This is a genomic window from Staphylococcus sp. HMSC057A08 (genome assembly GCF_001812925.1).
Lineage (GTDB): Bacteria > Bacillota > Bacilli > Staphylococcales > Staphylococcaceae > Staphylococcus > Staphylococcus hominis.
Window position 1 is genome coordinate 351,312 of sequence record NZ_KV810854.1, and the last position, 57,671, is coordinate 408,982.

53 protein-coding genes and 1 pseudogene (1 of these 54 only partly in view) are annotated in these 57,671 nt (G+C 30.4%); 8 read left to right on the top strand and 46 right to left on the bottom strand.

Annotated features, from left to right (window positions below):
• From HMPREF2881_RS11475 to sosA, 8 genes and pseudogenes are all read right to left on the bottom strand, one after another.
• Positions 1-1,553 (bottom strand): annotated as a pseudogene (locus tag HMPREF2881_RS11475) (IS1182 family transposase); the annotation flags it as partial.
• Between the two features lie 275 nt (positions 1,554-1,828).
• Positions 1,829-4,864 (bottom strand): exonuclease subunit SbcC, encoded by a 3,036-nt coding sequence (sbcC, locus tag HMPREF2881_RS06325; RefSeq protein WP_002449110.1) that lies wholly within the window; start codon positions 4,862-4,864, stop codon positions 1,829-1,831.
• 1 nt (position 4,865) lies between these two features.
• Entirely contained in the window at positions 4,866-5,990 is a 1,125-nt protein-coding gene (gene sbcD / locus HMPREF2881_RS06330; protein ID WP_002449112.1) for an exonuclease subunit SbcD, read from the bottom strand.
• Positions 5,991-6,150: 160 nt separating this feature from the next.
• Complete coding sequence (locus tag HMPREF2881_RS06335) at positions 6,151-6,618, bottom strand: CcdC family protein (RefSeq protein WP_002449105.1); 468 nt, start codon at positions 6,616-6,618, stop codon at positions 6,151-6,153.
• A gap of 132 nt (positions 6,619-6,750) precedes the next feature.
• Positions 6,751-6,993 carry a YneF family protein gene (locus HMPREF2881_RS06340; protein WP_037541068.1) on the bottom strand — a complete coding sequence of 81 codons (243 nt, stop codon included), beginning with the start codon at positions 6,991-6,993 and terminating at the stop codon, positions 6,751-6,753.
• 228 nt (positions 6,994-7,221) lie between these two features.
• Positions 7,222-9,210 carry a transketolase gene (gene tkt, locus HMPREF2881_RS06345; RefSeq protein WP_002449100.1) on the bottom strand — a complete coding sequence of 663 codons (1,989 nt, stop codon included), beginning with the start codon at positions 9,208-9,210 and terminating at the stop codon, positions 7,222-7,224.
• A 101-nt stretch (positions 9,211-9,311) separates the two neighbouring features.
• On the bottom strand, positions 9,312-9,551 hold the full coding sequence (locus tag HMPREF2881_RS06350; protein ID WP_002449118.1) for a DUF896 domain-containing protein: 240 nt from the start codon (positions 9,549-9,551) through the stop codon (positions 9,312-9,314).
• A 186-nt stretch (positions 9,552-9,737) separates the two neighbouring features.
• Positions 9,738-9,971: a DNA damage-induced cell division inhibitor SosA gene (gene sosA, locus HMPREF2881_RS06355; protein ID WP_002455378.1), complete on the bottom strand. Its 234-nt coding sequence runs from the start codon at positions 9,969-9,971 to the stop codon at positions 9,738-9,740.
• Between the two features lie 143 nt (positions 9,972-10,114).
• Here sosA and lexA point away from each other — a divergent pair, with 143 nt between their 5' ends.
• Positions 10,115-10,735 carry a transcriptional repressor LexA gene (gene lexA / locus HMPREF2881_RS06360; protein ID WP_002449099.1) on the top strand — a complete coding sequence of 207 codons (621 nt, stop codon included), beginning with the start codon at positions 10,115-10,117 and terminating at the stop codon, positions 10,733-10,735.
• Positions 10,736-10,938: 203 nt separating this feature from the next.
• Here lexA and HMPREF2881_RS06365 read toward each other — a convergent pair whose 3' ends face one another.
• From HMPREF2881_RS06365 to rpmG, 4 genes are all read right to left on the bottom strand, one after another.
• On the bottom strand, positions 10,939-11,964 hold the full coding sequence (locus HMPREF2881_RS06365; RefSeq protein ID WP_037555855.1) for a CAP domain-containing protein: 1,026 nt from the start codon (positions 11,962-11,964) through the stop codon (positions 10,939-10,941).
• Positions 11,965-11,978: 14 nt separating this feature from the next.
• Positions 11,979-12,956, bottom strand: a complete 978-nt coding sequence (gene guaC / locus HMPREF2881_RS06370) for a GMP reductase (protein WP_002449104.1) — start codon at positions 12,954-12,956, stop codon at positions 11,979-11,981.
• 194 nt (positions 12,957-13,150) lie between these two features.
• Positions 13,151-13,420 carry a 30S ribosomal protein S14 gene (rpsN, locus tag HMPREF2881_RS06375; protein WP_002449108.1) on the bottom strand — a complete coding sequence of 90 codons (270 nt, stop codon included), beginning with the start codon at positions 13,418-13,420 and terminating at the stop codon, positions 13,151-13,153.
• Between the two features lie 171 nt (positions 13,421-13,591).
• On the bottom strand, positions 13,592-13,741 hold the full coding sequence (rpmG, locus tag HMPREF2881_RS06380; protein WP_001265708.1) for a 50S ribosomal protein L33: 150 nt from the start codon (positions 13,739-13,741) through the stop codon (positions 13,592-13,594).
• Positions 13,742-13,989: 248 nt separating this feature from the next.
• Here rpmG and HMPREF2881_RS06385 point away from each other — a divergent pair, with 248 nt between their 5' ends.
• A complete protein-coding gene (locus tag HMPREF2881_RS06385) occupies positions 13,990-15,438 on the top strand; it encodes an amino acid permease (RefSeq protein WP_002455381.1) in 1,449 nt (482 codons plus the stop codon).
• 136 nt (positions 15,439-15,574) lie between these two features.
• Positions 15,575-15,889 (top strand): hypothetical protein, encoded by a 315-nt coding sequence (locus HMPREF2881_RS06390; protein ID WP_002449111.1) that lies wholly within the window; start codon positions 15,575-15,577, stop codon positions 15,887-15,889.
• Between the two features lie 81 nt (positions 15,890-15,970).
• On the opposite strand, the gene HMPREF2881_RS06395 is transcribed toward HMPREF2881_RS06390, so the two are convergent.
• The 4 genes from HMPREF2881_RS06395 to HMPREF2881_RS06410 are packed head-to-tail and all read right to left on the bottom strand — an operon-like array spanning position 15,971 to position 20,088.
• Positions 15,971-16,774 (bottom strand): Cof-type HAD-IIB family hydrolase, encoded by an 804-nt coding sequence (locus tag HMPREF2881_RS06395; RefSeq protein WP_002449102.1) that lies wholly within the window; start codon positions 16,772-16,774, stop codon positions 15,971-15,973.
• Positions 16,775-16,824: 50 nt separating this feature from the next.
• Positions 16,825-17,742: a homoserine kinase gene (gene thrB / locus HMPREF2881_RS06400; RefSeq protein WP_002488311.1), complete on the bottom strand. Its 918-nt coding sequence runs from the start codon at positions 17,740-17,742 to the stop codon at positions 16,825-16,827.
• Between the two features lies 1 nt (position 17,743).
• Positions 17,744-18,805 (bottom strand): threonine synthase, encoded by a 1,062-nt coding sequence (thrC, locus tag HMPREF2881_RS06405; protein WP_002488307.1) that lies wholly within the window; start codon positions 18,803-18,805, stop codon positions 17,744-17,746.
• A 5-nt stretch (positions 18,806-18,810) separates the two neighbouring features.
• Entirely contained in the window at positions 18,811-20,088 is a 1,278-nt protein-coding gene (locus HMPREF2881_RS06410; RefSeq protein ID WP_002455385.1) for a homoserine dehydrogenase, read from the bottom strand.
• Positions 20,089-20,287: 199 nt separating this feature from the next.
• Between HMPREF2881_RS06410 and HMPREF2881_RS06415 the strand changes: the two genes are divergently transcribed.
• Positions 20,288-21,667 (top strand): aspartate kinase, encoded by a 1,380-nt coding sequence (locus HMPREF2881_RS06415; RefSeq protein WP_002455386.1) that lies wholly within the window; start codon positions 20,288-20,290, stop codon positions 21,665-21,667.
• Positions 21,668-21,716: 49 nt separating this feature from the next.
• On the opposite strand, the gene HMPREF2881_RS06420 is transcribed toward HMPREF2881_RS06415, so the two are convergent.
• Positions 21,717-22,298: a hypothetical protein gene (locus tag HMPREF2881_RS06420; protein WP_002448718.1), complete on the bottom strand. Its 582-nt coding sequence runs from the start codon at positions 22,296-22,298 to the stop codon at positions 21,717-21,719.
• A 317-nt stretch (positions 22,299-22,615) separates the two neighbouring features.
• On the opposite strand from HMPREF2881_RS06420, the gene HMPREF2881_RS06425 reads away from it, so the two are divergent.
• Positions 22,616-23,473 carry a hypothetical protein gene (locus HMPREF2881_RS06425; RefSeq protein WP_002488690.1) on the top strand — a complete coding sequence of 286 codons (858 nt, stop codon included), beginning with the start codon at positions 22,616-22,618 and terminating at the stop codon, positions 23,471-23,473.
• Positions 23,474-23,524: 51 nt separating this feature from the next.
• Here HMPREF2881_RS06425 and HMPREF2881_RS06430 read toward each other — a convergent pair whose 3' ends face one another.
• Positions 23,525-24,070 carry a thermonuclease NucI gene (locus HMPREF2881_RS06430; RefSeq protein ID WP_002488666.1) on the bottom strand — a complete coding sequence of 182 codons (546 nt, stop codon included), beginning with the start codon at positions 24,068-24,070 and terminating at the stop codon, positions 23,525-23,527.
• 168 nt (positions 24,071-24,238) lie between these two features.
• Here HMPREF2881_RS06430 and HMPREF2881_RS06435 point away from each other — a divergent pair, with 168 nt between their 5' ends.
• Positions 24,239-24,430 (top strand): hypothetical protein, encoded by a 192-nt coding sequence (locus HMPREF2881_RS06435; RefSeq protein ID WP_002448766.1) that lies wholly within the window; start codon positions 24,239-24,241, stop codon positions 24,428-24,430.
• 105 nt (positions 24,431-24,535) lie between these two features.
• Here HMPREF2881_RS06435 and HMPREF2881_RS06440 read toward each other — a convergent pair whose 3' ends face one another.
• The 6 genes from HMPREF2881_RS06440 to HMPREF2881_RS06465 all read right to left on the bottom strand — a co-directional run bounded on the left by HMPREF2881_RS06440 (position 24,536) and on the right by HMPREF2881_RS06465 (position 29,687).
• Positions 24,536-25,138, bottom strand: coding sequence for a response regulator transcription factor (locus HMPREF2881_RS06440; protein ID WP_002448863.1), 603 nt, complete (start codon positions 25,136-25,138; stop codon positions 24,536-24,538).
• Positions 25,135-26,229, bottom strand: coding sequence for a sensor histidine kinase (locus HMPREF2881_RS06445; protein WP_002488648.1), 1,095 nt, complete (start codon positions 26,227-26,229; stop codon positions 25,135-25,137). Before HMPREF2881_RS06445 ends, HMPREF2881_RS06440 begins: the two co-directional genes overlap by 4 nt.
• Complete coding sequence (locus HMPREF2881_RS06450; RefSeq protein WP_002488660.1) at positions 26,230-26,964, bottom strand: ABC transporter permease; 735 nt, start codon at positions 26,962-26,964, stop codon at positions 26,230-26,232.
• Positions 26,957-27,835: an ABC transporter ATP-binding protein gene (locus HMPREF2881_RS06455; protein WP_049431910.1), complete on the bottom strand. Its 879-nt coding sequence runs from the start codon at positions 27,833-27,835 to the stop codon at positions 26,957-26,959. Before HMPREF2881_RS06455 ends, HMPREF2881_RS06450 begins: the two co-directional genes overlap by 8 nt.
• A 143-nt stretch (positions 27,836-27,978) precedes the next feature.
• Complete coding sequence (cls, locus tag HMPREF2881_RS06460; protein ID WP_049437554.1) at positions 27,979-29,460, bottom strand: cardiolipin synthase; 1,482 nt, start codon at positions 29,458-29,460, stop codon at positions 27,979-27,981.
• A 32-nt stretch (positions 29,461-29,492) separates the two neighbouring features.
• Positions 29,493-29,687 carry a hypothetical protein gene (locus HMPREF2881_RS06465; RefSeq protein ID WP_002448761.1) on the bottom strand — a complete coding sequence of 65 codons (195 nt, stop codon included), beginning with the start codon at positions 29,685-29,687 and terminating at the stop codon, positions 29,493-29,495.
• A gap of 224 nt (positions 29,688-29,911) precedes the next feature.
• Between HMPREF2881_RS06465 and HMPREF2881_RS06470 the strand changes: the two genes are divergently transcribed.
• The gene (locus HMPREF2881_RS06470) at positions 29,912-30,937 is read left to right on the top strand and encodes a threonine aldolase family protein (RefSeq protein WP_002448844.1); all 1,026 of its coding nucleotides are present in this window, start codon (positions 29,912-29,914) and stop codon (positions 30,935-30,937) included.
• Between the two features lie 949 nt (positions 30,938-31,886).
• Here the strand turns inward: HMPREF2881_RS06470 and glnA are convergent.
• The 5 genes from glnA to hflX form a co-directional block, all read right to left on the bottom strand.
• Positions 31,887-33,227 carry a type I glutamate--ammonia ligase gene (gene glnA / locus HMPREF2881_RS06475; RefSeq protein ID WP_002488675.1) on the bottom strand — a complete coding sequence of 447 codons (1,341 nt, stop codon included), beginning with the start codon at positions 33,225-33,227 and terminating at the stop codon, positions 31,887-31,889.
• Positions 33,228-33,247: 20 nt separating this feature from the next.
• The gene (locus tag HMPREF2881_RS06480; RefSeq protein WP_176662098.1) at positions 33,248-33,616 is read right to left on the bottom strand and encodes a MerR family transcriptional regulator; all 369 of its coding nucleotides are present in this window, start codon (positions 33,614-33,616) and stop codon (positions 33,248-33,250) included.
• Positions 33,617-33,837: 221 nt separating this feature from the next.
• Positions 33,838-34,812, bottom strand: coding sequence for a tRNA dihydrouridine synthase (locus tag HMPREF2881_RS06485; protein ID WP_002448744.1), 975 nt, complete (start codon positions 34,810-34,812; stop codon positions 33,838-33,840).
• Positions 34,813-34,952: 140 nt separating this feature from the next.
• A complete protein-coding gene (locus tag HMPREF2881_RS06490; protein ID WP_002488671.1) occupies positions 34,953-36,191 on the bottom strand; it encodes a methionine gamma-lyase family protein in 1,239 nt (412 codons plus the stop codon).
• A 25-nt stretch (positions 36,192-36,216) separates the two neighbouring features.
• A complete protein-coding gene (gene hflX / locus HMPREF2881_RS06495) occupies positions 36,217-37,455 on the bottom strand; it encodes a GTPase HflX (protein ID WP_002488696.1) in 1,239 nt (412 codons plus the stop codon).
• A gap of 109 nt (positions 37,456-37,564) precedes the next feature.
• Here hflX and HMPREF2881_RS06500 point away from each other — a divergent pair, with 109 nt between their 5' ends.
• Complete coding sequence (locus tag HMPREF2881_RS06500) at positions 37,565-38,041, top strand: glutathione peroxidase (protein ID WP_002448833.1); 477 nt, start codon at positions 37,565-37,567, stop codon at positions 38,039-38,041.
• Positions 38,042-38,230: 189 nt separating this feature from the next.
• Here the strand turns inward: HMPREF2881_RS06500 and hfq are convergent, their stop codons facing one another.
• The 17 genes from hfq to HMPREF2881_RS06585 form a co-directional block, all read right to left on the bottom strand.
• Positions 38,231-38,473 (bottom strand): RNA chaperone Hfq, encoded by a 243-nt coding sequence (hfq, locus tag HMPREF2881_RS06505; protein WP_002448741.1) that lies wholly within the window; start codon positions 38,471-38,473, stop codon positions 38,231-38,233.
• A complete protein-coding gene (gene miaA / locus HMPREF2881_RS06510; RefSeq protein ID WP_002448817.1) occupies positions 38,427-39,425 on the bottom strand; it encodes a tRNA (adenosine(37)-N6)-dimethylallyltransferase MiaA in 999 nt (332 codons plus the stop codon). Before miaA ends, hfq begins: the two co-directional genes overlap by 47 nt.
• Positions 39,426-39,428: 3 nt before the next feature.
• Entirely contained in the window at positions 39,429-40,364 is a 936-nt protein-coding gene (locus HMPREF2881_RS06515; protein WP_002448832.1) for an alpha/beta hydrolase, read from the bottom strand.
• 208 nt (positions 40,365-40,572) lie between these two features.
• Positions 40,573-42,243 (bottom strand): glycerol-3-phosphate dehydrogenase/oxidase, encoded by a 1,671-nt coding sequence (locus HMPREF2881_RS06520; protein ID WP_002488651.1) that lies wholly within the window; start codon positions 42,241-42,243, stop codon positions 40,573-40,575.
• A gap of 149 nt (positions 42,244-42,392) precedes the next feature.
• A complete protein-coding gene (gene glpK, locus HMPREF2881_RS06525) occupies positions 42,393-43,892 on the bottom strand; it encodes a glycerol kinase GlpK (protein ID WP_002448786.1) in 1,500 nt (499 codons plus the stop codon).
• Positions 43,893-43,987: 95 nt separating this feature from the next.
• On the bottom strand, positions 43,988-44,806 hold the full coding sequence (locus tag HMPREF2881_RS06530; RefSeq protein ID WP_002488678.1) for an MIP/aquaporin family protein: 819 nt from the start codon (positions 44,804-44,806) through the stop codon (positions 43,988-43,990).
• A gap of 251 nt (positions 44,807-45,057) precedes the next feature.
• Positions 45,058-45,591, bottom strand: a complete 534-nt coding sequence (locus HMPREF2881_RS06535; RefSeq protein WP_002488655.1) for a glycerol-3-phosphate responsive antiterminator — start codon at positions 45,589-45,591, stop codon at positions 45,058-45,060.
• A 15-nt stretch (positions 45,592-45,606) separates the two neighbouring features.
• Positions 45,607-47,631 (bottom strand): DNA mismatch repair endonuclease MutL, encoded by a 2,025-nt coding sequence (gene mutL, locus HMPREF2881_RS06540; RefSeq protein WP_070653678.1) that lies wholly within the window; start codon positions 47,629-47,631, stop codon positions 45,607-45,609.
• A gap of 12 nt (positions 47,632-47,643) precedes the next feature.
• A complete protein-coding gene (gene mutS, locus HMPREF2881_RS06545; protein WP_002488687.1) occupies positions 47,644-50,265 on the bottom strand; it encodes a DNA mismatch repair protein MutS in 2,622 nt (873 codons plus the stop codon).
• A gap of 203 nt (positions 50,266-50,468) precedes the next feature.
• A complete protein-coding gene (gene thiW, locus HMPREF2881_RS06550) occupies positions 50,469-50,957 on the bottom strand; it encodes an energy coupling factor transporter S component ThiW (RefSeq protein ID WP_002448801.1) in 489 nt (162 codons plus the stop codon).
• A gap of 20 nt (positions 50,958-50,977) precedes the next feature.
• Entirely contained in the window at positions 50,978-51,346 is a 369-nt protein-coding gene (locus tag HMPREF2881_RS06555; RefSeq protein WP_002488673.1) for a YlbF/YmcA family competence regulator, read from the bottom strand.
• Between the two features lies 1 nt (position 51,347).
• A complete protein-coding gene (miaB, locus tag HMPREF2881_RS06560) occupies positions 51,348-52,892 on the bottom strand; it encodes a tRNA (N6-isopentenyl adenosine(37)-C2)-methylthiotransferase MiaB (RefSeq protein WP_002488684.1) in 1,545 nt (514 codons plus the stop codon).
• A 183-nt stretch (positions 52,893-53,075) separates the two neighbouring features.
• Positions 53,076-53,372 (bottom strand): thiamine-binding protein, encoded by a 297-nt coding sequence (locus HMPREF2881_RS06565; protein ID WP_002448768.1) that lies wholly within the window; start codon positions 53,370-53,372, stop codon positions 53,076-53,078.
• 63 nt (positions 53,373-53,435) lie between these two features.
• Entirely contained in the window at positions 53,436-54,056 is a 621-nt protein-coding gene (locus HMPREF2881_RS06570) for a poly-gamma-glutamate hydrolase family protein (protein ID WP_002455400.1), read from the bottom strand.
• A 146-nt stretch (positions 54,057-54,202) separates the two neighbouring features.
• Positions 54,203-55,069, bottom strand: a complete 867-nt coding sequence (locus HMPREF2881_RS06575; protein WP_002448821.1) for a 2-oxoacid:ferredoxin oxidoreductase subunit beta — start codon at positions 55,067-55,069, stop codon at positions 54,203-54,205.
• The gene (locus HMPREF2881_RS06580; RefSeq protein ID WP_002455401.1) at positions 55,070-56,830 is read right to left on the bottom strand and encodes a 2-oxoacid:acceptor oxidoreductase subunit alpha; all 1,761 of its coding nucleotides are present in this window, start codon (positions 56,828-56,830) and stop codon (positions 55,070-55,072) included.
• Between the two features lie 109 nt (positions 56,831-56,939).
• Positions 56,940-57,671 carry the 3' portion of a TIGR00282 family metallophosphoesterase gene (locus HMPREF2881_RS06585; RefSeq protein WP_002448851.1) on the bottom strand. 63 nt of this gene lie beyond the right edge of the window, so 732 of the gene's 795 nt are visible here — the last part of the coding sequence; the start codon falls outside the window, past its right edge — the gene reads right to left on this strand; the stop codon is at positions 56,940-56,942.

A 57,671-nucleotide genomic window follows, 5' to 3' on the forward strand; every position in this document is an offset into this window, starting at 1 on the left:
TACTTTTCTTATATTAAGTGCCATTAATACAAATTCTAGTTCTCTTTTGACTTTATTTATCCCTCAAATGGACATTCGAGTGAAACCCAAAATAGCCTTCATAAATCCAAAAACAGGCGCCACGTCAATTTTTCCTTGACTGTAGATGGTTTTTGTTTTTGCTTCTGAAAGCTTTTGATTAATTTGGGCTTTAAAATATTCCCAATTATAATTTTTCATTATTTTTTTATTTGTTTTTGAATTGAATTTCATCCATTGGTGCTTCAAAGAACATTCTGAACAATCATCACATTCATATAATTTAAAGTCCCGTTTAAAACCATATTTATCATGACGATAGGCATATCTTTTAAAACCTAATCGCTTTTTGTTTGGACAAATGTATTCATCGTTAATTTCGTCATAATCCCAATTTTGAGTATTAAAGATGTCACTTTATACTTTTTAGTTTTATCTTTTATCAACATACCGTAAGTTATAAGCGATGTTCGATTAAAATCATCTATAATTGCCATATAATTGGGTTCGCTACCATAACCTGCGTCAGCTACGATATATTCAGGTAAATGACCGTAGGTCTCTTGAATTGAATTTAAAAATGGTATCATCGTTCTTGTATCAGTAAGATTTTGATACACATGATAAGATAAAACGAATTGAGAATTTGTCGCTATTTGTAAATGATAACCTGGCTTGAGTTGTCCATTTTTCATATAATCTCCTTTCATTCTCATAAATGTGGCCTCATGATCTGTTTTAGAATAACTATTTCTATGCTTTAAAATAAATTTTTAGCCTTCGTATTTATGCTTTCGCTCAGAGTAATTATTAATTTGCTTTTTATATTTTTTAATTTTAGTTCTTTTGAGCCGTATTTGTTTTCTTATTTTAGTCCATTTTTCATTATCGATATGTTGGTTTAAATCTTCGATTTCTTTATCGAAATGACTACCAATCAAATCTATTTCTTTTTTTGTTAAGTCATTATCGCGATCTTCTTTAATCTCAGTTATGATTTTATTTGTCACCCATTCATGATAGAGCACTTTAGAATCTTCATTCTTCCTTGACTCATGGTTTTGAATACTCTTTTTTCATACAAATGTATATCGATTGGCATTCGCCTCAACTTTCGTACCATCAATAAAAATGACCTGTTCATCTATAAGATGTTGTTTCAAACACTGACTATGAAATTGAATAAATAATGATTCTAATAAAGCATCTACTTTTGGATTGACTCTAAATCGATTAATCATTTTATAAGAAGGATTTTGATTTTGTGATAGCCACATCATTCGGATGCTATCATTAAGTCATTTTTCTATCTTACGTCCTGAAAACACAGATTGTGTGTAGGCATATAGAATGACTTTTAACATCATTTTTGGATGGTATGATGTTGCACCACGATGATGTCTGAATTTATCAAATTCAGTCTTAGGAATGGTTTCTACAATATCATTGACATGTCGTGAAATATCATTTGTGGGGATAAGAATTGAAGTTTCCATTGGTAGAGTAAGTTGAGTCATGTTATAATCTTTATACATAAGGCACCTCGTTAATTTAGTTTATTAGTGTTTATTAAATTATACGAAAGGGTCTTATTTTTTTGAAGTATTTCAATGTAAAATTACATATAAATACAGAGTGTTTTGGCGAGACTCTTGAGGGAACAGGACAAGCTGAAGACTACAGGCTGAAGCTGTCCCCTAAGAAAGCGAGCCAACAATACGTAGTATTGTAAATAAAGAAGCCAGTAAATGAATTTATAAAAAACTCATTTACTGGCTATTTTTTAGAAATTATGTCCCAGCCTCTTTTGTTATTTCCATTTAAATTTTGTGTAACTTTGATACTGATTTGTATTTACTTCAAGTATTAATGGAATTCGTTGTTTTAATTCACTCACATGAGAGATAATTCCTACCATCCGTCCAGATGTTTTTAAATTTAATAATGTATCAAGAGATGTTTCTAAAGTTTCTTGATCAAGTGTGCCGAATCCTTCATCGATAAACATTGATTCTAACGTAATACCTCCAGATTCTTGTTGTACGACTTCACTTAATCCTAATGCTAGAGCCAGGGATGCTTGAAACGTTTCTCCCCCTGATAATGAACTAATATGTCTTGACTTATTAGAATATAAATCAAATACATCGATTTCTAATCCACTATATCCTTGTGATATTGATTCTCTTCGTTTAAGTTGGTATCTTCGCCCGCTCATTATATCTAATCTAATATTTGCTTGATGTATAATTCTTTCTAAATAATAAATTAATACATAGTTTTCAAGCGATAATTTTTGATGATTCTTTCCAGATAAAACCTCAGATAAATTAAAAATTTGTTGCTGCTCTTTTAACTCTTCATCTAAATAGTGAATATGTTTTTCTATTTTTGCAAATTTTTCATCATTCTTCTTAATTTTATATTGTATTGATACAACATCATTAACATACTGATTATATTTTTCTTCGATATGTTCTTTTTGCATTTCAAGATTAGATATATCTTCAAGTTCTTTTTCACTTGTAAGGCGTGTTAATCGTTCTATTTCAACGTTATATTTATGTTGTTCCTTATCGAATTGATTAATTCTTTTCTCAATATGTTCTTTATTTTGAAGTTCCTGCTTTAATTTTTTTATTTCATCTTCATTTTCTAAACCTAATCGTTTCATTTCTTTTCGGATAGTTGTTGCAAAATAATCTAATTCTTTTTGTAGTTCTTTACTCGTAGCTAAATAATTATCAACACTATTATTTTCTAAAGCTAGCGCATTTTGATATGATTGCATGTTTTTATTAGTATCATTAACATGTTGATGATATTCATCAATCTCTTTTCGAAGACTTAAGTAATAATTTTTAAAAGTTTCAATACTTGAATATCCTGTATTTATTTCAAAATCTTGAATTAAAGTTTGATTCTGACGTTTTTGAGAAGCTAATTTCTCTAATTTAAGTTCTTGCTGATGCTTCTCTTGCTGTAACGTATGAAATTTTTGTTGTAATTTATCTAACTCTTCTAATTGTTGTTGTAATTGTATTTTTTCAGACTTTGCACTTTGTAACTTTTCTTTGATTTGGTCTAAATTAATCGATTTATACTCTATCTCTCCTAAATCTGATATGCTTTGAGAGAGTAATTCACACGTCGCTTCGCTTTTACTTAAATGCTGTTTTTTTTCATTAATTTCATTAGAAAGTTTATCAAGTAATTGATGATTTTGATTAATAGTTTCGAAATCAATATGCTGATTTAAAGATTCAATTTCATTTCCACATATTGGACATGTATCGCCAATACGTAACGCTGACTGTATTTCAATAATAAAGGTTTGTTTATCATTTAAATCAATATTACGTTTATCAATGATTCCTAACTGTTGATTGAGTGTATCAATGTCATTTTTTAAATTTTGTACCTCTTTTGAATGTTGATGATATTGTCGTTTTAGGGAAACTTGCTTTTCATACTTATCTTTTAAATTCTGTTGTTCATCTAATTGTTTTTGTAATTGATATATTTGTTCAGTCAGCTCATCAATAGCTTTATTATCCACTTTATAGCTATCAATAGATTTACTCATTTTATGTTCTTTATTAATTAACTGCTCTTGCTCTTTCATCATTTCATTATAACTGTGAATAATATGTTCTTGCTCTTTAAACGCTTGTTGATATTTATTCAAATAATTATAAAAGGGCTTTGATTGTTCTAAACTCTCACTTTTTAAATGATATGAGTCACTCATCTTGTCTAATTGTTTACGTTCTTTTTCAAGCATGTTTATTTTATTATTTAATTGCGATATTTTATTTTCAGTTTCTATTATTTTGGTTTTTATTGTTTGACGTTTTTCTTCTTTAAAGTGTTGTTGATCATATAAATTAAACAGCATGCCAGCATCATTTAATCGATTTAATTTTACTTTTAATGCATTTATGTCATCCATTTGTTCATCTAACTGATGTTTTAATTGATGATATTCTTTCAGTTCACTCAGTTGTTGTTCTAACGTTTTATTTAAATCAATACGTTTTGTTATAGAAAGCAATTGTTCGTTTTGCTCATTTTTTAGATGCAGTCTTTTTTCTTCGATTTGATGACCTATTGCTCTAAAATCGGGAATAGTCTGTATTAATTCTTGAGTTTTCATGTGATGAATTTGTTTAAATTGAATTAATTGCTCATCATCAAATGCTTCGATATCTTCCCATAGTAATTTTATTTGATTGTATCTTTTTTCAATTTGTTTTTTCTCTTCTTTCACTTCACTTTGAAGAAGTTTTTGAATTTCTTCAAAACGTATACTATTAAATAAAGTTCTTAATATCCCTTGTTTATCTGTACTATTGGATACTAAAAATTTTTTGAATTCACCTTGTGGAAGAATAAATAACTGTCTAAATTGTTCAGCATTAACTCCTAGTAATGATTTAATATATTGATTTCCAACGCTGATTTTACTTTCTCTTAATTCATATGTTTCACTTTTAGAATCATATTCATACACATCTAGTTTTCCTGGTGTTTGACTAGTGTTTCCTTCTTTAGTAAAAGCGCCTTGACGAATAATTTTGAAATATTTTTTATTGAGTTGAAATTCATATTCAACCCACATAGGAGATTTTGCCTCTGCAAAATGACTTCTTAATCCCGCTTCACTTCTGCCTTCTGTAGAAGCTTTTCCAAATAACGAAAATACAATTGCATCAAATATCATGGTTTTTCCCGAACCAGTTTTACCACTAATTAAAAAAAGTTGATCATTTTTAATTTGAGTAAAATCAATCATTTCATGTAAGAATGGGCCAAAATTATGTAACGTTAATTTTATTGGTTTCATTTTAGACCTCCTTATTCGATACCAAAGTGATTAAATTATTTATTTTTTCTTCCTGGTATTTTGTCATCTCATTATCTGTAATCATCTTATAAAATTGCTTAATAATAGTTTGGTCGTCTTGTTGTTGTATTTGTGTCTGATGTAAAGGTCCCTCATTTTCAAAAGTAATATTGCTAAGCGCAAGAGTATTAGGGAATAGTTGTTTTAAATGAATCATTGGATCACTAATATACGACATATTTTTAAGTTTGAAATGTATATAATTATCTTTATTTTTAGGTTGAATATGTCCTTGAATCACTTCATCATACTCGCCCTCAACCACTTCAAGCTCTCTTAAAGGTTTAAGTTGCACAAATGATGTTGATATTTCATTTTTATCTTTAATCACCAAACGTTTATATCCCTTAGGCTGGTTTATTTCTGAAAATGAATATTGTAACAGTGAACCAGAATAATCAATAATGTCATCTTTAATACTAAATGGATGATGTAAATGTCCTAATAACACTTTATCAAATACGTTAAAACACGATTTAGTAACACTTTCAACAGTCCCAATTGTTAAAGGTCTTTCTGAATCTGATGTTTTTCCCCCATTTATCGTTAAGTGACCAATTAAAATATTTATTTTCTCTTTATTCAAATTTTCTACTATATAATTAATACATTTTTCTGTTGCTTGTTGATACGTTTGAATAGAAGCATCTTTAAAAAATTCTTTTACTTCACTAATAGTAGCAAATGGAAGTACATAGAAATGTACATCATTAAATACGATAGGCTGATTCATATGTTTTAATTTTGTACGTATAAAGAGTTTGGAATGTTCAAACCATGAAGCACCATAATTCAATCGTTCTTTACCGTCGTGATTACCATTAGAAATAATCATGGGGATATTCATATCTATATTAATCGTATGAATAGCATTTTCAAAAAGATAAATGGTTTCTTTACTCGGATAAGTTGTATCATAAATATCCCCAGAAATCACAACTACATCAGGTTTTTCATCTTTTAAACATTGAATAAATTGTTCTAAAATAAATGATTGGTCTTCAAGAAATTGTTTTCCGTTAAGTATCTTTCCTAAATGCCAATCTCCAGTATGTATAATTTTCATAACATTCCCCTTACTTTTTAAAGAATTATAATTTAATTTTAAAAAAGAGCGAGATTGAATTCTCAATGAACTCACATACTCGCTCTAAACTTCAATTCAATTTAATATCAAAAAATAATATTTTATTTAATTTTAGATAAGCTAATATTATTAATCTCTATTATGAGACTAAAGATTTTTTAACGTTTTTATATTTATATAACATAGCTAAACGCCAAGGAACAATCATACTAAATGCCAATAAAAAGAACATGCCTCCGATTTCTCCTGGATCAATAGAGCTACTAATAAATATTTTTATGATTGTTCTAATAATTAAAAGCGAAATTAAAATGATTGGAAACGCTTTTGATCGTTTCATATATACCTCAGCACCTTGAACTTCAAAATGACTTGTCCAGATAAGTACAGACGAAAATATCACACCTAAAATGATAGATTCTAAAATTTCAGCCCCAGTTAATCTAAAATATGGAATGACATACATCAAAGCACCTGTCGACATAAAGATAGGAGGTAAAATAATTTTCTTTTCATTTACAGGGAATTTTTGTGCTTTCATACGAATAACTATGACAACAATCCCCATAAACAATGCAAATACTATGGAAAAAACTAAATATGCCAAATTTACACCTTCTTATATTCACATAACTAAAAGTTTAATACTATTATAATTCTTAAATACTCCAACTAAAAATGTTTTACAACAAAAACAAAGGATTGTAAACCCTTATGGCATACAATCCTTTAATAACTATTATTTTTTTGAACTCTTCATGTTTTGATCCATGTTTTTGTTCATCATCGTCATCATTTGATTGATTTTCTTTTGAGACGGTTTTTGTCCCATTTGCATCATCATCATACGTAACATTTCTTCATTGATAGGTGGGTTTTTTTTCAAATAGTCCATCATATATTTTCTTGCTAAGAAGAAACCACCAACTAGTCCGATGATAAGTGCTACAATGATTAATAAAATTGCTAACCAAGTTGCCATTGTTTCACCCACTTTCTATATCCTACTGAATTTTACTAAATAACTATCTTGATTTCAAGAGTTAGTTTTAGAATAACACCACTTCGCTTTTATATTAACAAACTGTTTAACACGAATACTAATATTATAAATCACTTCATATAAAGTACTATTCACAAAATAAGAAAGAGCAGGAAAGAACTCATTTTGAATTCATTTCCCGCTCTCTATGTTGACTAAATCATAATATTAAAAAGTGCGAATTTGATTTAAAATATTTTCTTTAGTAAAGCCATATTTTTCAACAACTAAGTCTCCTGGTGCACTTGCACCAAAACCATCGATTCCAATGACTTTGCCTTCAGTGCCTACATATTTATGCCAACCGAGTGGTGAAGCCATTTCAATTGCAACACGTTTAGTTAATTCTTTTGGAATAACTGATTCTTTATACTCGTCTGATTGTTGCTCAAAAGCGAACCAGTTTGGCATAGAAACTACTCTTACACCTTTACCTTGTTTATCTAAATCTTTAGCTGCTTCAATAGCTAAGCTTACTTCTGAGCCAGTTGCTAACAATAGATATTCTGGTTTAGTTTCAGTTTCAAATACAATATATGCACCTTTTCGTACGCCTTCTTCAACCGTTTCTTCATCTACATCTAAATAAGGAAGGTTTTGACGAGTTAAAACTAGAGATGTTGGTGTTTGTTTAGATTCTAATGCAACTTCCCATGCTACTCTTGTTTCATTACCGTCTGCTGGACGAATGACGTTCATATTTGGAATAGCTCTTAAACCTGCTAACTGTTCAATAGGTTCGTGTGTTGGACCATCTTCACCTACAGCAATTGAATCATGTGTAAAGATAAATGTTGCATTCAATCCCATAATTGCAGATAAGCGTAATGCTGGTTTTAAGTAATCGCTAAATACGAAGAAGGTAGCACCATAAGGATGTAAACCTCCATGTGCTGCCATACCGTTTACTGCAGCACCCATAGCAAACTCTCTTACACCAAACCAAACATTTTTACCTTCTGGAGTATTAGGATTGTAATCTGTAGCTTCTTTAACATTTGATTTATTAGATCCTGCTAAATCTGCAGAACCACCAAAGAATGAAGGAACAGATTTACTAATTGCTTGAATGATTTCTCCAGAATCTGCACGAGTAGCTGCATTATGGTCACTACTGAATTTTGGTAATTCATCTTTATAATTTTCAGGTAATTTACCACTGATTGTCAATTTAAATTCTTCAGCTAATTCTGGATATTTTTCTGTATATGTTTCTAATTTTTCTTTCCACTCATCTTCATGCTCATTTGCACGTTTTAACATTGTTGTTTGGAAGATTTCATATACTTCTTCTGGAACATTGAAACGTTTTTCTGGATCTAATCCATATGCTTCAAATGTAAGTTTTCTTTCATCAGTACCAAGTGGCGCTCCGTGAACACCATTTGTACCGCTAACGTTTGGCGCGCCGTAACCAATAATTGTTTTAACTTCAATTAACGTAGGACCATTTTGCTGTTTAGCTTTAGTAATCGCATTATCAATTTCTTCTAAATTGTTGCCATCTTTTACTAAAATATGGTTCCATCCATAACTTTCAAAACGTTGTTTTACATCTTCTGAGAAAGATTTGTTAAGTTCACCATCAAGTGAAATATCATTTGAATCGTATAATACAATAAGTTTATCTAATTGATTATGACCAGCAAATGAAGCTGCTTCATGAGAAATACCTTCCATTAAATCTCCATCTGAAGCCAACACGTAAGTATAATGATCTACAACGTTAATATCACCTTTATTAAATTTACCACCTAAATGAGCTTCAGCTAAAGCCATTCCCACAGACATAGCAAATCCTTGCCCTAATGGACCTGTTGTAACTTCAACACCATCTGTATGACGAAACTCAGGATGTCCAGGTGTTTTAGAACCCCATTGTCTGAACTGCTTTAATTCTTCTAATTCTAAGCTTCCAGAGACATGTAATAAACTATATAGTAAAGCAGAACCATGACCTGCAGATAATATAAATCTATCTCTGTTAAAGTAGTCTTTAGATTGTGGATTAAAGTTTAAGTGGCGAGTCCAAAGCGTGTAGGCCATTGGTGCAGCTCCCATAGGCAAACCAGGATGACCAGAATTTGCTTCTTCAATTGCATCAATACTTAATGCACGTATAGTATCAATAGCTAATTGGTCTTTTTCATTAAACATCTTACATACTTCCCTTCTAGAATTAATCATCTTTTATATATTATAACTTAAAAATATAGTAAATGATAAGATTATAATGTTAATGATTAAAATGTTATTAACTATTGATCATTCTTTTTTCTTTCTTGAATTTTTTTAAGTTTTTCAGGCGTTACATCGTTGCCTTCTGGATCAATGACTTTGGTACTTTCAATTTGTTGTTTAAATCCCTCTCTAAAAGAATCTAAATATTGTTTACGCAACTTAGATTGCTCTTTTGCTTCAGCTTCTGTTAAACCTTGCTCTTTTTTCTTTTTTGCTAATTCATTAATTCTATCTATATTTAAATTATTATTTGACATGTCATTACACTTCCTATTCTTTTCTTTAATACATATAAAATACTTAATTAATATAACAAAAAAGAGACATAGATAAAAAATCTAAGCATCATAAACTCTTTCTAAAATAAATGAAGTATTTTTATATAATACTTCATATTCCCATTTCTTAGAAGTAATAACTTTTTATCTGTATCTCTTAAATATTTATTTAACTAATGCGAACACTTTATAGTCTGTTTGTTCTGTATTGTTGGGTATATCGTTCTTATAATCATCGTTTAAAATCGCTTTTTTAGGGATCGTATGATCGGTAATTTCGTACATGTGTTCCGTATGAGCGTTCTGATATAAATTAGTAAAAAACACCAGAAAAACGATGCAAGATACTACTAGAACAATTATATTTTTAATGATATTACTAGTACGATTACTAAGCATTTATTTTCACTCCTAGAACATTTGTTTGTATAAATACTTTAACAGAACTAGTGTTCCTAGTCAATAGAATTACGAACAAACGTTTGTTTAAAAAATCAAAAAATGCTATACTATATTAAAATAAACTTAGGGAGTGCCTATATATGAGAGAGTTAACTAAAAGACAAAGTGAGATTTATGATTATATTAAACATGTTGTTCAAATAAAAGGTTATCCACCAAGTGTAAGAGAGATTGGTGAAGCTGTTGGTCTTGCCTCAAGTTCAACTGTGCATGGTCATTTATCTAGATTAGAAGAAAAAGGATATATTAGAAGAGATCCTACTAAACCTAGAGCAATTGAAATCGTGAGTGACCAAAATAATGATATGACTAGAGAAGAAACTATCTATGTTCCTGTTATCGGTAAAGTTACAGCAGGAGTTCCGATTACCGCAGTTGAAAATATAGAAGAATACTTTCCATTACCAGAACATTTAACGTCTACACACAATAGTGATGTGTTTATTTTAAATGTTATCGGTGAAAGTATGATTGAAGCGGGTATTTTAGACGGAGATAAAGTAATTGTAAGAAGCCAAACTATTGCTGAAAATGGAGATATTATCGTAGCAATGACTGAAGATGATGAAGCTACTGTAAAACGCTTTTTCAAAGAAAAAAATCGATATCGTTTACAACCAGAAAATAGTGCTATGAGTCCCATATATTTAGATAATGTAACAGTTATCGGTAAAGTCATTGGTCTATATAGAGAATTATAGTTTATCTCTTGTTCGTTACGTTAAAATCTCTTATATATGTTTAATATACAAAAAACTAGAAGCGCATAGACGCTTCTAGTTTTATTTTTTATTTAAAATCTCTTTTACTTTATCAAGTATATCTTTTTTCTTATTTTTCTTTGTAGGCATAATATCAACTTCCTTGCAAAATGAACATACCCCTATATATTATAAATCAAACATTATCCAGCGTAGTTTTCTGTCCAAAATGGTTGTCGATTTTTATTAAAATCTACACCTACACCTAATGTATTTACGTGCGTATTTAAAATATTTTCTCGGTGTCCTAGAGAATTCATAAGTCCTTCGTGAGCATAAATACTACTTTGTTGACCATAAGCTAAATTTTCAGCAGCAGCATTAAATTGAATACCATCACGTTTCATTCTATCGAAAGGTGAATGACCATTTAAATCAGTATGATCAAAATAATTATTTTTAACCATATCTTCACTATGTTTTCTTGCAGTATGAGATATTTTTTTAGAGTAATCCAATGTATTTAATCCGTGTTGTTTTCTTTCTGCATTAACTAAATCAAAATTTTGATATTCAAAGCTTTTTTCTAGCGTTGTAGATGGTGCACCATATTGCTTTTGTAATCGGTTTTCCATCGATTCACTCACTTGCAACAACCCTGTTAAGTTATTTTTATTATGTTTATCGTAAAATGCAGTGGTATAAATGTGATCTTTATAAAAAACATCATATTCATTATTTTTTACAACAAAACGATAACGTCCTTTTGTAATTTTATCTACTGGTTTACCGAGACGTTGTTCAACCACTTTTTTAGGGGTATTATATTTAATTTTAGATTTAGAAATTATAATATTTTGATTACTAAATAAAGCATTAACTTTATTATTAATGTAACTTACCATTAAAAAATTTTGATAATCATCATTGTAATAAGTGTACCATTTTGTACCATATTCATTTGATGTCACTCTTTTTGGTCGCCCTATCTTATTTTCTACTTCCTTTTGAGACATATTTAATTGAATATTATTAACTGCAAATTCTTGTTTTTTTGGAACTTTAAGCACATTATTTTTAAAACTTGTATCTTCATTTAATAAAACTTCTACTTTATCTCTTACATTATTTTGTAAATTAATAAAAAACTGGTTTTCTTCAATGGGTTTAATAATGATAAATAACAAAAATATTGCAGTAAATAAAAGGAACTTTTTAATAATATTCACCTACTAAACATATATTAATCTCTATCACCATTAAAAATTGAGTTTCTTACAATAACATAGTCAACAGTAGTTAGTGATTTTAAATCTTTACCGCCAGCATAGGAAATTGAGCTTTGAAGATCTTGTTGCATTTCAACTAAGGTATCTTTTAATGAACCTTTATGTTCCACAAACATTTTCTTCCCTTCAACATTCTTATGTTCCCCTTTTTGGAATTCGGAAGCACTACCAAAATATTCTTTATAACGTTTACCATCTAACTCAACTGTTTCGCCAGGAGATTCTTCATGCGCTGCAAATAATGAACCAATCATAACCATAGTAGCTCCAAAACGAATAGATTTCGCAATATCACCATGTGTTCTAATACCTCCATCAGCAATAATTGGTTTACGTGCAGCTTTACTACAAATGTTTAATGCAGCTAATTGCCATCCTCCTGTACCGAATCCAGTTTTAATTTTAGTAATACATACTCGTCCTGGTCCTATACCAACTTTAGTAGCATCTGCACCAGCATTTTCTAACTCTCTTACTCCCTCAGGGGTTCCTACATTACCCGCAATAACAAATGATTGAGGAATATGTTTTTTAATATGTTTAATCATATTAATAACCGAATTAGCATGACCATGAGCAATATCAATTGTAATATATTCAGGTATTAAGTGCTCAGTTTTTAATTTTTCTATAAATTCAAATTCAGTTTCCTTTACACCCACTGAAATAGAAGCAAAAAGTCCTTTATTTTGCATTTTTTTAATAAAAGGTATGCGACCTACTTCATTAAAGCGATGCATAATATAAAAATAATCATTTTCTGCAAACCATTCTGCTAAAGATTCATTCATTACTGTTTGCATATTAGCTGGAACCACTGGTAACTTAAAAGTTTTTGGCCCAAATTGTACAGTCGTATCACATTCAGATCTACTATTAACAATACATTTATTTGGAATTAATTGAATATCTTCATAATCAAAAATTTTCATACTTTAAATTTCCCCTATACATTTTAAATTTAAAAGACACTGTAGACATAAATAAAATATCTGACTCTTTACAAAATTATTTATAACGTAATCTAGAGCGAGAAATCACCTTTTTCTCGCTCTTATTATTTATATCCTTATATACTTTACAATTTTTTAAATACAATGTAAACGGACTAAAGTATTAGTTTCAATTACCAACTAGATTTTTTCACACCAGGAATTTGACCTTTATGAGCATGTTCTCGAAATGCAATTCTAGACATTTCAAATTTTCTCATTACACCTCTAGGACGTCCTGTAACTTTGCATCTTCTTGTTAAACGAGTTGGAGATGAATCTCTTGGTAATTTCTTTAATGCTTTATAATCTCCTTTTTCTTTCAACTCTTTACGTAATTCATAATATTGATTTACTAATTTTTCTCTTTTTAATTCTTTAGCTATTTTAGATTTTTTAGCCATATATTATCTCCTTTTTATAAATCGTAATGATTACGTTTTATATATTAACATACTTTTAAAAAATTACAAAGACATTTATTTTAAAATTAAAAGACTCATACATGTTATTCATCTTAAACATGTATGAGTCTATAATAGTTTATCTTTTTGTCGTATTTAAAAGATAAGGAATTATTTAGTTTCACGGTGTAGCGTGTATTTATTTAATCTTGGGCAATATTTTTTCATTTCAATACGCTCAGGGTTATTACGTTTATTTTTTGTTGTAATATAATTACGATCGCCACATTCAGTGCAAGCTAAAGTTACATTAACGCGCATCAATAACATCCTTTCTTGTTATATATAATTAGGAATTCTTACGATTTAAAATTCTATCATATCCTTCATTTTCACGCAATAAGTTTCTTTTAATTTAGTCAGTTTCCTTCTACATAACAAAAACTAATCGTTTAAAAAATCAGAAAATTTAAAATTTTTAAAACAAATTGTTCAAAAGTTATTGAATACTTGAACCAAAACGATTAAAATGATTTGTATATTTTAAATTTTAATTTAGGAGATATTATATGGAAGATAACAATATGAAACGCGGTCTTAAGTCAAGACACATATCTATGATTGCTATCGGAGGTGCAATAGGCACTGGACTTTTTGTTGCTACAGGTAGTGTCGTTTCTCAAGCAGGACCTGGAGGAGCTATCTTAGCTTATTTATTGATAGGAATCATGCTTTACTTTTTAATGTCATCTATTGGAGAACTTGCTACATTTTATCCTGTATCTGGTTCGTTTAGTTCATATGCTACCCGTTTCATTGATCCGTCTATCGGTTTTACAATGGGCTGGTTGTATTACATTCTATGGTCATTAGTATCAAGCGTTGATGTAATGGTAGCTTCTAATGTTTTATTTTATTGGGATGTATTTAAAATTTTCAGTCCTCTAGTATGGAGTTTAATTTTTATAACGATTATATTCCTATTAAATATCTTTACTGTTAAAGCATTTGGCGAAACAGAATTTTGGTTATCACTAATTAAAGTAGTCACAATTATTGTATTTATTGTTGTCGGTATATTAATGATTTTTGGTATTCTTGGTGGACATACATATGGATTCGAGAATTATACCAAAGGTGAAGCACCTTTTGTAGGTGGTTTATCTGGTTTCTTAGCAGTATTACTTGTAGCAGGATTTTCTGTGGGTGGTACGGAAGTTGTAGCGGTCACTGCAGGTGAATCTGATAATCCTGAAAAAACTATGCCAAGGGCTGTTAAGCAAGTATTTTGGAGAATTTTATTATTTTATGTTTTATCTATTGTCGTCATTGCAGCTATTATTCCTTATACTGATCCTTTATTATTAAATAAAAATCAATCAGTATCTCAAAGTCCGTTTACTATAGTTTTCGATCGAATCGGTATAGCATTTGCAGCATCAATTATTAATGCTGTTATTCTTACATCGTTACTATCTGCAGCGAATTCTGGAATGTATACAACAAGTAGAATGCTTTTCTCTTTGAGTGATGAAAAGCAAGCACCAAAGTTTTTAAGTAAATTAAATAATAAAACAAAATTACCGATGCGTTCATTAGTCACCACTTACATTTTAGTAGTAGCAATTATTATTCTAGCTAATTTCTATGCTAATGCAGTATTTAGCTTGTTAAATATTATTGGCTCTTTAGTTATTATTGTATGGGCAATAAGTGCATGGGCTCAAATACGTTTACGTAGAGGTATTAAACGTCAAGGCAAAGATATTAATACATTATTGCCTTATAAATCACCACTTTTCCCTCTAGGTCCTATCATTGTATTTGCTACATTAATTTTCTTATACTTTGGTAATTCTATCGGTGATTTATTTAGTGGTAATATAGGTGATTTTTTTGTTAATATCATGCCTTTAATTGTCTTAGCGATTATCTTTATCGTACATAAATTGATTCGTAAAACTAAATTTGTAAAATTAGATCATATGGATCTTACAGCTCATCATTATCATGATTAATATCATCGTTTATTTAGGAGTAGAATTAAATACAATTCTACTCCTGTTTTTATTACTAAACACAATATGTATATTTTCTAATAGTCGTTTATTTTGTATAATGAGTATAACGATAACGACTTAGAGGTGACTGAGTATGGTAGGTCAAACAAATTTATTTGATGACGTAATAAAGAGCGATGAACGTTTTGTTATTGTCGTACAATCTTTAGAAGAAAGAAATGGACAATTACTGAAACGCACATTGCGTGAGTATCCTAGTCTAACTCATGATCAAATGGAAAACTTATTTACACATTTAAAAGATGTATTTCAAGATGAGCCATTTCGCGATAACCAATCTGCATATACAGTAACAGTATATACAAATTTAGATTATGCAGCTGATCAAGTATATGCTCATGTAAAAAGAAATAAAGGTAAACGTGATTGGACACACACTGCTAAATAACTAGTTATGATAATAAAAAAAGGAAGCGAAACTTGATTCAATACGAATTCATTCCGCTTCCTTTTAATTTATATAAATGTTTTATAGCAATTCTTTAAGTGCTGCTGGTATACCATTAGAATCATTATCTAATGTAACTTTATCTGCAATCTTTTTTAATTCTTCACTCGCATTTCCCATTGCTACAGCATATCCTACAACTTCAAACATTGATTGGTCATTGAGGCTATCTCCAAAACAAATCACTTCTGATAATGAAATATTTAACTTTTCACATAAAGCTTTAATTGCATTACCTTTAGAAACATCTTTAGCCATGAATTCCAGGAAGAAAGGTTTGCTCGTCGTCACATCAATATCAGAATTAAATGTTCCATTTAATTCGTTACGTGCTTTTGAAATATTTTCTTCATAATCAACGCCCATTGCTTTAGGTACATCAGACTGAATATACGCTTTAATATCATCCACTTGTTTCATAGGTAGACCAGTTAATTCTGATTCAATTTTACGATATTCATGTTCTGTATCAAAGATAATTTGTCCGTCTTGATACGTTAATGTTAAAAAGCCTTTTTCGCGACAATAATCTGTAATTTTATCAAAATGATCTTTAGTTACACTTTTACTTACTTCAATTTCTTCTGTTTTAGCATTAATTGTTTTACCACCATTATAACTAATGATATAGCTTTGGTAATGATCTAACTTTAATTCTTTAGCTACTGGAATCATTCCCTCAGTTGGTCTTCCAGAGGCTAAAACAATCTTATATCCTTCTTCTTGTAGTTGAATTAAATAATCTTTGGTTTCAGGACTAACTACATTATCACTTGTTATTAAAGTGTCATCCATATCCATAACAATCATTTTATAGTTACTCATTTCTTAGTTGCTCTCCTTTCATTTTTGCTCTTATCTATTTTACAATAATTTTATGAAGGATACACAACTTCTTCAATAACACCTACATTATTAATTGTTGCAAGTTCAGAATCGCAAGTTGTTATTTCTGATTTTAATGTTCTCACAAGTGCTCCACTTTTTTCTTTACGACTCAATGTCAATATCGTTGGACCTGCTCCACTAATCACTGTAGCATAAGCATCATATTTTTGGGATAGTACTTTTACTTTTTCAAATTCAAGAATCAAGTGTTGACGATAAGGTTCATGAAAACCATCTTGTGTCATCATTTTTCCAGCAAGGTCATAATTATGTTGAATTAATGCACAAATCATTGTATTGCTAATCGCACTATTTTGAACTGCTTTCTCATGAGAATAATTATCTGGAAGTACCCTACGTGAGTCTTCTGTTTTGAGTTCATATGTTGGGATAGTAAGAATCACATCTACATCAGGCATATCAATATGTGCCACATTTGTCTCTTTGGTTTCAGGATTATAATATCCTGCGAGTAATCCACCATAAATTGTAGGCGCTACATTATCAGGATGCCCTTCTATTTCAGTAGCTAGTTGTAGTAACTCATACTTAGATAATTGGATATTACCGAAGTAGTTAGCGATATATAATGCTCCAACTAAAGCGGATGCAGATGATCCTAACCCTCTTGCTAATGGAATCTCACTTCTCATCGACACTTTTAAATTAGGTAAAGTCACATTATATTTTTCAGCTACTTGTTGTGCAACTTTATAGACATAATTACTTTTATCTTTCGGTAATGAGTCTAACTCTTCATTTAAATATCTAAATTCCCAGTTACTTCCTTCCGCTTCCTCAACATATAGGTATAAATATTTATTAATTGCCATACCAATAGAATCAAATCCTACTCCTAAGTTAGCAGTTGATGCAGGTATTTTCAGGTGAAGTGATGGCTTCATATTAAAGTGTTCCTTTAATATAATTGATAATACTTTCTTTATTGTTTGGAAGCGGTTGAATTGGATTATCTAAAACTGAGATAGCAGTGTCTGGATCTTTTAGTCCATTACCAGTTAATATTGCTACTACTTTTTTACCTTTCGACAATTTTCCTGCACGTTGTAATTTGATTAAACCAGCAATTGAAGCATTACTTGCTGGTTCACTAAATACACCTTCTTTAGATGTCATTAATTGATACGCTTCTAAAATTTCATCATCAGTCACACTATCAATGAGGCCATTTGATTCTTCTAACGCAACAGTCGCTTTTTTCCAACTTGCTGGATTACCGATACGGATTGCTGTAGCGATTGTTTCAGGATTTTTAATAACTTTATTTTGAACAATTGGTGAGGCTCCTTCTGCTTGGAAACCAAATAATTGAGGAAGTTGACTTCCTTTTTTCTCATGATACTCTTTAAAGCCTTTCCAATAAGCAGTAATATTTCCTGCGTTGCCTACTGGGATTGCTAGAACGTCTGGAGCTTCTTCTAATTGATCCACAATTTCAAATGCACCTGTTTTTTGTCCTTCTATTCTAAATGGATTAACAGAATTTACTAATTCAATATCATCATCATTTTGTGCAATCTCTTTAACGATTTCTAATGCTTCATCGAAGTTACCTTCAATTGAGACAATTTCTGCACCATACATGACCGCTTGCGAAAGTTTACCTAAAGCAATCTTTCCTTCGGGAATCACTACAATTGCTTTTAAACCTGCACGTGCAGCATAAGCTGCTGCTGAGGCAGAAGTGTTTCCTGTTGAAGCACAAATCACTACTTTTTTAGCTTGTTCTTTCGCTTTTGTTACAGCCATTACCATTCCTCTGTCTTTAAAAGAACCGGTTGGATTAGCACCCTCATATTTAACATATAAATCAATATCTAGCATTTCTGATATATTAGCACAGTGAATCAGTGGTGTATGTCCTTCATTTAAAGTAAGTTTAGGTGTATCTTCATTAACCGGTAAATAATCTTTAAATTCTTCTACTAAACCTTGCCATCTTTTCATAATTATTAAACTCCTTCAACTGGATAAATTTTTTCAATGTTGTAATTTGCTTTACTAAGTAGTGATTCAGGTGATTGGTCTAATCCGATAATCACAACGCCATAAGAACTAGAATCACGTTGTTCTATTTGAAGTGATTTATGGAAGGGTAAATCTGATTTAAGTTGATCTTTAAGTTTATCAATTGATTCATTACTATGAATGACAACATAGTAATTTAATTTTTCTCCAATAGCAATTGCGTCACCATTATCCATTAATTCTCGAGTTTTATTTGTTTTTAATTCGAAATGAGGTGGAAGTGTATGTAAATTTGACTCAAAGAAGAGTGCTACATTTAATAAATCACTCACTACTGCACTACCAGTAGCTAAGCTACCTGCCCCTTTACCATAAAACATAGTATCCCCTACAGCATCTCCAATAACATAAATTGCATTGTATTCATTTTCTACTGCTGCAAGCTGATGTGATTTATGTATTAAGGTTGGTTCAACGGATGCATTAACTTCGCTATGATGATATGTACTTTTACCAATTAATTTAATCTTATAACCTAATTTGTCTGCTACATTAATATCAGATAACGTTGTTTTACTGATACCTTTTACTTTCACATCATTTAACTTAATTACTTGGTTAAATGATAAATAAGAAGTAATCACTACTTTTCTAGCTGCATCAATACCTTCGACATCATCAGTAGGATCTACTTCAGCAAATCCTAATCTTTGTGCTTCAGCAAGTGCATCTTCAAATGAAGTTTGTTCTCTTGTCATTTTTGAAAGAATAAAATTTGACGTACCATTTAAAATCCCCATAAATTTAGAGATATTATTAGCATTTAACCCATTATTAATCGCGTTAACAATGGGAATACCACCTGCAACACTTGCTTCAAATTTTAAGGCTACTCCTTGTTGTTCTGCTAGGTTCTCTAGTAATTCTAAATGCACAGCAAGTAGATCTTTATTTGCTGTAATGACATGTTTTTTTCTTTTTAAAGATTCTCTTAACCAATCAACAGTTGGTTCAATTCCTCCCATTACTTCTATAACGATATCTATATCTTCATCGTTTAAAATTTCATTAATGTCTTCTGTTAAATGATATTGACTAATATTAATAGGTCTTTTTTTAGTGGTATCTCTTACTAAAATATGTTTAATAACAATATCTTTATTTAGAGTATCTTTAATTTGTTGTCGATTTTCTTCAATAATTTTTACTACACCTGAGCCTACTGTTCCTAACCCCAGTAATGCGACGTTTAATTCCTTCATAATTTTTATCTTCCTCCCATTTGTATTATTGAGAAGTACAATTGTTTTATTGAAAAACACTTAAATTTATTATACTATTAAATCAAATTAGTTGAATAGGACTTTTAAAAGAAAAAGTGAATATGTAGATATATATTATCATGTAGTATCAGGAAATTAAATAGAATTTTCTGATTTTTTAGAAAGGTTGGTAAATTTTATGAAAGTTGCTAAGTTTGGTGGAAGTTCTGTTTCAAATGCAACACAAATTAAAAAAGTCCTAAATATCGTCAATGATGACCCAGACAGAAAAATTATTATTGTATCTGCACCTGGTAAAAGACATAAGAATGACGTTAAAACAACTGACTTACTTATTCGTCTATATGAAAAAGTAATCAATCATTTGGATTATCAAGATAAAAAAAGAGAGATTATTCAACGTTATGCAGATATTTTAGAAGAATTAAATATGGAGTCTACACTCTTAGAAACAATAGATGAAACACTTGAAACAATCATTAAACAATTAAACGATAAGCATGATCGTTTATACGATGCATTGTTATCATGCGGTGAGAATTTTAATGCTCAACTTATCGCTAAATACAACGATTCTCAAGGCATTAAAACAACATATCTCTCACCAAAAGATGCTGGTATCTTAGTAACTGACTTACCACAACAAGCACAAATTTTAGAAGATGCTTATGATAAAATTTATAAATTAAGAGAAATTGAAGGAAAAATTATTATCCCAGGTTTCTTTGGTGTTTCTAAACATAACTATGTTGTTACATTTCCGAGAGGCGGTTCAGATATCACAGGTGCAATCATAGCACGTGGTATTAAAGCATCATTATATGAGAATTTTACAGATGTATCTGGTATTTTTAAGGCAAATCCAAATGTAATTGAACATCCTGAACTTATTGAAGAAATTACATATAGAGAAATGCGTGAGTTATCATATGCCGGCTTTAGTGTTTTTCACGATGAAGCATTACAGCCTTTATATAAACATAGAATACCCGTAGTCATTAAAAACACAAATCATCCAGAGGACAAAGGAACCTTTATTCGCCATGATCGTGAAGTCACAGATAAAAATCAAATTATTGGCATTAGTTGCGATAAAGATTTCACAGTTATAAATATTAAAAAATACTTAATGAATAGACAAATTGGTTTTACAAGAAGAATTTTAGAAATATTAGAAGACTATCATATCTCTTTCGATCATATGCCATCAGGTATTGATAATATTAGTATTATTATGCGTTCTAATCAAATTAAAGACAAAGAGAATGAAGTATTGAGTGCGATTAGAAAAAAATGTGATATTGATGAATTAAGCATTGATCATGACCTTGCCATCTTAATGATTGTCGGTGAAGGAATGACTCAATCTGTCGGGACTGCTAACACAATCACACATGCTCTAGCAGAATCCAATATCAACCTAAAAATGATTAATCAGGGTGCTTCTGAAATTTCTATGATGTTTGGTATTTCAAGAGAAAATGCAGATAAAGCTGTGTTATCAACTTATGAGTATTGCTATCATGGTGTATGCTTAAAAAATTTATGTCCTAAATAACAATTACATAAAAAAATCTGAGACATCTATTTGTCTCAGATTTTTTATATTAAACTTTTAGTGTAAGTGCTTTTTCAATTTTATGCTCTCCCACTACCATTTTTAAAATCACAAATTGATAATAGCTTAGAGCATCTAAAACTGACTTATAATTGGCTTCTAAATTATTTTGTTGATAATCTAATAAATCATACATTAATACGATTTCAGGTTTAATATAATCGACATCCCAAGTTAATGAATGAAAATAAATACTATTTTTAGGTAGTCGGATATTAGTGTTTAGTCTAAATATCCATTCCTCATTTATAACATCATAAATAAAAATACTTAAAATAACTTTATCATTATTAACAACGTTTATTTGAGAAATAGATGGAATATCTAAATTATTTTTATCCATGTTATGATTGGACATATCATAATATTTAAATGTATAACTTGAAGGAATAACTTTTAAAACCTCTACTATTCGTTTTCTTTCTACACAAATATCGACTTTCGAAGGTAATTCAAAAAGTTCATTTAAAAATAGTTGAATAGCAACTTCACCGTGAAATTTGAACGCTGTACGGCATTGATTTTTTAATATTCCAACTAGTTCTTCTACATGATTTTGGTGATGAGACATACAACTGTCCTCCTTAAAGGAAACGCTTTCATAAGTTAATTATACAGACACAATTTTATATTTTCAATTTTAATTTGTGAAAAATTTGTAATTCTTTTAACTCTTCTTTAGGTTATAAGATATAATTTTACACAATTTTATATTTATAATAATGAATAAATTATATCCTGTTATTATGTTCTTTTTCAACTTAAATTATCATTTTTTGTTTATTGAACATTAAATATATTTTGTTTATAATTAATTATTGATTTCTATAGAAAATTAATTTAATCATTAATCTTCTAATTTACAAATATTAAACAGGAGGTGAACATATGACACATACGATTATTCTGATTATTATTATTGTTATTCTTATACTTGCATTTATACTTAATCAAAGATACATGCAAGATAGAATAGATACTGAAGTTTACGCTAAAAATCAAATGGTCTCTAAAAATTCTTTACTCAGTAAAGAAAATTTAGAACTTAAAAATAAAATATTAAGTTCTAATAACGAGATTAGTCCTCATTCAAAACGTAATGCTAAACGTGAATTACAAGATATCTTAGACCGTTTTAAAGCTTCAGGAAAATTAAAATATTATAATATCATTACGACTAGTAATTTAGCTACTAAACATCCACTGTTTGAGTATGCAAGAACCTTTGACTATATAGTTGTATCTGACGTAGGTCTTATTAATATTGACGTTAAAAGTTGGAAACAAAAAACATTTTATCATTTTGATTTACCTACTTCTGATCACTTAGAGGGTAAGGATCAAAGTGTAGAACAAATTGTAGGTCATTATATTAGTAAGCAATATCATAGTCAATTTGATTCAAATCGTAATGAAATATATACTTTTGTTGAAAAAATTCAAAACAATCGAGTCATCTATGAATTTTATCAACATGATCCTTATGAACAAGCTGCTATTAATGCAAAAATCTTAAAAGATGGCATTGAAAAATATTTTAATCATAAAGTTCAAAGTATTGGGGTCATTTATTTTAGTGATGGTAGTGTTAATATAATTGAAGGTGCTGACGAAAGAGAGAAATATATTGATACAGTATCCACGAAATCTTCTTTAGAATCTGTGATTAATAATGCTATTGAATTATCTAAACACCCTCTATCTGAAACTCAAGTTAATACTATTGTTGAAAACTTTCATAACTAAACAATGAGTATGGGAGAACATTCTTGACGAATGTTCTCCCATACTCATTTTTTAACTCCAAAGATTCACTTTATCTTTTTTAGCTTGCTGTTCATCTTTTTCAAATGTACTTCTATATTTACCGTTAGGTGAAAAGTATTTTTCACGAGCTAATCCTTTTTTAACTAATTCTTCGTTATACATTGTTTTTTCATCTAACCATACATAGGCTAATGTACGACCATAACGGTCTTCTTTTTCCTTATCATATTCTAAATACACATCTTTATTATTTAAATGTTGTTTGCTGTAATTAGAAGCTTCTTTTCCATAAGGTTGAACTGGTGTGTTAGGTTTAACCGTTTCTGGTGTATCAACACCAATTAAACGTACCTTAATTTGCTCACCATTTGATTTCTTAGCCACAAATGTATCTCCATCTACAACCCGATCAACGTGGACTTTTTCTTTTCCTTTAAATTCTGTCTGTGGTGAATTAGATGAAGAATGTTGACTATCGTCTTTAAATGGCCCTGTATGATTTAAAAATTGAAATGCTAATACGCCAATAACAATGACAGCAAAAACAATTATTGTTAAATTTTTCTTTGAATTCATAGGTGCCTCCTATATTATATTTTTAATACTCAAATATAATATATAATATGTATTTAATAATCAATCAATACTTTCGACCTAAAAAGTCTACCTATATTGAATTTATTTTCAAAAAATGATTAATTGATATTCAACATGATATAATTATACATGTTAGGAGTGAAATACATGAGCGAACGTAATGAAAATTTAGTCACGATGATTGCTGTCGTAATTGCTATTATCGTTGGCGTTATTTTACAAATCGTTTATAAACTGCCTATTATTGTTTCGGTTGTTATAGCAGTATTGTTAGGCATTTTAGTTGGATTTATTGTTTATATTATTCAAAGTATTATACGTAAACGAAAAGATAAATAAGGGAGTATCATACAACGTCACTCTCAATAAAAGACTGAATTGAAAACATTAAATATCATTCAATTCAGTCTTTTTTATATATTATTTAAAATTTTTTACTTACTTTTATATCCATCCTTTTTCTTTCGCCTGCTTCCAAGCATTAAACCGATTATCTGCATTTAATTTATCAATTATATTAGACGTATAATTTCTTACTGTTCCATCTGAGAGATAAAGTTTTTCTGCAATTTCTTTACTACTTAGATTATTTCCAATTTCACGTAATACAACTTGTTCTTTATGTGTTAAGGGATTAGATTCTTTAAATAAAGTAGTCATTAATGAAGTACTATACTCTTTTTCACCTTTCATGACGTTTTGGATAGTTTGTATTAAATCTTCTACTGAACGTTCCTTCAATACGTATGCATCTACATCATTAGCCACAGCTTTTTCAAAATAACCTGGTCTTTTAAATGTTGTTACAATAATGACTTTAGTATCTAATTTAAATTCTTTTATTTTAACTAATACTTCTAATCCTGTCAGTCCAGGCATTTCAATATCTAATATAGCAATATCTGGATGATACTTTTCAATAAAATCAAATGCGTCAACCCCATTACCACAGTCCTCAATCACGTTCATTTGGTCATTGAATTCAATCAGTTGAACCATCGCTTTTCGCAACATATATTGATCTTCTGCTATTATAATGCTAATCATTTAATATCCTCTCTTGGTATTATAATACGTATATGCATACCACTTTTATCTTTAATTTCTAGCTTTCCATTAAGAAATTGAACTCTATTTTCTATACTTTCTAACTTAATGTCTTCTGTATCGTTTAAACCTTTTCCATTATCTTGAATAATTAAGTAGAGTTCATTTTTTTCTTGTCTAACCTCACAACAGATTTTACTAGCATTTGCATGTTTAATGACATTATTGATTGCTTCTCTCAAAATCATTGATAGTATAGATTGCTTTGTTGGATTTAAAACATTTACCTTTCTTATATTTTTTAATTCAAATTGAATGTTTGCATCTTTTAAAACAGTTTTTATAGATTGAATTTCCTCTTCAAAACTTTGAGATTTTAAATTTTCAATAATATTTCTTACCTTAATTAAGGTAGCTTTAGATATCTGATTAATCGCTAATATTTCATTTTTAGCTTTTTCTTGATTTTTATCAATCAACTTATATGCCAATTCTGATTTTAAACTAAGGCTTACAAATACATGCCCTAGTGTATCATGTAAATCTTGCCCTATACGTTGACGTTCTTGTTCTGCAATTAATGTATTAATATACTTATTTTTCTCTTCTATTTCTTTTTTTAATGCTCTATCTTTTTTAGTTTTAAAATTTCCTAGTGTAATAATTAAAATAACTAAATAAAAGATAATTAATACAGAAACATATTCTATTTGATAAAAACTTGTAATTGTGAGACATAAAAGCATTGCAATTATAAATGTAATAAATTCTTTAGAGTTAATTGTTACTTCAAACATGAAAGGTAATGCAAATGCGCTAAAGAAAAAGAATAAGCTATTCATTGGATTAATAGTATAAACAAAATATATAATTCCTACATAATGAACCACTAATAGGCTATATATTACGTTATTGTTAAATCGATAATAATATATTACTAACATAAGATAAGACACAATGAAAATAGCTAAAACAATTAAATATACAGTTTGAGAACCTCGTTTTTCATTGAAGATACTTATAATTGGAAATAACAAATATATAAGCGTAGATAGCTCTCCTAATCTAACGCTCCATTTTCTTTTTTTCATCTAACTCACTTCTTTTCTTTGATTGATCCACACTGTAATAATTAAAAATAGTATACTATATACAATTAAAATAAATAATGAAGTAATATTTAAACCTTGATTTTTAGCTAACTCTAATGCAAAATTTTTCAAATGATATGTTGGAGTAATTTTTGAAATTCTTTGTAACCAACTTGGAAATGTTTGAATTGGAAACCACAATCCTCCTAATATCGCTAATACCATATTAACTATATTGGCTATACTACTTGCTTTTTGTGTTTCATTAAATTGAGCAACGATTAGTCCTAATGTTAAAAATAAACTTGCACCTACCCATAATGAAACACCTGAAAGCAACCATTGTTGTATACTCATGTTTACGTGTTTATATAGATGAGCAACAGTAAAAATTAAAATAATAGCCAATAAAAATAGCATTATTGTTTTTATTATTTTAGTAGTAAAATAGGTTTTACTAGATAGAGGCGTTACCATTAATCGTTTAAACCAACCTGTGTTTCTTTCTTCAATAATCTCTATAGGAAATTGCATTAAACAAAAACTCATCAAGCTAAACACTGTCATACTATACATATATTCTTTATAGAACTGCTGTTTCGCCTCTTCAGGTAAGTCTAGTAAAGAAGTAAATAATAAATAAAAGCCTACCGGTAATATGATTGATAAGAATGTAGTTAGTTTCTTTCGAAAAATAATTTTAAATTCTGTTTTTAATAAAGCGATATTATTCATTTTTAGTCTCTCCCTCTTTTACATCAGCAAATAAAATTGTTTCTAACAATGTTTGCTTTTCAATAGTAATGTCATTTAAATTTATATTTAATTTTTCCAAATAATATATTACTTTCTTAACATCAGATGTTTTAATTTTTAAAGTAGTATCTTCAATTTTTACATCAAAATAATTTGTTAAATTCTGTAAATCATTGTCTACTGTATTTGGCACTTTAATTATTGAATATTGTTGGTTGGTTAATATATTTCTAGGTGAATCATTTAACTTAATAATACCTTGATCAAGAAATATAACTTTATCTGCCATTCGTTCTACTTCTTCAATATAATGAGAAGTATAAAAAATAGATACATTTTCTTTTTTTAATTTCCCTATCATTGTCCAGAAATGTTCTCGCATTTCAACATCCATAGCTGCAGTAGGTTCATCTAAAATGAGAAGCTTTGGTTTTCCTATTAAACACAATCCAAAATCTAATATACGTTGTTGTCCACCAGATAAGTGATTTGCATACAGATTCAACTGGCTATCATTCAATTTTGTAATTTTTTTAAACTCATCTATTGAAATTGCATCCTTGTATAGTTGACAAAATAATTTATATAATTCTTTTACTTTTATTAACCTAGGAAAAGATGTTTTTTGAAATAATACACCAATATGATTTAAATTTAATACATGATCTATATCTATAATTTCTCCCGTATCTGCTTTCAAATGATTAATTAAAATATTAATTAAAGTTGATTTTCCGGCTCCATTTTTTCCTATTAATGCAGTACTCATACCCTTTTCTATATTTAGTGATATGTTTTTCAATACTGTCTTTCCATTATATCTTTTAGATAAATGTCGAATTTGAATCATAACTCATCACTTCCTTTTGTTAATATCAATAATTTATCAACAAACAAGTTATAATTTCAGATAAAAATGTCATTATTTTTAAGTGACATTTGTCACATTAATAAAACCGACAAAGCACAATGCTTTGTCGGTTTTATTAACTCTTACAAGATTGGGGATAATAATTTGGCAATATCTTCTTTTAATTTAATTGATAATGGCCGTTTTTTATATTTCTCAATTGTAAGTTGTTTAGACTTTTTAATATCTTCTTTATATGCCTCTTTTAACTTCTTAGCTAATTGTTCATCATATACGAATGCATTAACTTCAAAGTTCAATACAAAGCTTCTGTAGTCCATATTAGATGAACCTACACTACTGACTTCATCATCAATCATTAACATTTTAGAATGTATAAATCCATTTTGATACGTATACACTTTTACTCCATATTCAAGTAATTCAGCAACATTTGAAAATGTAGACCAGTAGACAAAGGGATGATCAGGTTTACATGGAATCATTATGTTAACATCAACGCCAGTATTGGCTGCCATTTTCAATGCATTAATGTAAGCTCGATCTGGTATAAAGTAAGGTGTTTGAATATAAATAGATTTTTTCGCACTCATAATCATTTTGGTATATCCAAACTCAATTTGATGTAATTCATATGCAGGTCCACTTGAACCAATTTGAATGGCTGAATGACCATTGTGTACTTTCTTTTTAGGAAAATACTTATTATCATATTCAAATTGTGGACGATGTGCTTGAGAGTTCCAATCAAGAATAAATCTAATTTGAAGTGCATTTACAACATCACCTTGTACTCTTAAATGCGTATCTCTCCAGTATCCTAGTTTACCTAAACCTAAATAATCGTCACCTACGTTAAATCCACCAATATACCCGATTTGACCATCAATAACAATAATCTTCCGATGGTTACGATTATTCATTCTAAAGTTAATAATTGGTAGTTTAGATGCAAAAAATGCTTCTACCTCTCCACCTAATGATTCAAAACGTTTAAATTTGTGACGTTTTAATTTTTTTGAACCCACATCATCGTAGAGTAATTTAACTTCTAAACCTTCTTTTAACTTTGTTTCTAGGGCATCGATAATTCGTTTGCCTAGACCATCGATTTCAAATCCAAAGTACTCTAAATGTATGTAACCTTTCGCATTATAAATATCTTCGATTACTTTGTCATATAATTCATGACCATCAATAAATAAATCAATTTTATTGTCTTCAGTAATAAAAGCATCTTGTTTCTTTAATAGCATTCTTGCCATATCTTGATGATTTTGTAGCTGCTTATTTTCTGTATGATAGTTGTGATGATCAATTTTATGAGCTTGTTCATCAATTAAATCTTTATAAACATCTAACTCTTTACCATTATTTTTCTCCATTTTTCTTTTTGAAACTGTTCTACCGAAAAATAGATAAAGAATAAATCCAAGCACTGGTAATACAAATAATACAAATATCCAAGCCCATGTCGAAGATGCACTACGTCTGTTACGCTCTAGAAAAATCAAAATAAAAGCCAACACTAAATTGACTAAAAATCCAAGCACTAAAATGATATTCAATATTGTACCAATTTTAGGGCCAAAAAGACTTATCATAATTCTAAACTCCTACTTCTCAAATTCAACTTTTATTTATCGGCTAATATTAAAAAGGCACTTAATATTTCTTCATTATTAGGAAATTGGCGTTCTTCAATTTTATCAATTGAAACATTTAATAATTCATAGCGACTACCTTCTTCACTTGCTAAATATTGATTAATTTCATTTTCCAATTCTTCAATTGTTTGTTCTTGAATTCTTTTAAATTTTACTTTGCTCATTTGTAACACTCCATTTCATATATTTGTTTAAATCATAGTCTTTTTACATATATTTATCAACTAAATTGTAAGGATAATAGGATATCTTTTAAAAACGCTTACATTTTTATTTTTATTCACTTAAATTCACATTTGTAAAAAGGTGGTGTATACTAAACACATTCTATTCGAACTTTCAGAATAATCAGTTTAGAATAAGCATAAGGAAGTTAGGGAGGAATTCGATGATATCTTTTGAAAATGATTACCTAGAAGGTGCACATCCAAAAATTTTACAACGTTTTATTGATACAAATTATATTCAAGCTTCGGGTTATGGGGATGATCAATTTTCAAAACAAGCCGCTGATCAAATTCGAAAAACGATTCAATGTCCTGAAGCCACTGTTCGCTTTTTAATTGGTGGTACACAAACAAATCAAGTTGTTATTAATACTGTATTAAAGCCATATGAAGGAGTTATTTCAGCAGATACAGGTCATGTGGCAGTACATGAAGGGGGCGCTATAGAATTTAGTGGTCATAAAGTATTAGCAGTGCCATCTTATGAAGGTAAGATTTCACCTAAAGAAGTAAATACCTATCTTGAAACTTTTTATAGTGATTTCAAGCGTGAACATATGGTATTTCCTGGTATGGTATATATTTCTCATCCTACTGAATATGGAACGCTTTATAGCAAAGAAGAACTCAAGAATTTATCAGACGTCTGTAAAGAACATAACATTCCATTATTTATGGATGGTGCACGATTAGGTTATGGTTTAATGAGTAATGAAACAGATGTCACAATTGAAGATATTGCTAATTACTGTGACATTTTTTATATTGGTGGTACAAAGATTGGTGCACTATGTGGTGAAGCGATTGTATTCACAAATAATAATGAACCTACACATTTCACTACACGTATTAAACAGCATGGTGCCCTACTTGCTAAGGGACGTTTAGTTGGTATTCAATTTTTGGAATTATTTACTGATAACTTGTATTTTGAAATTAGTCGACATGCTATTAATATGGCGAATAAAATGAAACAAGGATTTATCGATAAAGGTTATAAAGTGTATTTTGATTCTCCTACTAATCAACAGTTTTTCGTATTAAGTGATGATAAGATTAAAGATCTTCAGAGTAAAGTGAAATTTGCAATTTGGGAAAAATACGATGATACACATCGTGTTGTTAGATTTGCAACAAGTTGGGCAACAACTGAGGAAAATATAGATAAACTTTTGGAATTAATTTAATTATTAATTTATTTAATATAGACCTTAAGATGATGTACTTTGGGTCTATATTTTTATGTTTACATAATATTTTTATAATTTATAAAGGTTTTACTGATATATTTAATAAATATTATCTAAAATAGGATTTACATATTATGAAAAAAATTAGTGGCAGGCGAACATGAAAAACAAAAAAAATATACTTCTTAAAATATCGATAAAAAAGATAAAAAAAGCAAGATAATAACAAAAATAAAAAACACATCATCTTATCATTTGATTACTTAAAACTCTCAATCAAACTGCAAATAAGAATCAAGCAGCAATACAATTCAATACTATTCAAAATAATAATAGTAAACAAAATCAATATCATAATGAATGGTATTAACTTGTGATACGATTGGATACATCACACCTGATGATACACAGTGTACTATATATCTCCGTCACAACAAAATAGTAACCAGAAAACTTATAATCATAACGAAATTTACAGAACGAAAGAAGAGCAAAAAGTCCGTAATCACTTGATTAATAGATACAATATCAAGTTGATTGGTCAAAGCAACATTAAAATTAATGTATATACTTTTATTTATTTTCGGAATATTTCTAATTAAAAGAAGTTTTTCTCATTTTCTATATTTGTTCGTCATTATTGTCTAAATTCTTATTGTTCTGTCTTTCTGTCATAATATTACTTTGAATGTGCTAAATAAAAATTAACATTTATAAACCAATATTGAAAATTAAATAAAAAGCTAAACGATCTATGATTAAACTAAAAAATTTTGAAAAGTATATAAAGAATGTTTTTTGATACTTACTTGACCAAAACTTGACCAATTCACTACTTTTAAAGAAAGTGGTCAAGTAAAAATAGATTATTTTCAAACAAAAAAGAAGCTAAGGCATGTGCCTTAACTCCTTATATCCCTAAGTCTTTCCCCTTTTTGCTTAGCGATTAGTATTGTTTCATGTATTGATCGCGTTCCCATTCAGAAACTTGAGTTCTGTAATAGTCCCATTCGATAGATTTAGAATTAATAAATTGATTATAGATGTGATTGCCTAATGCTTTTTTAACTGTATCGTTTTCACGCATTGCTTTTAATGCAGTATAAAGTGTAGATGGTAAATCTTGAATACCTACTGCTTCACGTTCTTCACGATTCATTTCATAAATATTTTGGTTTACTGGTTCTGGTACTTTAGTTTTGTTTTTAATACCGTCTAAACCAGCTTGTAAGATCACAGCTAAAGCCATATATGGGTTAGCTGCTGGGTCAACTGAACGTACTTCAATACGAGTTGATAAACCTCTTGAAGTAGGTACACGTACTAATGGAGAACGGTTTTTACCACTCCAAGCAATGTAACATGGCGCTTCGTAACCAGGTACTAAACGCTTATATGAATTGACTAATGGGTTACATACTGCTGTAAATCCACGTGCATTATTTAAGATACCTGCAGTAAAGTGATAAGCATCTTCAGTTAATTGATCTTTGCCGTTTGGATCAAAGAATGCATTTTCTTTGCCTTTGAATAAAGATACGTTGAAGTGCATACCACTGCCATTTACACCAAATAATGGTTTTGGCATAAATGTCGCATGTAAATTATGTTTACGTGCAATTGTTTTAACAACTAATTTAAATGTTTGAATGTTGTCACATGCTGAAATTGCATCTGCATATTTGAAGTCAATTTCGTGTTGACCTGGTGCTACTTCATGGTGACTTGCTTCGATATCAAAGCCCATATCTTCTAATTCAAGGACGATGTCACGACGACAATTTTCACCTAAGTCAGTTGGTGCTAAGTCAAAGTAACCACCATTATCATTTAATTCTAATGTTGGTTCACCTTTTTCATCCAATTTGAATAAGAAGAATTCCGGTTCAGGTCCTAAGTTGAAATCTGTATAACCTAAGTCTTCCATTTCTTTTAATATACGTTTTAAGTTCGTACGTGGATCCCCAGCAAATGGTTCTCCATCAGTTGTATAAACATCACAAATTAAACGTGCTACTTTGCCTTGACCTGCTGTCCAAGGGAAGATAACCCAAGTATCTAAATCTGGGTATAAATACATATCTGATTCTTCAATACGTACGAAACCTTCGATTGAAGATCCATCAAACATCATTTCATTATCTAACACTTTTTCTAATTGGCTTACTGGAACTTCAACATTTTTAATTGTGCCTAAGATATCAGTGAATTGTAATCTTAGATATCTTACGTTTTCCTCTTTGGCAAATTTGCGAATATCTTCTTTTGTAAAAGTACGTTTTGGCATGGTAGACATCCTCCAAGTAATTAATTAATAAATCGTGATAAATCGCCACGGTTTATCGGTAAAGCTTCACTGCGCGGTTTCTGAGTTGCATCTACAATCATTCTTTTTCTCGTTTCTTGTTCATCAGTAGTTAAGTGCCCTTGATTATTTGTAATTATTTGTTTAATACCTTTTAAATTAAAACCTTTTTCAATTAACGCTTTAATTTCTAACAGGCTCTCTAAGTCATTCATAGAGAATAACCTTTTATTTCCTTCGGTACGTTCGGGCTTAATGAGTTCATGTGTTTCATAATAACGTATTTGTCTTGCTGTGAGTTCTGTCAATTTACAAACAACACTCATAGAGAACACGGCCATATTACGTCTTATTGTATCGTTAGACACTATAACCTCACCCCTACTTTTGAACTTGTCTATAATTTAGCATAGTTTAATATGAAATACAAAAATATGTTAGGTTTTCTGACATGGAAATTAAATGTTTCTTACATATAAACATAAAAGCCTATAGATACAGTTATCTACAGGCTTTTTACTATTTAAAAATTTTTTAAGGCATCTATACGATAGCGTATTCTTATTGTTAAGTTTTAAAAACTTAAGCTTCATTAATGGTTATCTTCCATATTTGCTTCAAAATCATCAAGTAATGCTCGAGCTTCATCCACAGTTTCTGTACTCATTAATTGATGTCGTAATTCACTTGCACCTCTAATACCTCGCACATAAATTTTAAAGAAACGTCGCAAACTTTTAAATTGTTGTGTTTCTTCATTTGAATACTTTTCAAATAACTCTAAATGTAATCTAAATAAATCCAAGAGTTCTTTACTTGTATGTTCGCGTGGGTCTTTTTCAAAAGCAAAAGGATTATGGAAAATACCTCTTCCAATCATCACTCCATCAATACCATATTTCGTCGCAAGTTCCATTCCTTTTTGTCTATCTGGAATATCACCATTAATAGTTAATAATGTTTGAGGCGCCACTTCATCACGCATTTCTTTAATGGCTTCAATTAATTCCCAATGTGCATCGACTTTGCTCATTTCTTTACGTGTACGAAGATGGATAGATAAGTTTGCAATGTCTTGCTTAAATACATGTCTTAACCATTCTTTCCATTCCTCTATATTATAATAACCTAGACGTGTTTTAACACTAACAGGTAGTCCACCTGCCTTGGCTGCTTGAATAATTTCAGCTGCTCTTTCTGGTCTTAAAATTAACCCAGACCCTTTACCCTTTTTGGCAACATTTGCGACAGGACAGCCCATATTTAAATCAATACCTTTAAAGCCCATATCTGCTAAACCAAAACTCATTTCTTTAAATTGTTCTGGCTTATCACCCCATATATGAGCAACCATAGGCTGTTCATCTTCACTGAATGTTAAACGCCCTCGTACACTATGTATCCCTTCTGGATGACAAAAACTCTCCGTATTTGTAAATTCAGTAAAAAATACATCCGGTCTCGCTGCTTCACTTACTACATGTCGAAAAACAATGTCTGTCACGTCTTCCATCGGCGCTAAAATGAAAAATGGACGTGGTAATTCATTCCAAAAATTTTCTTTCATAATTGATTTAAACCTTCTTATTCATTAGTATCTCGCATAATTAACCATGATATATTATCATAAAATAAATCCATATACAAAAAGAAATTCACTCTCATTATTTTTATTACTATTTATTTTTGAATATTTTGTTATACTACTTAAATTAAATTCTGTTCTTTTAAATTCATTACTGCACGTGTTACTGCAATTTTAACATGTTCATAAGTTAGACCACCTTGCACATATGCCTCATAAGGCGGACGAATCGGACCATCTGCTGATAATTCAATAGAGGAGCCTTGCACAAATGTTCCTGCTGCCATGATGACATCATCTTCATAACCAGGCATATAACTAGGTTCAGGACTAAAGTGTGCATTAATTGGTGAAGCATGTTGAATACTTTGACAAAATGCAATCATCTGTTCTTTTGTATCAAATTGAACGGTTTGAATTAAGTCTGTACGCTTAGCATCGTACTTGGGTACTGTGTTCATATTCATTTTTTCAAGAAGTAAACTTGTAAATAGTGAGCCTTTTAAACTTTGACTCACTACATGCGGTGCTAAAAAGAATCCTTGATACATTTCTTGCAATGAAGATAATGAAGCACCCGCTTCTTTACCAATCCCAGGTGCAGTTAAACGATAACCACATCGTTCGATTAAATCTTTTCGTCCTACAATGTAACCACCAATTTTGGCTAATCCACCACCAGGATTTTTTATTAATGACCCTGCAATTAAATCTGCGCCCACTTCTATTGGTTCTCGACGCTCTACAAACTCTCCGTAGCAATTATCTACAAAAACAATTACATTTGGATATCGTTGTTTAATTTGAGAAATAACATTTTCTATTTCATCTACTGTAATTGAAGGTCGTTGGCCATACCCTTTTGAACGTTGAATAGCAACAACTTTCGTTTGTTTCGAAATAGTATTTAAAACCATTTCAATATCAATCATTCCATCTTTTAATGTAACTTCTTTATATGTCACACCATGCTCTTTGAGACTTTCAATACCATTACCATTAACACCAATCACTTCAAGTAAGGTGTCATAAGGACTACCTGTAATGTACATCAATTCATCGCCATATTTGAGTGTACTTTGCAATGCTAATGTAATTGCATGAGTACCTGAAATAATTTGAGGTCTAACAATTGCATCTTCTGCTTTAAACGTATAAGCATATATCTCTTCTAAATGATCACGTCCAAAATCATCATAACCATATCCTGTAGAACCTACTAAATCATTCTCACTCGCTTTAACATGATGAAAAGCATCAAGAACCTTTTCCTGGTTGATATAAGCAGTTTCTTCAATTTCTTTAAAAAAGGGTGTTAACGTTTCTTCTACTTCAGAAACGATGTGTTGAATATCTGACATGCAATTTATCTTCCTTTATATATAATTATTTTCTATATCCTTTAACGATATAACTTTCATTATTCTCATCAAATTTCATTTCTTCGATAAGTGTATGTTGTTTTAAAAAATATAATCTATCTGCATCTTCACTAGATACAGTTTCTACGTAATATGACAAAGTCGCTTTTATTTGATCAAACAGTAACTGCTTCACTTTTAATTTATCTTCACTATTGCGACTTGATACAAATACAGACGGATGGTCTGATACTGGTACATCAGTTTCTTCAGAACATTGATCTTTTTTATTAAAAATGATTGCTTGTGGAAGGTCATCCATATCTAAGTCTTTTACCAATTGATTAACCGTATCATATTGAGCGCGATATTCTGAATGACTTGCATCAACAACATGTAGAAGTAGATCTGCGCTTTTTGCTTCTTCTAATGTCGACTTAAATGCTGCTACTAATGTTGTAGGCAACTTTTGAATGAAGCCTACGGTATCAGAAATAATTAAATTAAACCCATTGTTAATTTGTATTTGTCGTGTTTTAGGGTCAAGTGTGGCAAATAGTAAATCTTTTTCAAAAGTCGTTTCGTTTGCTAAAACATTAAACCAAGAAGATTTTCCAGCATTGGTATAGCCAATAAGTGCAATTTGAAATACTTGATTTTGTTCGCGTTGATTACGATATCTTTCACGATGTTCGACCACTGTTTTAAGTTGATGTTTAATTTCATTCATACGTGTTCTAATATGACGTCTATCCATTTCTAATTTTGTTTCACCAGGACCACGCGTACCAATTCCCCCGCCTAAACGAGATAAACTTTTTCCATGTCCTTGTAATCTAGGGAGTAAGTAATCGAGTTGAGCTAATTCAACTTGTAATTTACCTTCTCTACTACGCGCTCTTAAAGCAAAAATTTCAAGAATGAGCTGTGTTCTATCGATAATTTTAATGCCCAAATTATCATTTAATGTTTTCGATTGTGCTGTTGTTAATTCATCATTTGTCACAACAACATCGATGTCATGAAATTCTATAAAAGCTTTAATTTCATCAATCTTACCTTTGCCAACATAATATTTATAATCAAATTGATCTTTATTTTGAGTGACTTGTCCTATAACATCTAATTGACAAGTCAACGCTAAAGCTTCTAATTCTTCCATTGTAGATTCAAAATTATATTGATGATCACTTTGAGCATGTACACCAACTAATACAGCAGTTTCTAGCTTTTTCTTAGTATCATAAGTGTGTTGCTGAGCCATGATATACATCTCCTTTTTTAACATGTCTTACATATTCTATCATAGAGCAAGTTTAAAGACTAACGACTAAAACTATGTTAAATTAAAGCTAAGTTGAAAGGGTGATAGTATGGAAAATATTTATGATTTTGAAGTTCAAAAATCTAATGGTGAAAATTATAAATTAGATGTATATAAAGGCGATGTTATGCTTATCGTTAATACAGCGAGTGAATGTGGATTTACACCACAATTTGAAGGATTACAAGAACTATATAATAAATATAAGGACCAAGGATTTATTGTTTTAGGTTTCCCATGCAATCAGTTTGGTGGTCAAGAACCTGGTTCTGGTGCTGAAGCAAATCAAAATTGTAAAATTAACTACGGTGTCACATTCCCTATTCACGAAAAAGTTGACGTTAAAGGCGATAACCAACATCCATTGTTTCGTTATTTAACAAGTCAAGCTAAAGGTATGTTAAGTGAAAAAATTAAATGGAATTTTACTAAGTTTTTAGTAGACCGTGAAGGTAATATTGTTCAACGCTTCTCACCTCAGAAAAAACCTGCTCAAATTGAAAAAGATATTGAAAAACTTCTATAAATAAATAAAAGCTTCAATATAGATGACTATGTCATAGACAATCGTTCTATATTGAAGCTTTGTTTTATTACAAACATTTCTTCTATTTGTTCAAAAGTGCAAAAATTGATGAGAATTTTGCAAGCTACGTATACATTTTGACCGTGGACTACGCTCTAAAAGTCAGTAACTTGGCACTTTAATTACAACTTATTCTTCACCTTCACCTGTAGCTTCTGAATCAGTAGATTCTGTATCCACAGTGAAAGTGCTGATCGCATGTTTGTAAATCAAATGTTGTTTGCCTTGAGAAACTAAGCTAATCATGTATTTATCAAAGTCTTCGATAACGCCTTTCATTTGAAAACCATTTAAGAAAAATACAGTAATTTCCGTTTGTTCTGCTTTAAAGTTCTCTAGTGCTTGATCTTGGATGTTTTGGTTTGCAATCATGTTTAGAACTCCTTTTATTTATTTGGGTTGTAATCTCATCTAACATCATTTGAAGTGACATTGTCTCTCTATCAAACCATTGAACATTCATTTTGTTTTTAAACCATGTGAGTTGCCTTTTCGCATATTGCCTTGAATGTTGTTTCAATAATTCTATAGCTGGTTCTAATTCCATTTCTCCTTTTATAACAGGGACAAGTTCTTTGTAACCAATTGCTTGCATACTCTGACTAGATTCAAAACCTTGTTCAACTAGTGCTTTCACTTCATTAAATAATCCGTGGCCCAACATAATATCAACACGTTTATTTATTCTTGTATATAATGTTTTGCGCGACATTTCAATCCCTACTAATAATGTATCATAATTTTCTGTAAATTGTTGAACTTTCTTTCGAGAACTTAAAAGTTTTTTTGTTTTTAAGTAATATTCAATCGCTCTAAGTACTCTTTTTCTATTATTTGGATGAATATCTTTAGCTGATGTTTCATCAAACGATGCTAAGTAGCGATGTAAGTCATCATTATTTAATTGATTTAATACATCTATTTTTTCTTTTACTCTTAATTCTTTTTCTACTGATATATTTTCATCATCAAATGGATAATCGTAAATTAAAGATTGAATATATAAACCTGTACCTCCTGCAATAATAGGTACTTTACCTCTTTTTGTAATATCTTCAATAAGCACTTCTGCTCTTTTTTTAAATTCGTATGCAGAAAATGATTCATCAGGATTTAAGATATCTATTAAATAATGGGGGATCCCTTCCATTTCTGTTTCTGTTACCTTTGCAGTACCTATATTCATTTGACGGTATACTTGCATCGAATCGCCACTAATGATTTCTCCATTCATTTTTTTAGCTAATTCGATACTCAATTCTGTTTTACCCGAAGCTGTCGGCCCTACAATGACTACTAGAAAAGGTTTTTTTGATGCTTGCAATGATTACGCCTCACTCTGATTATTTTTCAATACTTGTTTTTGAATCCAATCAAACATATGATTCCATATCATTTGTTGATCAACTTCAAATAATATTTCATGTCTTCTATTTGCATAAAGTTGTACCGTAATATGTTTAATACCAGCTTTTTTAAATTTTCTGGCCAAGGATTTAATACCTCTGCCATACTCTCCAAAAGGATCATTTTTTCCAGAAATCATCAATATTGGTAACTGTTTATTTATTTTTTTTAATTGACTATAATTTGCAGTACGTGTCATATGTTTTACTGTTTCATAAATTAATTGGTTTGAAACTAAAAAGCCGGTATACTCATCGTTTACGAATTTATCAACTTCTGTAGACTGTGATGAAAGCCAGTCACTTTCAGTTCTTGGTTGATCAATCTTTTTGTTAAATGATTTGTAAACGAGTTGATTGACCCATTTTAAACGCTTGCGCTTCCCAGTAAAAATAGAAATTAATTTCAAACTGATCCCTGCAGGAATTCCTTTCCATTTAGGATATTGTCCTGTTCCAGTTAATATCAATCCATTAGCAAAATTTGGATAAGTTTCAACGAATAAACGTGCAATAATAGATCCCATTGAATGCCCTAATACAATATAGGGTAATCCTTTCTCACTATCATATAATGTTTGTGCAATTTCAAACGCATCTTGAACGACTTGATTCATGCTGTCGTAATGTCCACGTTCTTTCTCATCAATCTCTTTCCCATGTCCTCTATGATTATGTCTAATCACATCATAGCCTTGATGTGTTAAAGCTTTAACAAGTGTTTCGTATCGATCCATATGTTCAGCCATACCATGAAATATATGTACAATACCATAAGTCGCTATGTTTGCCTTATCTACTTTAACTTCTAAAGTTGTTCCATCTTCTACAGTTATTTTATAAGCACTTTGCCCCACGTATATGCCTCCAATCTCTTTCTATAATGGTATTGTTAACAACGTACTATTCCTACTAATATACCTATACTCTTTAATGTTATCAAATAGTTTGTCACTTTTTAATAGGTTATATATACTTTAAACTCAAAAATTTTATCAAAATATAAAAAAAACTGAGATTGAGTGTTTTTACCCAATCTCAGTTAATATACTATTTTAACTATATTTATTTTTCTGCAGGTTGATGATTACCATGTGTTGCTTCTTCAATAGCTTCATCAACTTCTTTAGAAAATTCATTTTTTTGTTCAGCAGTATAATTTAATAATTTATCTAATTCATCAATGATTGCTTGTTTATATTGTTTAACTGTATTGATGTCAAAATATAATTTACCAGTACGACGAATTAAGAAATCAGTTGGTTTATATACCATTTCGTTTTGTACACTATAAACTAATTGAACGTATAATTCTAATGGCATATTTAAATCTTTTTCATTCGTTAATTGTGCAATTGCGAATAATTTATCTACATTTGAACCGTATTTTGAAGCTAAATTATGTGCCACATCTGTGCTTAATCCAAGTGCTTTACCTTCTTGGACTTTACGATTTACGTAGTTTTCAAAGTTTTTACTACCGCCAACATCTCCACCAGAAATAGGTGTATTTTTAGTTTTGCTATCCGCAAATTTTAGACCATATTCTTGTTTTAAACGCTTAGCTAATAAATCAACAATTTCTAATGCCATGTGACGATATCCAGTTAATTTACCACCAGCAATGGTCAATAATCCTGATTTACCTTCCCAAATTTCATCTTTACGTGAAATTTCTGAAGGATCTTTTCCATCTTCTAAAATTAATGGACGCACGCCAGCCCAAGTTGATTCAATATCAGCATCCGTAACATGCACATCAGGGAACATATAATTGATTGCATCAATTAAATAGTCTCTATCTTCTTGGTTAGTTAAAGGTTTTGTTTTTTCATTATTATAGAATGTATCAGTAGTACCTACATATGCTTTACCTTCACGAGGAATAGCAAAAATCATACGACCATCTTTTTCAGTATCAAAGTAAACCGCTTGACGTAATGGGAATTTTGATTGATCGATAACTACGTGAACACCTTTTGTTAAACGTAATTGTTTATTATTACGTGTATAATCTTTCTTTCTCACTTCGTCTACCCATGGACCAGCAGCATTGATTACTTTTTTAGCGTTGATTTGATACTCTTCACCTGTAAGCATATCTTTTACTTTAATACCACTTACTTTATTTTTAGCATCGTATACGAAGTCAGTAGATTTAGTGTGATTAATGACTTCAGCGCCTTTTTCAGCAGCACGTTTCATCACTTCAATTGTTAAGCGAGCATCGTCAGTACGATATTCTACGTAGTAACCGCCACCTTTTAAACCATCTTTTTTCACAAGAGGTTCTTTATTTAAAGTCGCTTGTTTAGATAACATTTTTTTTCGTTCATAACGTTTAACGCCTGCTAAACGATCGTACATTGTTAACCCGATATTAGTTGTGAATTTACCAAATGTACCCCCTTTATGCATCGGTAATAACATCCATTCAGGAGTTGTTACGTGGGGACCATTTTCATAAACTATTGCACGTTCTTTACCTGTTTCAGCAACAACTTTGATTTGTGCTTGTTTCAAGTAACGTAAACCACCATGTACTAATTTAGTTGAGCGAGAACTTGTACCTTGCGCAAAGTCTTGCATTTCTACTAAAGCTACTTTCATACCACGTTGTGTAGCATCTAATGCAATACCTGCACCAGTAATTCCTCCACCAATAACTACAACGTCAAATTCTTTATTTCTTAAATTCTTTTTAATTAAGTTCCTATTAAAAGTAGATAATGCCATAATATACCCTCCAAAATTTATATTAAAAAAAGAGAAACCTATACACACACAGAAGCATACTGCATGATAACAGGTCTCTCAAATCTCGACTAATGTATTAACTTAACTACATCATAACATATTCTTTGTAACTAAGCCATAATTAAAAATTAATCTTCTAATTTAAAGACCTGAGTAGCCTCTACTGCTTTCTTCCAACCTTTATATAACTTAGTTCTTGTTTCTTCAGACATTTCTGGATTAAATTCTTTTTCTAATTTCCATCCATCAGCAATGTCTTTTTTATCTTCCCAAAAGTCTACAGCCAAACCTGCTAGATAAGCAGCTCCAAGTGCTGTTGTTTCTTGAACTTCCGGACGTTCAACTGATGTATCAACAATATCTGCTTGGAATTGCATTATAAAGTTATTTTTTACTGCGCCACCATCAACACGTAAATTATTTACTTCAATTCCTGAATCTTTAGACATTGCTTCCATAACATCACGTGTTTGATAACATAAAGATTCTAATGTTGCACGAATGAAATGTTCTTTTTCAGTACCACGAGTTAATCCGAAAATCGCGCCACGTGCTTCAGAATCCCAATATGGTGTACCAAGACCTACGAATGCAGGAACAAAGTAGACATTATCAGTAGAATTAACACGTGTTGCATAGTTTTCAGTTTGCGGTGCAGAATTAATAATTCTTAAACCGTCACGTAACCATTGAATTGCTGATCCAGATACGAAAATTGATCCTTCAAGGGCATAATTTACTTTACCGTCAAGACCATAAGCAATTGTAGTTAACAATCCACTTTCAGACGTTACAGGTTCTTCACCAGTATTCATTAACATGAATCCGCCAGTACCATACGTATTTTTCACATCACCACGTTCGAAACAAGCTTGACCAAATAATGCTGCTTGTTGGTCACCAGCAATACCAGCAATTGGTACTTCTTGACCAAAGAAGTGATAATCTTTAGTATGTGCATAAACTTCACTAGATTCTTTAACTTCTGGAAGTATTGCTTTAGGAATGTCTAGTAATTCTAATAATTCATCATCCCATTTAAGTTCATGAATGTTATACATTAATGTACGACTGGCATTTGAATAGTCTGTAATATGTGCTTCTCCACCAGATAGTTTCCACACTAACCAAGTATCGATAGTTCCGAATAATAAATCCCCATTTTCGGCTTTCTCTCTTGCACCTTTAACATTATCTAATATCCATCTTACTTTTGTTCCAGAAAAGTAAGGGTCTAATAATAAACCTGTTTTATTACGAAATGTTTTTTCGTGGCCTTGTTCTTTTAATTCATTACAAATATGTTGTGTTTGACGAGATTGCCAAACAATTGCATGATAAATTGGGCGACCTGTTTTCTTATCCCAAATGACCGTAGTTTCACGTTGGTTAGTAATACCAATACCTTTAATTTGTTCAGGATCAATTTCATTTTCATTTATCACTTCAGCCATTACTGCTAATACTGATGTCCAAATTTCATTAGCGTCATGCTCTACCCAACCAGATTTAGGAAAATATTGTTTAAATTCTCTTTGCGCAACGCCTTGAATTTGTCCTTCTTTATCAAATAAAATTGCTCTAGAGCTAGTTGTGCCCTGGTCTATTGACATGATGTATTGTTCCATAATTTTTCTCCTTCTTTCATTCTGACTGTATGTGTTAAGTATCCTTTGAATCACATAGTCAATATATTATATGATTTAAAACTAAAATTTTTCTTTTAATAAATCGATTCAATATCTTTATGTTTATTTGATTTATTAAGCGCTAAACCAATCAGTAATGTAACAATCAAAACTACAATGCTAACACCACTCATAAAAGTAAATTCATTTTTATAAAAAACCTGATAAATCACAGCACCTATCATACCGCCAGCAATTGGCCCTAGTACTGGTACAATAGCATACCACCAATTTGATCCGCCTTTACCAGCAATTGGTAAAATTGCATGTGCAATTCTTGGTCCTAAGTCACGAGCTGGATTAATGGCATAACCTGTAGGTCCACCTAAACTTAAACCTATTGCAATAATTAAACTACCCACAATTAATGGATTTAATCCATCTGCAATTTTATTTACCCCAATAAATAAAATCCCTAAACTTAAAATAGCTGTGCCAATAATTTCACTTAAAAAGTTAGCAAAATAATTTTTAATAGCAGGTGCAGTAGAGAATACGCCTAATTTTGCACCTTGCTCTGTAGTTGCTTTCCAATGTGGTAAATACATTAACCAAACAAGTGTAGCTCCTACAATTCCTCCTAGCATTTGACAAACAATATATCCTGGTACTTTTACCCAACTAAAACTTCCCTCAACTGCTAAAGCAATTGTCACAGCTGGGTTTAAATGAGCTCCAGAAAACTGTCCTACTGCATAAACTCCCATAGTTACAGCTAAACCCCATCCAGCGGCAATAACGATCCAATCAGATTCTTGTCCAGCGCTACGTTTTAAATTTACATTTGCACATACGCCTCCACCGAACAAAATAAGAATGGCCGTGCCTAAAAACTCTGCTAAATAAGCATTCATGTTTTAACCTCCTACAAGGCAAAGAGACTTCTACAAACTATATAATTAGGCTTGCAGAAATCTCTTCATCTCTCATTCAAATATTAACTTGTATAAATCATACAAAATAATTGTAAGCGTTGTCAATAGATTTTGTAAAAAAGTTGTCACAATTTATTTTGTAGATTAAAACAACGTACTATAATTATTTTTTTAGTAATACATAAAAAACCTGAGACCTCAATTTTTGTCTCAGGTTAAAAAGATAATTTCTACCACAATTTTCTATTACTTGTGGTTACATAGCTTGCACCACTATTAATCGCATCATTCACTTCTTTTTTTTCTTCGATTAACCCACCTGCTATAATTTTAGCACCCGTTGCTTCTCTTACATTTTCAACAATTTTATGAGCAATACCTGGTAGTACTTCAACATAATCTGGGTCCACTTTCTTTATGAGTTGTATACTACGATTGAGTGCTTGACTATCAATAATAAAAACTCTAAAAATAGTAAGTACATTTAATGATTTTGCTTTTTGAATGACTTTTGTTTTTGTTGAAACAATCCCTTTTGGTTTATAAGTTTGAATGATATATTCACATGCATATTCATCATGTGCCATTCCTTTAATTAAATCAATATGAATATATGCTTCAATGTCATGTTTTTTAAGTAACTCTATAATGCTTCTTAAATGACCTACATGCATATCTAAAAGGACACACACTTTATAATCCGTTTGAGTTAATTTCTCTAAATCTTTCATATTTCGAATTGCTGGTAGTACGTATTCTTTCATTTCTATGCATCCCTTCTACATTACTCGTTTAAATAATTTCTCTAATTCATAATTTGAAAAGTTAATAATAATTGGTCTACCATGAGGACAAGTAAATGGATCTTCCGCTTCTCTTAATTGATCAATTAAATCTGCCATTTCATTCTTTTTCAAGTAATGATTTGCTTTAATTGACTTCTTACAACTCATCATAATAGCTGCGTCTTCGCGCATTTTTTTAACGTCAATTTTTTTATGATTTAATACTAGTTCAATCATATCTTTAATAATTTCCTCTGCTTCTACTTTAGGAAACCATACTGGATAACTATTTACAATATAATCATATCCACCAAAATGTTCTAAATGAACTCCTACTTTATCAAGTTCTTCTCGATATTGATCAATAATTAATTGTTCGTCTTTTGAGAAATGAAATGTTAAAGGAATTAACAAATCTTGTACTTCATTTGATACTTCGCCTATCTTTTCTCTGAAATATTCGTATTTAATACGTTCTTGAGCAGCATGTTGATCTATCATAAACATTCCATTTTCATTTTGAGCAATAATATAGGTACCGTGTACTTGACCAACTACCTCCATATATGGCACACGTCGAGACGGTGTTGAACTTACTTTACCTTTAATATCTTGTTCTTCTTGATTTGTAACATTCTCTTGAAAGTCTTCATTTTCATCATAATTATAAATATTGGTCTCATCATGTCGAGTGTTATCGATTGAAGACTCAGCACGATTTAAACTATTTAAAATATCTTTTTGAATGTCGAAGTAATCTTTATCCATACTACGTTTATTATTATAGACACTAGAATGTTCGTTATCTTCTCTAGTGTAAGAATCATCAGAGGTATGTTCTTCATCATATTGATGACTTATTGTTGAAAAGTTATTGTTAGTCGAAACGTTGGGGTCATTTTTATTTTCTAATTGTTTTGTTTGATTTGAAATATTTTGTTGTTTTTGTTCAAAATCGATTTTTTGCTGTTCAAACGTATGCAATACTTTATTTTTTTTAGGTGTTCGATCTAAATCATTTTTAGGAATTAATATTCTATCTTTAAATGCATGTCTAATTTTTTCAATAATTAAATTATAAAGTTGTTCTTCTTTTGAAAGTCTAACTTCAAGTTTCGTTGGATGCACATTGACATCTACTAAAATTGGATCCATTTCTATATTGATATAGCAAATAGGATAACGACCTATGGTTAGAAGTGTATGATATCCTTCAGTAATAGCTTTATTTAAAGCGAAATTTTTGATATATCGACCATTAATAAAAATTGAAATATAATGTTTATTACTACGAGAATGTTCCGGTTTAGCAACAAATCCTTCTAAATGATAGTCACTCGTATCGCCAGAAATGTGAACTAAATCTTTTGCAACTTTAATACCATATATTTCAGCCATCACTTCATTTGTTCTTCCAGAGCCATTCGTTTTTAACATCGTTTTTCCATCAGATATAAGTGAAAAACGAATATTTGGATGACTCATTGCCATTCGATTAACAATATCTGTAATTTTTCCTAATTCTGTATATAAACTTTTAATATATTTTAACCGAGCTGGCGTATTATAAAATAATGATTCTACTTTAATATCTGTTCCTTTTTTGGCTTTTGCTGGTTTTTGAGATAATATTTCACCATTTTCAGCATAAATTTCGTGACCATTTTCATTATCTGTACACGTTTTAAGTGTCACTTTAGCTACAGATGAAATACTAGCCAGTGCTTCACCTCGAAACCCTAATGTTCTGATATGAAACAAATCGTCATCATCATTTATTTTACTGGTAGCATGACGATGAAAAACAAGTTGCAAATCATCTTGCTCAATTCCAGTTCCATTGTCGACTACACGAATTGAGGAAATACCTGATTGTTCTACTTCTATATTAATTTCAGTCGCCTTAGCATCAATTGCATTTTCAAGTAGTTCTTTTACTACTGAACTAGGACGTTCAACCACTTCACCTGCAGCAATTTTATTTGCTAAAGATGTTTGTAATTCTTTAATTTTACCCATGAATTAACACCTCTATCTTAACTGATTTTGTAATTCGCTTAACTTAAGTAATGCTTCAATAGGTGTCATATTTGAAATATTTAAATTTTTAATTTGTGCCTCTATTTCACTTTGTGTTTCATTCGAATTAAATAAGTCAAAACTTGTTTGTTCAAACACATCTGTTTGTTTAATAGTTGAGTGTTCTTCCTTATTAATTAAATGATCCTTATTTTCAATATCTTTAGAGTTGTCATTATACTGTTTACGATTGACATTCTCATCTGATAATCCATTTTGTTCAAACGCATTTAAAATAACTTGAGCTCTTTCAATTACTTTCTCAGGAAGATTTGCTAGTTTAGCAACTTGAATACCATAACTATCATCAACGGCACCTTCTTTAACTTTATGAAGGAAAATAAGTTCACCTTGATACTCATCTGCTGCTACATGTACATTTTTCAAACTAGATAGCTGTTGATCTAATGTTGTTAATTCATGATAATGAGTTGAAAAAAGTGTCTTAGCATGTGATGTTTCAGCTACATATTCAATCATAGCTTGCGCTAAAGATAAGCCATCATATGTTGACGTTCCTCGCCCGATTTCATCAAAGATGATTAAACTATCTGCTGTTGCGTATGTTAATGCTTTTTGTGCTTCTAGCATTTCAACCATAAAGGTACTTTTACCGGATACTAAATCATCTGCTGCACCAATTCTTGTAAAAATTTGATCAAAAATAGGTAATATTGCATTATCACATGGTACATAAGCTCCCATTTGTGCCATGATACTAATGATTGCTACTTGACGCATATAAGTTGATTTACCAGACATATTTGGGCCAGTAATCAAGTAAATAAAGTTATTTTGATCAAGATAACAATCATTTGGTACATAATCATTATAATCCATCACGCGTTCTACAACGGGATGTCTAGAATTTTCTAAGTTCAATGTCTTATCATCACTAAATTCTGGTCTAACATAGTTATATTTTTGTGCAATTTCTGCAAAACTTTGTAAACAATCAAGCTCTGATATCACTTTTGCTTGTCTTTGTAATCTTTCAGTATATGATTTAACATGCTCTCTCAATCGAATAAACAGTTGATATTCTAATTCAATTGCTTTATCTTCTGCACCTAAAATAATATCTTCTTTTTCTTTTAATTCGTCTGTAATAAATCTTTCTGCATTAGATAAAGTTTGTTTACGATGATAGCCATGCTCGCTTGGTTCGAATCCTTGAAGATTAGCACGTGTGATTTCAATAAAGTAACCAAAAACTTTATTGTAGCTAATTTTTAAAGATTTGATACCTGTTCTTTCACGTTCTTTCGCTTGAAGTTGTGCTAGCCAATCTTTTCCATTTTTAGATGCTTCTAAATACTCATCTAGTTGTTTACTGAATCCTTGTTTGAACAGTCCCCCATCTTTGACTGAAATAGGTGGTTCTTCTACTAAACTATCTTCCAAAACTTTCAGTAAATCTTCTAATGGTTCTAATGTGCTAAACTGCGTTGTTGTCACATTATCCATTTGTTCAAGAAGTGATTTAATATTTGGAATTTCAGAAATAGAATGTTTGAGTTGAATCAAATCTCGAGCATTTACATTTCCATAACTTACTCGTCCTACTAATCTTTCAATATCGTATACTTGATTAAGGTAACCTCTTAAAGTATCTCTTTCTATAAAATGATCAATAAATGATTCTACGATATCTAATCGTTGTTCAATATTATCTTTATGAATAAGTGGGCGATCAATCCACTGTTTCAAGCGTCTTGCACCCATAGGTGTTTTTGTTTCATCCATTAACCATAATAATGTTCCTTTTTTACTTTTTAAACGTATGCTTTCAGTAAGCTCTAAATTGCGTTTTGCATAATAATCCATTTTCATAAAGTCAATCGCTGCATAAGTTATCACATCTTCAATATGAGATAAATCTCTTTTTTGAGTATGATGAATATAATCTAACAATAATTGTGTTGTCAAAAACATTAAATTATTTTCTAATGTATTAACACTATATTCTATATCAGAAATTTCTTCTCTAACTGTAATCGTTTCAGTAGTAAGTGAAATTTGTTTTTTTAAATCTTCATTTATGTCTTCTCGTACTACAATTTCATTTGGGTTAATCGTAATGATTTCATTAATTAACGTGCTTTCATCTTCAAAATTGGTAGCTTTTAATTCACCAGTAGAAACATCACAATAACTTAATGCGTATCCATTTTCATTCTGAATGAAACTAAGAATATAATTATTTTGATTTTCATCCATTCCGCCTTGTTCCATCATTGTTCCAGGCGTGACTACTTTAACTACTTCTCTTTTAACCATGCCTTTAGTTTGTTTTGGATCTTCCATCTGTTCACAAATAGCAACTTTATATCCATTGTTAATGAGTGTTTCAATATAGCTATTTGCTGAGTGATACGGAACGCCACACATTGGAATTGGATTTTCTTTTTTAGCATCTCTTTTAGTTAAGGTAATTTCTAATACTCTAGATGCTTCTTTAGCATCTTCAAAGAACATTTCATAAAAATCGCCTAATCTAAAAAACAATAAGCAATCTTGATATTGAGATTTTATTTTTAAATATTGTTGCATCATAGGTGTCACATTAGCCATATTTTTTCACAACCTTACTGATATATACTTTTTTCTTCTCACATTTTAACTTGTATATTTTAACATATGTCATACTGAAGCGCTCGTTATCCAAATTAGAATATTATTCTACAACTTAAAAATAAAAGATTATCATCTCTTTACTACGCTTAATAAGCACTAAACTTATTAAGTGTATGAAATGATAATCTTAAATAAAATATTTATTTGAATTTATCTAATAATCCTCGTTTTTTTAACACTATAAGTAAGATATAACTAATCGCTGCACCAAGAAAACTTGAAACTACAAATACAAGCATTAATGGTTTGATAAAGAAATGTTGCAAACCTAATATCCAAGATAGTGGAATGCACATTAAACTACCAATGATTCCAGTTCCAATCACTTCTCCAACTGCAGCCATAAATATGTGCTTTCTATACATATAGAAGAGGCTAGCTAGAAACACACCAATCATACTACCAGGAAAGGCAAAAGCACTGCCAGTTCCAAATGTTATTCTTATTAAAGAAGAAATCAAAGCCTGTGCTAAACCATACCATGGCCCTACAAAAACCGCACATAGTACATTTACAAAATGTTGTACTGGGGCTGCTTTTACTGGACCTAAAGGTATAATAATAAAACTACTAAATACGACATTAAAAGCAATGAGTAAAGCTGTAATGGTAAGTTTTTTAGTTTTCATCTTTGAATATTCCCTTCTGTTTATGAGTCGTGATGTGCTTTTTCATTATGATTATTTAAACTTTGTTCCATAGTAGAAACTATCAATTGCAACAACTCATTTGCTTCAAATTGCGCTGACCGAAATTCTTCAACAATAGGTAATGCATTGATTTCTTTTTCAAGTTGAGAAATTTCTTCTTCAGATTTTTGATAAGCCTGATGCTTGCCATAATTTTGAAAATTTACTGACTGTTTTTGTTGCAATTTTAATTGTTTCATTTTTTGTTCAATTGATGTATTCTCATGAATTTGTTGCTCTACATTTTGATATTGTTTAATCAATTCTAGTGCCTTTATTTTGTTCGATACACTATTTGCTTGCTTTAGAATATCTTCTTTTTCATACATATTAATTAGTCACCATAACTTGATTATGAAAATGTAAAAATTCACCATTTAGTGAGTATTGTTTTGCTTCTTTAACTTTAACATCAACAAGTTGACCAATAGCTTCACGAGGTCCTTTAAAGTTAACTAATTTATTTTTTTCAGTATAACCTGCTAGAACTGTTTCATCTTTTTTACTTGTTCCTTCACATAAAACAGTAACAACTTGTCCTTCATAATTTTGCATTGCTTTTTCTGAATATTGACCAACTTTTTTATTTAAACGTTGCAAGCGATCTTTTTTCACTTCAGTTGGAACATTATCTTTCATTTTAGCAGCAGGCGTACCGTCTCTTTGTGAATACAAATACGTATAAGCATGTTCAAATTGAACTTCATCGTATAATGAAAGTGTTTCTTCAAATTGTTCTTCTGTTTCGTTAGGATATCCTACTATTATGTCAGTAGTAAGAGCGACATTAGGAATAGCTTCTTTAATTCTATCAACTAAATCCAAGTAACTTTCACGTGAATATTTACGTCCCATTATTTTTAATACAGCATTATTTCCAGATTGCACAGGTAAATGAATGTGAGGAACGATATTTCCACCTTTTGCAATCACTTCAATCATTCTATCTGTAAAATCCCAAGGATGACTCGTTGTAAAACGTACACGTGGAATGTCAATTTTAGAAATATCCTCTAATAAATCACCTAAGCCATAATCTAAATCTTTAATATCTTTTCCATATGAATTAACATTTTGTCCTAGAAGTGTAATTTCTTTATAACCTTCACGAGCGAGTTCTCGAACTTCTTCAATGATATCTTGTGGTCTACGACTGCGTTCTTTTCCTCGTGTAAAAGGTACAATACAGTATGTACAGAATTTATCACATCCATACATAATATTAACCCATGCTTTTGTACTTCCTTCACGCACTTTAGGTAGGTTTTCAATAACGTCGCCTTCTTTAGACCAAACCTCAACGACCATGGCTTTTGATAAATATGCTTCTTCTAAAATTTCAGGTAATTTATGTATGTTATGCGTTCCAAAAATCATATCCACATTTTGATATGATTTTAAAATTTTATTTACAACGGATTCTTCTTGTGACATACAACCGCATACACCAATTAACGTTTCAGGTCTATTTTTCTTTAAATGTTTTAAATTACCTATTTCACTAAATACTTTATTTTCAGCATTTTCACGAATAGCACATGTATTAATTAATATAACGTCCGCTTCATTAATATCATCAGTTGCTTGATAGTCTAAAGCTTGCAAAATTCCTGCCATTACTTCAGTATCATGTGCATTCATTTGACACCCATATGTTTTAATTAAAAATGTTCGTCCTTTTCCCATACCTTTATATTTATCTTCAATATGAAAATCTCGATTATATTGAACATCTTGTTTACCACGTTTTTTTGCTTCTTTAAGATTAGGTGGTTGATAAACATGTTCGAAATATTTACTATAGTCTTTTTCTGCTTTTTTATTACGTTCGTCTAAAATATCTATCGTACCAGCTTTTCTTTGCTCTTCGTTCACTTTACAAAAATCCTTTCTATATGCCCTAATATTATTAGTACATTATATTAAAATTAGCATTAAAGTGCAAAAAGAGGTTAAAAATTAATATATTTTATTATTAAATATTGAATAAAAAGTGGAATAGATGTCATATTGAATCTTACTCCACTTTAACTAAACGTTATTTAACTTTAAAATATGTTATGCTTCGTCATATTTACCAGTTAGAGTTTCAATAGATATACCTTCTGGCACATGATAAAACTTCACTTGGCTAATAATACTAGGACATTCTAATTCAACCATTCTTTCATTCAATTTTTGAATTAAAATTAAGCATTCACTCATATCACCTTGGACAGTCGTTTCAAGAGGACCTACTCTGTAATGTAGTCCCGACTGATCAATAATTTTAATCGCTTCATCTACATAAGGAATAACATCATCATTATTAGGTGTTTTAGGAACTATTTGTACACTCATTAACGTATCTTGCATAAATTTCACCTCTATGATTTATTTATGATTTTATTTTATCATGATTATCTTTATAAATCTGAGTTATTCTATATTTTCTATTGCAGATTTTATAGCTTTTGCAAAGTCGCACATTAATTTATCCCAATTTGACTGATTTTCTCTACTATTTCGATTTGTTTTATTATTTTTGAAAAAAGTTTTACGTAATGAGGTAGTTAACTCAATTTGTACGCCCATACCTCTAGTCGTACAATTAACAATATTATTATCCTGTTGACCTGAAATATGGCTTGGTGCTTCACTTGCTTTTATACCAATATTATTTAATTGTTCTTTGATGAGTGATTTTAGACGTTCGTCTTTCCCACCAACATAAGCAATGCTCTCGTTCCCTTCACAACCATGAATAGCAATAGCTTGGTTACTTTCAGTTACCAAATTCATTGCATCTTTATTATCATAACGTGTAGAAGTTACGTGCAACTCTTTATTTCCTTTACTACGTAAACCTTCGAAAGTAAAGTAATTATATCCGCCTTCATCAGCAATTATACTTGCTAATTCAGTTGTAGCGGGTTCAATGCCTCCACCATGAATTGCTAGTATTGAAACGCTGCTATTTCGGTTTTTAGTTATTATTTTCCAGTCTTCATTTTCAATCGTTTCTTTTTCCAATTCTTGCATTGATTTAAATTTATCCAACATTTCCACTCCTTTTATTTACTATATTATTTTCTTCCCTAATAAAAATAAATAAATGAAGTTTAACAAGATTTTTATAAATTTAAACTTAAATTAAAAGACATTCTTGAAGTCATATGATGCTTTCAAGAATGTCTTTAAAAAAATTATACAAATTGAGCAGTTAAGTCATTAAACTCTTGCTCAGAAAGATGGATATCTCTTTTAGTTAATGCACTTTCATCTAATTCTTCAATTTGTGATTCATATGAAGGTGTTGTTGTGTCTTGATATACAATACCTTTAACTAGTGATTCGTGTTCTAATACAGTTTTCATCGCTAATTGTTTATCTGTTGGATCATAATTTTCAATATCTTCAATACTAGTTAAATGTTCTTTAAACCAATCATACGTATTCACTTTATTATATGTCACACATGGAGAAAACACATTTACAAATGAAAAACCATCATGATTAATTGCATCTTCAATTAATTTTGTCAATGCTTTAATATCACTTGAAAAACCTTGTGCTACAAATGTAGCACCTGATGATAGTGCTAGTTCTAATGGCGCAACATTTTTTTCTATATTTCCTTTAGGTGTTGATTTAGTTACAAATCCAACAGCAGAAGATGGAGACGTTTGACCTTTAGTTAGGCCATAAATTTGGTTATCCATAACAATATAAGTAATATTCATATTGCGGCGTAATGCATGAATTGTATGACCCATGCCAATAGCATAACCATCACCGTCGCCACCTGAAGCAATGACTGTTAAATCTTTATTAGCCATTTTCACTCCTTGGGCAAGAGGTAATGCACGCCCATGAATACCATGTACCCCATAAGAGTTAATATAGCCTGATAAACGACCTGAACAACCTATTCCCGTAATTAATGCCACTTCTTCAGGTTCTAAACCTAAATTTGCTGCTGCTTTTTGAATTGCAGCTTGTACTGAAAAGTCTCCACATCCTGGGCACCAGTTTGGCTTCACACTGTTTCTAAAATCTTTAAATGTAGCCAATTACATCATCTCCTTCATATCTTTAGCTACTGAAAGTCCTTTTTCTTCTATTTCATGTGGTAAAAAAGGTGTACCATCATATTTAGCTTGATTAACTAATTTGTCTTGAATGGCAGTATTCATTTTTAAGATATTTGATAATTGGCCTTGATAGTTATGCTCAGCTACTATGACGCTTGAAGCTTTATCAATAGCTTGTTGAATAATATCTTTTGGTAATGGGTGAAGTTGACGAATTTGCATCGTATTAACTTTAATACCATTATTATTTAATCGTTTACTTCCTTCTTCAATTGCACCTTTACTTGAAATAAATCCGATATATAAAATATCTGCTTTCTCATGTTTCTCATCATAATCAACAGGTGTTTCAATAAGTAAGTTCGCAGTTTTACTCATACGTTTTTCCATTTGTTCACGTCTGTTATCAGCAGCTTCACTTGGCTTGCCTTCTTGATTATGTTCAACACCAGTAACATGGTGAATACCACCTTTAACACCAGGAATTGGACGTTGTGAAATTCCAGATGTTGTAAGTGCATAACGTTTAAAGTATGATTTATCATCTTCATCACGTTCAATATCTGATTGAATAAGCTCTCCACGTTTAATTTGAATTCTATTGTAATCGAGTTGTTTTACTGTTTGTTTACCTAATGACAATTGCAAATCGCTTAATACGATAACCGGACATTGATATTCTTCAGCTAAATTAAAAGCTTCCATAGTTAAATAAAAAGCATCTTCAGCATCAGTTGGTGCTACTACTATCTTAGGAATATCTCCATGTGTTCCATATATCATTTGCATTAAATCTGATTGTTCTTGTTTTGTAGGTAATCCAGTTGAAGGGCCTCCACGTTGCGTGTTAACAATAACTAGTGGTGTTTCAGTCATACCTGATAAACCAATGGCTTCCATCATTAAAGATAAACCTGGCCCTGCACTCGCAGTAAATGCTCTAACTCCTGCATAGTTCGCACCAATTGCCATATTCGCTGCAGCAATTTCATCTTCAGTTTGTACTACAGTACCTCCTACTTTTGGAACATTTGCAATCATATACTCCATAATTTCTGAAGCAGGCGTAATTGGATAAGCTGCCATAAATCTTGAACCAGCTGAAATCGCGCCTAATCCAATTGCATCGTTACCAATCATGTATAAATGTGGTGTGCCCTCACTATCTTCTAGTAAAAAATCACCATTTACTGTATCTAATTTATCCTTCATCAACTCATAACCCTGATGAAGCGCTTCTATATTCATTTCAACAACTTTTTGACCTTTTTTAGTAAACATATTTGTAATTAACGTTTCGAAAGGTGTTGTATCTAATTTCATTACTGCACAAGTTGCACCAATCGCTACCATATTTTTCATCAGTGCAGTACCTAATTCTTTAGCTGTTAATGTTAACGGTAATTCAATAAGTTGCGCACGACAATCATCTGGTTTAGAAGGTTTAGCTTTAGCATCTGCAATAATAATACTATCTTCTCTCATTTCATGATGATTTAATTCAATTGTCTCTTGATCAAATGCAACTAAAATATCTAAATCATCACTAATTGCATGAATTGGAGAAGTTGAGACTCTTATTTTATTATTTGTATGACCGCCTTTAATTCGGCTTGAGAAATGTCGATATCCATATAAATAATAACCTTTTCGATTCATTGCAGTAGCAAATAGTTCTCCTGTTGACTCAATACCTTCACCTTGTTGTCCGCCCACTTTCCATGATATTTGTGGTTTCATATCATTAGCCTCCTGTGGAATTAATTCATACTAAATCATAACAAAAATAACCACCGTCTTACTATGTCAACAGTGGCTTTTATTTAAATTCATACTAATGGACTATACGCTATTTATCAAAAGGATGATCCTCATTGATTAAAATGCGTTCTATGAGTTTGGTTCTTCCATTTTTATCTAAATCTATAATAACACCTGAAAGTACACTTCTACCATTATCAGGCACTACATGTCGTTGTGGCAAACTTGTAATAAAACGCTTAATAACTTCCTCGCGATTAATCCCTAGTATTCCATCATAATAACCAGTCATACCTACATCTGTAATATAGCCTGTACCATTGGGCAAAATACGCTCATCAGATGTTTGAATATGAGTATGTGTGCCTACAATAGCACTGACTCTTCCATCTAAATACCAACCCATTGCATTTTTTTCTGAAGTAGTTTCTGCATGAAAATCTACAAAAATATAATTAGTTTCTTTTTTAGCTTCTTCAATCAATTGATCTGCTTTTTTAAAAGGATCATCAATATCTTGCATAAATGAACGTCCTTGCAAGTTAATGATGGCAACTTTAATATCATTAACCTGAATAAAACGCATGCCAACACCTGGCGCTTCACTCGGAAAATTAGCAGGTCTTATCATTCTTTTAGCATCATCAATAAAGTCATAAATCTCTCTTTGACCATAAGTATGATTCCCCATTGTCATAAAATCCACGCCATCTCTAAGCAATTGTTTATATAATTTTTCAGTTAAACCTTTTCCATGAGCAGCATTTTCTGCATTAACAATGCTCAACGTAGGCTTATAAGCTTGCTTTAATTTAGGCAA

Coding starts and splice junctions, on each gene's coding strand:
- sbcC (WP_002449110.1), bottom strand. CDS start 4,864: ATGAAACCAATAAAATTAACGTTACATAATTTTGGCCCATTCTTACAT.
- sbcD (WP_002449112.1), bottom strand. CDS start 5,990: ATGAAAATTATACATACTGGAGATTGGCATTTAGGAAAGATACTTAAC.
- HMPREF2881_RS06340 (WP_037541068.1), bottom strand. CDS start 6,993: ATGGCAACTTGGTTAGCAATTTTATTAATCATTGTAGCACTTATCATC.
- tkt (WP_002449100.1), bottom strand. CDS start 9,210: ATGTTTAATGAAAAAGACCAATTAGCTATTGATACTATACGTGCATTA.
- HMPREF2881_RS06350 (WP_002449118.1), bottom strand. CDS start 9,551: ATGTCAAATAATAATTTAAATATAGATAGAATTAATGAATTAGCAAAA.
- sosA (WP_002455378.1), bottom strand. CDS start 9,971: ATGCTTAGTAATCGTACTAGTAATATCATTAAAAATATAATTGTTCTA.
- lexA (WP_002449099.1), top strand. CDS start 10,115: ATGAGAGAGTTAACTAAAAGACAAAGTGAGATTTATGATTATATTAAA.
- guaC (WP_002449104.1), bottom strand. CDS start 12,956: ATGAAAATTTTTGATTATGAAGATATTCAATTAATTCCAAATAAATGT.
- rpsN (WP_002449108.1), bottom strand. CDS start 13,420: ATGGCTAAAAAATCTAAAATAGCTAAAGAATTAAAAAGAGAAAAATTA.
- rpmG (WP_001265708.1), bottom strand. CDS start 13,741: ATGCGCGTTAATGTAACTTTAGCTTGCACTGAATGTGGCGATCGTAAT.
- HMPREF2881_RS06385 (WP_002455381.1), top strand. CDS start 13,990: ATGGAAGATAACAATATGAAACGCGGTCTTAAGTCAAGACACATATCT.
- HMPREF2881_RS06390 (WP_002449111.1), top strand. CDS start 15,575: ATGGTAGGTCAAACAAATTTATTTGATGACGTAATAAAGAGCGATGAA.
- HMPREF2881_RS06395 (WP_002449102.1), bottom strand. CDS start 16,774: ATGAGTAACTATAAAATGATTGTTATGGATATGGATGACACTTTAATA.
- thrB (WP_002488311.1), bottom strand. CDS start 17,742: ATGAAGCCATCACTTCACCTGAAAATACCTGCATCAACTGCTAACTTA.
- thrC (WP_002488307.1), bottom strand. CDS start 18,805: ATGAAAAGATGGCAAGGTTTAGTAGAAGAATTTAAAGATTATTTACCG.
- HMPREF2881_RS06410 (WP_002455385.1), bottom strand. CDS start 20,088: ATGAAGGAATTAAACGTCGCATTACTGGGGTTAGGAACAGTAGGCTCA.
- HMPREF2881_RS06415 (WP_002455386.1), top strand. CDS start 20,288: ATGAAAGTTGCTAAGTTTGGTGGAAGTTCTGTTTCAAATGCAACACAA.
- HMPREF2881_RS06420 (WP_002448718.1), bottom strand. CDS start 22,298: ATGTCTCATCACCAAAATCATGTAGAAGAACTAGTTGGAATATTAAAA.
- HMPREF2881_RS06425 (WP_002488690.1), top strand. CDS start 22,616: ATGACACATACGATTATTCTGATTATTATTATTGTTATTCTTATACTT.
- HMPREF2881_RS06430 (WP_002488666.1), bottom strand. CDS start 24,070: ATGAATTCAAAGAAAAATTTAACAATAATTGTTTTTGCTGTCATTGTT.
- HMPREF2881_RS06435 (WP_002448766.1), top strand. CDS start 24,239: ATGAGCGAACGTAATGAAAATTTAGTCACGATGATTGCTGTCGTAATT.
- HMPREF2881_RS06440 (WP_002448863.1), bottom strand. CDS start 25,138: ATGATTAGCATTATAATAGCAGAAGATCAATATATGTTGCGAAAAGCG.
- HMPREF2881_RS06445 (WP_002488648.1), bottom strand. CDS start 26,229: ATGAAAAAAAGAAAATGGAGCGTTAGATTAGGAGAGCTATCTACGCTT.
- HMPREF2881_RS06450 (WP_002488660.1), bottom strand. CDS start 26,964: ATGAATAATATCGCTTTATTAAAAACAGAATTTAAAATTATTTTTCGA.
- HMPREF2881_RS06455 (WP_049431910.1), bottom strand. CDS start 27,835: ATGATTCAAATTCGACATTTATCTAAAAGATATAATGGAAAGACAGTA.
- cls (WP_049437554.1), bottom strand. CDS start 29,460: ATGATAAGTCTTTTTGGCCCTAAAATTGGTACAATATTGAATATCATT.
- HMPREF2881_RS06465 (WP_002448761.1), bottom strand. CDS start 29,687: ATGAGCAAAGTAAAATTTAAAAGAATTCAAGAACAAACAATTGAAGAA.
- HMPREF2881_RS06470 (WP_002448844.1), top strand. CDS start 29,912: ATGATATCTTTTGAAAATGATTACCTAGAAGGTGCACATCCAAAAATT.
- glnA (WP_002488675.1), bottom strand. CDS start 33,227: ATGCCAAAACGTACTTTTACAAAAGAAGATATTCGCAAATTTGCCAAA.
- HMPREF2881_RS06485 (WP_002448744.1), bottom strand. CDS start 34,812: ATGAAAGAAAATTTTTGGAATGAATTACCACGTCCATTTTTCATTTTA.
- HMPREF2881_RS06490 (WP_002488671.1), bottom strand. CDS start 36,191: ATGTCAGATATTCAACACATCGTTTCTGAAGTAGAAGAAACGTTAACA.
- hflX (WP_002488696.1), bottom strand. CDS start 37,455: ATGGCTCAGCAACACACTTATGATACTAAGAAAAAGCTAGAAACTGCT.
- HMPREF2881_RS06500 (WP_002448833.1), top strand. CDS start 37,565: ATGGAAAATATTTATGATTTTGAAGTTCAAAAATCTAATGGTGAAAAT.
- hfq (WP_002448741.1), bottom strand. CDS start 38,473: ATGATTGCAAACCAAAACATCCAAGATCAAGCACTAGAGAACTTTAAA.
- HMPREF2881_RS06520 (WP_002488651.1), bottom strand. CDS start 42,243: ATGGCATTATCTACTTTTAATAGGAACTTAATTAAAAAGAATTTAAGA.
- glpK (WP_002448786.1), bottom strand. CDS start 43,892: ATGGAACAATACATCATGTCAATAGACCAGGGCACAACTAGCTCTAGA.
- HMPREF2881_RS06530 (WP_002488678.1), bottom strand. CDS start 44,806: ATGAATGCTTATTTAGCAGAGTTTTTAGGCACGGCCATTCTTATTTTG.
- HMPREF2881_RS06535 (WP_002488655.1), bottom strand. CDS start 45,591: ATGAAAGAATACGTACTACCAGCAATTCGAAATATGAAAGATTTAGAG.
- mutL (WP_070653678.1), bottom strand. CDS start 47,631: ATGGGTAAAATTAAAGAATTACAAACATCTTTAGCAAATAAAATTGCT.
- mutS (WP_002488687.1), bottom strand. CDS start 50,265: ATGGCTAATGTGACACCTATGATGCAACAATATTTAAAAATAAAATCT.
- thiW (WP_002448801.1), bottom strand. CDS start 50,957: ATGAAAACTAAAAAACTTACCATTACAGCTTTACTCATTGCTTTTAAT.
- HMPREF2881_RS06555 (WP_002488673.1), bottom strand. CDS start 51,346: ATGTATGAAAAAGAAGATATTCTAAAGCAAGCAAATAGTGTATCGAAC.
- HMPREF2881_RS06565 (WP_002448768.1), bottom strand. CDS start 53,372: ATGCAAGATACGTTAATGAGTGTACAAATAGTTCCTAAAACACCTAAT.
- HMPREF2881_RS06580 (WP_002455401.1), bottom strand. CDS start 56,830: ATGAAACCACAAATATCATGGAAAGTGGGCGGACAACAAGGTGAAGGT.